This window comes from Nitrospirota bacterium, assembly GCA_040752355.1.
Lineage (GTDB): Bacteria > Nitrospirota > Thermodesulfovibrionia > Thermodesulfovibrionales > Dissulfurispiraceae > JBFMCP01.
In genome coordinates this window covers 1-56,415 of record JBFMHE010000001.1, presented here as the reverse complement: position 1 = coordinate 56,415, position 56,415 = coordinate 1, and the positions used below count along the sequence as shown (strand labels likewise).

Annotated in this window: 65 protein-coding genes (1 of these 65 only partly in view); 13 read left to right on the top strand and 52 right to left on the bottom strand. The window is 56.1% G+C overall.

All coding sequences use genetic code 11. The features are described from left to right. The 11 genes from AB1805_00325 to AB1805_00275 all read right to left on the bottom strand — a co-directional run. Positions 1–228, bottom strand: partial view of an Rrf2 family transcriptional regulator gene (locus AB1805_00325; protein ID MEW5743869.1) — the 5' portion only. The gene continues 192 nt to the left of window position 1, outside the view; the window shows 228 of its 420 coding nt (coding positions 1–228); it begins with the start codon at positions 226–228; its stop codon lies beyond the left edge, outside the window. 88 nt (positions 229–316) lie between these two features. Next, positions 317–610 carry a cytochrome d ubiquinol oxidase subunit II gene (locus AB1805_00320; protein ID MEW5743868.1) on the bottom strand — a complete coding sequence of 98 codons (294 nt, stop codon included), beginning with the start codon at positions 608–610 and terminating at the stop codon, positions 317–319. Between the two features lie 173 nt (positions 611–783). Beyond that, the gene (locus AB1805_00315) at positions 784–2,481 is read right to left on the bottom strand and encodes an AarF/UbiB family protein (protein ID MEW5743867.1); all 1,698 of its coding nucleotides are present in this window, start codon (positions 2,479–2,481) and stop codon (positions 784–786) included. A gap of 83 nt (positions 2,482–2,564) precedes the next feature. Further along, positions 2,565–2,891: a phasin family protein gene (locus AB1805_00310; GenBank protein ID MEW5743866.1), complete on the bottom strand. Its 327-nt coding sequence runs from the start codon at positions 2,889–2,891 to the stop codon at positions 2,565–2,567. Between the two features lie 79 nt (positions 2,892–2,970). Next, the gene (gene alaS / locus AB1805_00305) at positions 2,971–5,613 is read right to left on the bottom strand and encodes an alanine--tRNA ligase (GenBank protein ID MEW5743865.1); all 2,643 of its coding nucleotides are present in this window, start codon (positions 5,611–5,613) and stop codon (positions 2,971–2,973) included. 4 nt (positions 5,614–5,617) lie between these two features. Beyond that, on the bottom strand, positions 5,618–5,959 hold the full coding sequence (locus AB1805_00300) for a hypothetical protein (GenBank protein MEW5743864.1): 342 nt from the start codon (positions 5,957–5,959) through the stop codon (positions 5,618–5,620). Next, the gene (locus tag AB1805_00295; protein MEW5743863.1) at positions 5,956–6,456 is read right to left on the bottom strand and encodes a regulatory protein RecX; all 501 of its coding nucleotides are present in this window, start codon (positions 6,454–6,456) and stop codon (positions 5,956–5,958) included. The genes AB1805_00300 and AB1805_00295 overlap by 4 nt, the downstream gene beginning before the upstream one ends. A gap of 107 nt (positions 6,457–6,563) precedes the next feature. Continuing rightward, positions 6,564–7,601 carry a recombinase RecA gene (gene recA / locus AB1805_00290; protein MEW5743862.1) on the bottom strand — a complete coding sequence of 346 codons (1,038 nt, stop codon included), beginning with the start codon at positions 7,599–7,601 and terminating at the stop codon, positions 6,564–6,566. A 60-nt stretch (positions 7,602–7,661) separates the two neighbouring features. Continuing rightward, positions 7,662–8,249: an RNA 2',3'-cyclic phosphodiesterase gene (gene thpR, locus AB1805_00285; protein ID MEW5743861.1), complete on the bottom strand. Its 588-nt coding sequence runs from the start codon at positions 8,247–8,249 to the stop codon at positions 7,662–7,664. After that, positions 8,246–8,707, bottom strand: a complete 462-nt coding sequence (locus AB1805_00280) for a phosphatidylglycerophosphatase A (GenBank protein ID MEW5743860.1) — start codon at positions 8,705–8,707, stop codon at positions 8,246–8,248. Before AB1805_00280 ends, thpR begins: the two co-directional genes overlap by 4 nt. A gap of 108 nt (positions 8,708–8,815) precedes the next feature. Continuing rightward, positions 8,816–9,874, bottom strand: coding sequence for a PAS domain S-box protein (locus tag AB1805_00275; GenBank protein ID MEW5743859.1), 1,059 nt, complete (start codon positions 9,872–9,874; stop codon positions 8,816–8,818). A 187-nt stretch (positions 9,875–10,061) separates the two neighbouring features. On the opposite strand from AB1805_00275, the gene AB1805_00270 reads away from it, so the two are divergent. Further along, the gene (locus AB1805_00270) at positions 10,062–10,559 is read left to right on the top strand and encodes an NUDIX domain-containing protein (protein ID MEW5743858.1); all 498 of its coding nucleotides are present in this window, start codon (positions 10,062–10,064) and stop codon (positions 10,557–10,559) included. Positions 10,560–10,563: 4 nt separating this feature from the next. On the opposite strand, the gene AB1805_00265 is transcribed toward AB1805_00270, so the two are convergent. The 9 genes from AB1805_00265 to AB1805_00225 all read right to left on the bottom strand — a co-directional run bounded on the left by AB1805_00265 (position 10,564) and on the right by AB1805_00225 (position 17,699). Next, a complete protein-coding gene (locus AB1805_00265) occupies positions 10,564–11,199 on the bottom strand; it encodes a radical SAM protein (GenBank protein MEW5743857.1) in 636 nt (211 codons plus the stop codon). Positions 11,200–11,216: 17 nt separating this feature from the next. Continuing rightward, positions 11,217–12,116, bottom strand: coding sequence for a metal-dependent hydrolase (locus AB1805_00260; protein MEW5743856.1), 900 nt, complete (start codon positions 12,114–12,116; stop codon positions 11,217–11,219). Between the two features lie 66 nt (positions 12,117–12,182). Beyond that, positions 12,183–12,644, bottom strand: a complete 462-nt coding sequence (locus AB1805_00255; GenBank protein ID MEW5743855.1) for a Fe-S-containing protein — start codon at positions 12,642–12,644, stop codon at positions 12,183–12,185. 121 nt (positions 12,645–12,765) lie between these two features. Beyond that, a complete protein-coding gene (locus tag AB1805_00250) occupies positions 12,766–13,539 on the bottom strand; it encodes an energy transducer TonB (GenBank protein ID MEW5743854.1) in 774 nt (257 codons plus the stop codon). Next, positions 13,536–13,742, bottom strand: coding sequence for a hypothetical protein (locus AB1805_00245; GenBank protein MEW5743853.1), 207 nt, complete (start codon positions 13,740–13,742; stop codon positions 13,536–13,538). Before AB1805_00245 ends, AB1805_00250 begins: the two co-directional genes overlap by 4 nt. Beyond that, positions 13,729–14,559, bottom strand: coding sequence for a 4Fe-4S binding protein (locus tag AB1805_00240; GenBank protein ID MEW5743852.1), 831 nt, complete (start codon positions 14,557–14,559; stop codon positions 13,729–13,731). Before AB1805_00240 ends, AB1805_00245 begins: the two co-directional genes overlap by 14 nt. Continuing rightward, the gene (locus tag AB1805_00235) at positions 14,537–15,163 is read right to left on the bottom strand and encodes a YHS domain-containing protein (protein ID MEW5743851.1); all 627 of its coding nucleotides are present in this window, start codon (positions 15,161–15,163) and stop codon (positions 14,537–14,539) included. The genes AB1805_00240 and AB1805_00235 overlap by 23 nt, the downstream gene beginning before the upstream one ends. A 13-nt stretch (positions 15,164–15,176) precedes the next feature. Beyond that, on the bottom strand, positions 15,177–17,207 hold the full coding sequence (locus AB1805_00230; GenBank protein ID MEW5743850.1) for a TonB-dependent receptor: 2,031 nt from the start codon (positions 17,205–17,207) through the stop codon (positions 15,177–15,179). Positions 17,208–17,402: 195 nt separating this feature from the next. Then, on the bottom strand, positions 17,403–17,699 hold the full coding sequence (locus AB1805_00225) for a hypothetical protein (GenBank protein MEW5743849.1): 297 nt from the start codon (positions 17,697–17,699) through the stop codon (positions 17,403–17,405). Between the two features lie 114 nt (positions 17,700–17,813). Between AB1805_00225 and AB1805_00220 the strand changes: the two genes are divergently transcribed. From AB1805_00220 to AB1805_00170, 11 genes are all read left to right on the top strand, one after another. Beyond that, complete coding sequence (locus AB1805_00220) at positions 17,814–18,722, top strand: selenium metabolism-associated LysR family transcriptional regulator (GenBank protein ID MEW5743848.1); 909 nt, start codon at positions 17,814–17,816, stop codon at positions 18,720–18,722. A gap of 142 nt (positions 18,723–18,864) precedes the next feature. Next, entirely contained in the window at positions 18,865–20,160 is a 1,296-nt protein-coding gene (locus tag AB1805_00215) for a double-cubane-cluster-containing anaerobic reductase (protein ID MEW5743847.1), read from the top strand. A 1-nt stretch (position 20,161) separates the two neighbouring features. Next, positions 20,162–20,920, top strand: coding sequence for an acyl-CoA dehydratase activase (locus AB1805_00210; protein MEW5743846.1), 759 nt, complete (start codon positions 20,162–20,164; stop codon positions 20,918–20,920). Between the two features lie 27 nt (positions 20,921–20,947). Then, the gene (locus tag AB1805_00205) at positions 20,948–21,961 is read left to right on the top strand and encodes a transglutaminase domain-containing protein (protein MEW5743845.1); all 1,014 of its coding nucleotides are present in this window, start codon (positions 20,948–20,950) and stop codon (positions 21,959–21,961) included. A 10-nt stretch (positions 21,962–21,971) separates the two neighbouring features. After that, positions 21,972–22,733 (top strand): rhodanese-like domain-containing protein, encoded by a 762-nt coding sequence (locus tag AB1805_00200; protein MEW5743844.1) that lies wholly within the window; start codon positions 21,972–21,974, stop codon positions 22,731–22,733. A 247-nt stretch (positions 22,734–22,980) separates the two neighbouring features. Continuing rightward, positions 22,981–23,322, top strand: a complete 342-nt coding sequence (locus AB1805_00195) for a metalloregulator ArsR/SmtB family transcription factor (GenBank protein ID MEW5743843.1) — start codon at positions 22,981–22,983, stop codon at positions 23,320–23,322. A gap of 18 nt (positions 23,323–23,340) precedes the next feature. Further along, positions 23,341–24,387, top strand: coding sequence for a selenide, water dikinase SelD (gene selD, locus AB1805_00190; GenBank protein ID MEW5743842.1), 1,047 nt, complete (start codon positions 23,341–23,343; stop codon positions 24,385–24,387). Next, positions 24,388–25,170: a sulfite exporter TauE/SafE family protein gene (locus AB1805_00185; GenBank protein MEW5743841.1), complete on the top strand. Its 783-nt coding sequence runs from the start codon at positions 24,388–24,390 to the stop codon at positions 25,168–25,170. It abuts the gene before it with no gap. A gap of 154 nt (positions 25,171–25,324) precedes the next feature. After that, on the top strand, positions 25,325–25,948 hold the full coding sequence (yedF, locus tag AB1805_00180) for a sulfurtransferase-like selenium metabolism protein YedF (protein ID MEW5743840.1): 624 nt from the start codon (positions 25,325–25,327) through the stop codon (positions 25,946–25,948). 41 nt (positions 25,949–25,989) lie between these two features. After that, positions 25,990–26,709, top strand: a complete 720-nt coding sequence (locus AB1805_00175) for a YdjY domain-containing protein (protein MEW5743839.1) — start codon at positions 25,990–25,992, stop codon at positions 26,707–26,709. 12 nt (positions 26,710–26,721) lie between these two features. Continuing rightward, positions 26,722–28,566 (top strand): VTT domain-containing protein, encoded by a 1,845-nt coding sequence (locus AB1805_00170; GenBank protein MEW5743838.1) that lies wholly within the window; start codon positions 26,722–26,724, stop codon positions 28,564–28,566. A 67-nt stretch (positions 28,567–28,633) separates the two neighbouring features. On the opposite strand, the gene AB1805_00165 is transcribed toward AB1805_00170, so the two are convergent. The 8 genes from AB1805_00165 to AB1805_00130 form a co-directional block, all read right to left on the bottom strand. After that, positions 28,634–29,752 carry an EAL domain-containing protein gene (locus tag AB1805_00165; GenBank protein MEW5743837.1) on the bottom strand — a complete coding sequence of 373 codons (1,119 nt, stop codon included), beginning with the start codon at positions 29,750–29,752 and terminating at the stop codon, positions 28,634–28,636. An 84-nt stretch (positions 29,753–29,836) separates the two neighbouring features. Beyond that, positions 29,837–31,063, bottom strand: coding sequence for an HD domain-containing phosphohydrolase (locus AB1805_00160; protein MEW5743836.1), 1,227 nt, complete (start codon positions 31,061–31,063; stop codon positions 29,837–29,839). Next, positions 31,060–31,425, bottom strand: a complete 366-nt coding sequence (locus tag AB1805_00155) for an STAS domain-containing protein (GenBank protein ID MEW5743835.1) — start codon at positions 31,423–31,425, stop codon at positions 31,060–31,062. Before AB1805_00155 ends, AB1805_00160 begins: the two co-directional genes overlap by 4 nt. Continuing rightward, the gene (locus AB1805_00150) at positions 31,422–33,104 is read right to left on the bottom strand and encodes an ATP-binding protein (GenBank protein ID MEW5743834.1); all 1,683 of its coding nucleotides are present in this window, start codon (positions 33,102–33,104) and stop codon (positions 31,422–31,424) included. Before AB1805_00150 ends, AB1805_00155 begins: the two co-directional genes overlap by 4 nt. Positions 33,105–33,317: 213 nt before the next feature. Further along, entirely contained in the window at positions 33,318–34,424 is a 1,107-nt protein-coding gene (locus AB1805_00145; GenBank protein ID MEW5743833.1) for a dual specificity protein phosphatase family protein, read from the bottom strand. Positions 34,425–34,431: 7 nt separating this feature from the next. Then, complete coding sequence (locus AB1805_00140) at positions 34,432–34,788, bottom strand: response regulator (protein ID MEW5743832.1); 357 nt, start codon at positions 34,786–34,788, stop codon at positions 34,432–34,434. Continuing rightward, positions 34,763–36,862 (bottom strand): ATP-binding protein, encoded by a 2,100-nt coding sequence (locus AB1805_00135; protein ID MEW5743831.1) that lies wholly within the window; start codon positions 36,860–36,862, stop codon positions 34,763–34,765. Before AB1805_00135 ends, AB1805_00140 begins: the two co-directional genes overlap by 26 nt. Beyond that, positions 36,859–37,788: a phosphate/phosphite/phosphonate ABC transporter substrate-binding protein gene (locus AB1805_00130; GenBank protein MEW5743830.1), complete on the bottom strand. Its 930-nt coding sequence runs from the start codon at positions 37,786–37,788 to the stop codon at positions 36,859–36,861. Before AB1805_00130 ends, AB1805_00135 begins: the two co-directional genes overlap by 4 nt. 174 nt (positions 37,789–37,962) lie before the next feature. Between AB1805_00130 and AB1805_00125 the strand changes: the two genes are divergently transcribed. Further along, positions 37,963–41,160: a PEP/pyruvate-binding domain-containing protein gene (locus AB1805_00125; GenBank protein ID MEW5743829.1), complete on the top strand. Its 3,198-nt coding sequence runs from the start codon at positions 37,963–37,965 to the stop codon at positions 41,158–41,160. 150 nt (positions 41,161–41,310) lie between these two features. Here the strand turns inward: AB1805_00125 and ppdK are convergent, their stop codons facing one another. The 24 genes from ppdK to AB1805_00005 all read right to left on the bottom strand — a co-directional run bounded on the left by ppdK (position 41,311) and on the right by AB1805_00005 (position 56,344). Then, on the bottom strand, positions 41,311–44,160 hold the full coding sequence (gene ppdK / locus AB1805_00120) for a pyruvate, phosphate dikinase (protein MEW5743828.1): 2,850 nt from the start codon (positions 44,158–44,160) through the stop codon (positions 41,311–41,313). A 340-nt stretch (positions 44,161–44,500) separates the two neighbouring features. Next, positions 44,501–45,544 (bottom strand): biotin synthase BioB, encoded by a 1,044-nt coding sequence (gene bioB, locus AB1805_00115; GenBank protein ID MEW5743827.1) that lies wholly within the window; start codon positions 45,542–45,544, stop codon positions 44,501–44,503. An 82-nt stretch (positions 45,545–45,626) separates the two neighbouring features. Beyond that, positions 45,627–46,436, bottom strand: a complete 810-nt coding sequence (locus tag AB1805_00110) for a DUF3786 domain-containing protein (GenBank protein ID MEW5743826.1) — start codon at positions 46,434–46,436, stop codon at positions 45,627–45,629. A 299-nt stretch (positions 46,437–46,735) separates the two neighbouring features. Further along, positions 46,736–46,948 (bottom strand): DUF2283 domain-containing protein, encoded by a 213-nt coding sequence (locus tag AB1805_00105; protein MEW5743825.1) that lies wholly within the window; start codon positions 46,946–46,948, stop codon positions 46,736–46,738. A 1-nt stretch (position 46,949) separates the two neighbouring features. Beyond that, positions 46,950–47,213 carry a hypothetical protein gene (locus AB1805_00100; protein ID MEW5743824.1) on the bottom strand — a complete coding sequence of 88 codons (264 nt, stop codon included), beginning with the start codon at positions 47,211–47,213 and terminating at the stop codon, positions 46,950–46,952. Positions 47,214–47,267: 54 nt separating this feature from the next. Beyond that, positions 47,268–47,663, bottom strand: coding sequence for a hypothetical protein (locus tag AB1805_00095; protein ID MEW5743823.1), 396 nt, complete (start codon positions 47,661–47,663; stop codon positions 47,268–47,270). Positions 47,664–47,807: 144 nt separating this feature from the next. After that, entirely contained in the window at positions 47,808–48,035 is a 228-nt protein-coding gene (locus tag AB1805_00090) for an OsmC family protein (GenBank protein MEW5743822.1), read from the bottom strand. Continuing rightward, positions 47,968–48,666, bottom strand: a complete 699-nt coding sequence (locus AB1805_00085; protein ID MEW5743821.1) for a hypothetical protein — start codon at positions 48,664–48,666, stop codon at positions 47,968–47,970. The genes AB1805_00090 and AB1805_00085 overlap by 68 nt, the downstream gene beginning before the upstream one ends. Positions 48,667–48,741: 75 nt before the next feature. After that, positions 48,742–49,578, bottom strand: coding sequence for a class I SAM-dependent methyltransferase (locus AB1805_00080; GenBank protein ID MEW5743820.1), 837 nt, complete (start codon positions 49,576–49,578; stop codon positions 48,742–48,744). 83 nt (positions 49,579–49,661) lie between these two features. Next, a complete protein-coding gene (locus AB1805_00075) occupies positions 49,662–49,835 on the bottom strand; it encodes a type II toxin-antitoxin system HicA family toxin (protein ID MEW5743819.1) in 174 nt (57 codons plus the stop codon). Next, positions 49,832–50,029: a type II toxin-antitoxin system HicB family antitoxin gene (locus AB1805_00070; GenBank protein ID MEW5743818.1), complete on the bottom strand. Its 198-nt coding sequence runs from the start codon at positions 50,027–50,029 to the stop codon at positions 49,832–49,834. Before AB1805_00070 ends, AB1805_00075 begins: the two co-directional genes overlap by 4 nt. Before the next feature lie 119 nt (positions 50,030–50,148). Continuing rightward, a complete protein-coding gene (locus AB1805_00065) occupies positions 50,149–50,388 on the bottom strand; it encodes a CopG family transcriptional regulator (GenBank protein MEW5743817.1) in 240 nt (79 codons plus the stop codon). Then, the gene (locus AB1805_00060; protein MEW5743816.1) at positions 50,363–50,650 is read right to left on the bottom strand and encodes a BrnT family toxin; all 288 of its coding nucleotides are present in this window, start codon (positions 50,648–50,650) and stop codon (positions 50,363–50,365) included. The genes AB1805_00065 and AB1805_00060 overlap by 26 nt, the downstream gene beginning before the upstream one ends. Positions 50,651–50,796: 146 nt before the next feature. After that, complete coding sequence (locus AB1805_00055; protein MEW5743815.1) at positions 50,797–51,012, bottom strand: DUF6290 family protein; 216 nt, start codon at positions 51,010–51,012, stop codon at positions 50,797–50,799. Continuing rightward, positions 51,003–51,272, bottom strand: a complete 270-nt coding sequence (locus AB1805_00050; protein MEW5743814.1) for a hypothetical protein — start codon at positions 51,270–51,272, stop codon at positions 51,003–51,005. Before AB1805_00050 ends, AB1805_00055 begins: the two co-directional genes overlap by 10 nt. Positions 51,273–51,374: 102 nt before the next feature. Then, on the bottom strand, positions 51,375–51,698 hold the full coding sequence (locus tag AB1805_00045; GenBank protein ID MEW5743813.1) for a DUF2442 domain-containing protein: 324 nt from the start codon (positions 51,696–51,698) through the stop codon (positions 51,375–51,377). Beyond that, positions 51,661–51,849, bottom strand: a complete 189-nt coding sequence (locus AB1805_00040) for a DUF4160 domain-containing protein (protein MEW5743812.1) — start codon at positions 51,847–51,849, stop codon at positions 51,661–51,663. Before AB1805_00040 ends, AB1805_00045 begins: the two co-directional genes overlap by 38 nt. Positions 51,850–52,529: 680 nt before the next feature. Continuing rightward, the gene (locus AB1805_00035) at positions 52,530–52,808 is read right to left on the bottom strand and encodes an antitoxin (protein ID MEW5743811.1); all 279 of its coding nucleotides are present in this window, start codon (positions 52,806–52,808) and stop codon (positions 52,530–52,532) included. Continuing rightward, complete coding sequence (locus AB1805_00030) at positions 52,805–53,083, bottom strand: BrnT family toxin (protein MEW5743810.1); 279 nt, start codon at positions 53,081–53,083, stop codon at positions 52,805–52,807. Before AB1805_00030 ends, AB1805_00035 begins: the two co-directional genes overlap by 4 nt. A gap of 166 nt (positions 53,084–53,249) precedes the next feature. Then, on the bottom strand, positions 53,250–53,846 hold the full coding sequence (locus tag AB1805_00025) for a hypothetical protein (GenBank protein ID MEW5743809.1): 597 nt from the start codon (positions 53,844–53,846) through the stop codon (positions 53,250–53,252). A gap of 67 nt (positions 53,847–53,913) precedes the next feature. Beyond that, positions 53,914–54,792 carry a hypothetical protein gene (locus AB1805_00020; GenBank protein MEW5743808.1) on the bottom strand — a complete coding sequence of 293 codons (879 nt, stop codon included), beginning with the start codon at positions 54,790–54,792 and terminating at the stop codon, positions 53,914–53,916. 152 nt (positions 54,793–54,944) lie between these two features. After that, entirely contained in the window at positions 54,945–55,523 is a 579-nt protein-coding gene (locus AB1805_00015; protein MEW5743807.1) for a hypothetical protein, read from the bottom strand. Positions 55,524–55,619: 96 nt separating this feature from the next. Continuing rightward, positions 55,620–56,015 carry an SgcJ/EcaC family oxidoreductase gene (locus AB1805_00010; protein MEW5743806.1) on the bottom strand — a complete coding sequence of 132 codons (396 nt, stop codon included), beginning with the start codon at positions 56,013–56,015 and terminating at the stop codon, positions 55,620–55,622. A gap of 20 nt (positions 56,016–56,035) precedes the next feature. Then, positions 56,036–56,344 (bottom strand): AAA family ATPase, encoded by a 309-nt coding sequence (locus AB1805_00005; GenBank protein MEW5743805.1) that lies wholly within the window; start codon positions 56,342–56,344, stop codon positions 56,036–56,038. Positions 56,345–56,415: the final 71 nt, after the last annotated feature.

The following is a 56,415-nucleotide window of genomic DNA, read 5'->3' as shown; positions in this document are numbered from 1 at the left end:
GAGCAGGGTGACCTCCCGCGGGCTCCGGGCCAGTTGGAACCCTCCCTTGATGCCCCGGTACGACTTCACCAGCCCCGACTTGTTCAGCTTCTGGAGGATCTTCGCCAGGAAGCTCTTCGGGATCTCCATCTCCCGGGCAATCTCATCCACCATCACGATGTCGCCGGGCTTGCCGGAAAGATACAAGACACACCGTATGGCGTAGTCGGACTCACGGGTAATTTCCATATGCCTCGCTCCTTTCGTAAGGAACTCCTTATCCTTCTCTTTTAATGGTAAGGGTGCTCCGCTCCCTTAGAACAGTATACGATAATTTTTAATACGCCTCCTTGTCGGAGAGTATCTCGTCCGCACTCACCCTATGGCTGAATATCCGGTAAATCCAGACCTGGTACGCGATCACCACAGGCACGAGGACCAATGCAACGACCGTCATGATCTTGAGCGTGTAGACGCTCGATGACGAGTTGAAGATCGTCAGACTGTAGCTCGGGTCGATGCTCGAGATGAAATAGAACATGACGGTGACGGCGAACTGCAGCCTGCTGAGCATCAATGCATCCATAACCCTATCCTCCTTGCTGTATTTATAAGTGCGCTTAAAATTTATGAGTGCGCTTCAGCCGGGCTGGGCATGCGTCCCGGCATTAATTCTGGACCGATTCTATCCTGTTTAGGATCGTTTGTCAAGGCCTGGTGAAAAATGCTCTCCTGACAAAGAGAAGGGCGTTGTCTATCATCCCGGAGGGTTTGTCGCGATCAGGGGGAGCTGAGGCGGGACGCCTACAGCCTCCCCGACCTGATGATCGAGATGATCAGCCAGACGCCGAGGAAGAAGGCGAAGAAGAAGGCCGAGAGGCCGAGGAGGGAGACTCCGAAAATGGTCGGGCCCACGCCGGTTGCGTGCATGATGGCGGAGCTGAGGATCATGGCGCTGACGATCATGGCGAAGGCGATGCGGTTGCTCGAGCGGTCCATATCGCGGATGAACTCGGGCAGATTGACGTGGTACATGCGGACATTGATGTCGTCCTTGATGATCTTCTTGATGATCTGTTTCATCTGCTTCGGGAAGAGGGCTACGAAGTCGGTGAAGTCCATGATATTCGCCCGTGCCTTCTCGTAAAAGCGCGAAGGGCTCACCCGCTCCTTGATGAGCTGCGAGGCGTAGGGCTGTGCGGCAAGAACGAAATCGAACCCGGGATCGAGCTGCCGCCCGATATTCTCGAGAATGAGCAGTGCTTTGTTGACCAGGAGGAGGTCCGACGGCACCCTGAGGCTGTGCTTTATGGCGAGCTGGGTGATCGCCTGCAGGTATTCGGCGAAATTGATCTCCTGTAGCGTCAGGCCGTAGAGCGGTTCGAGCAGATCGACAAGGTCGGCCTTGAACTCCTTCCTGAAGGCGTCGATATCGACATGCTCGGGGATGATGCCGAGCTCGAGGTATTGATCGATGAGCCGGTCGAAGTCTTTTTGTATGAGGGCGAGAAAGGTATTGGCCATCGTCGTCTTCAGCTCCTCCGAGACCCTGCCGACGATGCCGAAATCGATAAAGGAGAGCTGGCCGTTCGGCATTACCATGATGTTGCCCGGATGGGGGTCGGCATGGAAGAAGCCGTCCTCGAGCACCTGCTTGAAGAAGGCGTCGACCCCGACCTTCGCGAGCTGCTTCCGGTCGAACCCCATCCTGGTGATCGCCCCCAAATCGTCGATCCGGACGCCGTCGATCCGCTCCATGACGAGCACCTTCTCGGTGACGAACTCGAGATAGATCCGGGGGATATAGATATCCTGGTTCTCCTCGAAGTTCTTCTTGAAGCGGTACCCGTTGCGGGCCTCCTCCTCGAAGTTGAGCTCTTTCCTGATCGTACGGGCAAACTCGTCAACGATCCCGACGGGATTGAAAAACCTGCTCTCGGGCACATGCTTCTCGAGGAGGCGGGCGATGACATAGAGGATATCGATATCGGATTCGATGTCCTCCCTGATGCCGGGGCGCTGGACCTTGACGATCACGTCCGCGCCGTCGAGCAGCGCTGCCCGGTGGACCTGGGCGATGGAGGCCGCTGCAATGGGATGGTCGTCGAAGGTCCTGAACATGTCGTAGAGGGGCAGGCTGGTCTCGCGCTCGACGATCTGCTTCGCTTCGACAGCGGGAAAGGGGGGCACCTTGTCCTGGAGCTTCCTGAGCTCGTTCGCGTACTGGACCGTGATGAGATCGGGACGGGACGAGAGCACCTGGGCGAGCTTTATGAACGAGGGCCCCAGCTCGGCGAAGGCCATCCTGAGCCGCTCGGGAACGGTCGGGCCCTTGAGGGCGGGCCAGGCGCCGAAGGACCTGATGCGTTTCTTGAAAGGGATGTACCTGCCGAGGTTTATCTGCTCGACGATCTGGCCGAAGCCGTACTTGAGAAAGACATTGATGATCTGCTGAAGCCGCCGCGCCGACTTGTAGGTACGGTTGAGTTTAAAGATATCCACAATAAACCGTTTATAGCGTTATAGCGTTTATAGCGTCATGAGCTGCAGGCGTCATCTTCATTATACGCACAACGCTCTAAACGCTACTCCTCTTTTCCCTCGTCTTCAACGGCCCCTTCGAGCTTCTTCACCCGTGCGGAGAGGTTCTGCACCTTCCTGCTCAGCTTTTCGAAGTCGTCTCTCGTAGGAATATTCATCTTCTCCATGGTCTTGCTCATCAGCTCGGAGATGTTCTTGTTCCACTCGGAGGTCCCTTTCTCCGCCTTTTCGCTCCACTCCTTCACCAGCTTGGCGCCCTGGGATTCGCTCAACTCCCCCTTCTTCACCAGCTCGTCGATGAAGTCCTTGACCTTCTCCTGCACACCGAAGCCCGCGAGAATCGCGTTCCGCACCAGATCAAACACGGTCATAGCCACCTCCGAATTCAGTCGTAATGCGTAACGCGTGATCCGTGACGGGAAAATACGTGAACTGATTACGCATCACTGATCACGCATTACGGTTTTGTTTCACTATATCATATACCGCCTCAAGGGCTTTGTCCAGCTTGCCCGGATCGTCGAGGTTGGCGACGCCGCCCTGGGCCATCTCGGGTTTTCCGCCGCCCCTGCCGCCGACGAGGGCGGCGATATTCTTGAGCAGGTCTCCGGCGCTGAACTTCCCGGTGAGGTCCTTGGTGACCATCGAGAGGAGCGACGCCTGTCCGTTCATCACCGAGGCGACGACGATAACCCCCGAACCCAGCCGGTCGCGTATGGTGTCAGCGAGGACCCTCAAGTCCTTCTGCTCGAGCCCGTCCACGCGGCCTGCGAGCACCTTGATCCCGTCGATCTCGCGCACCTGCTCCATGATAGACGACGAGCTCTCGGAGGCGGCCTTTGCCTTGAACGCCTCAATCTCCCGTTCGCGCTCCCGCAGGTCGCTGAGCAGCCGCTCGACCCGGTCGAGCGGTTTATCGGTCTTCAGCACCTCGGCGATGGCGCGGAGCTCGTTGCTCCGCTGCTTGAGGTACTCGAAAGCGGCCTTCCCGGTAAAGGCCTCGATCCTCCGGATGCCGGAGGCTACGCTGCCCTCGGCAACGATCGTGAAGAGCCCGATATCGCCGGTGGTCCGGCAGTGCGTTCCGCCGCAGAGCTCGGCGCTGACCCCCGGAACCCTGACGACCCTCACCTTCTCCCCGTACTTCTCGCCGAAGAGGGCGATGACGCCGGACTTCACCGCCTCCTTGATATCCGTAACCTCGGTGCTCACCCCGATGTTATCGAGGATGGCGTCGTTCACCATCGCCTCGATAGCGTCGAGCTCTCTCCGCTCGAGCGGATAGAAATGGGTATAATCGAACCGCATCCGCTCGGGAGAGACGAAAGAGCCCGCCTGTTTCACGTGTTCGCCGAGCACCGTCCGCAGCGCGCTGTGGAGGAGATGGGTCGCCGTATGGTTGCGCGCCGCGGCAGCTCTCTCGCCGCGGTCGACGGCCGCCCTGACCCTGTCCCATACCATGAGGACGCCCTTTCTCACTCTCACCACATGGGCGTGGAGATCGATCTCCTTCTTGGTGCCGATGACTTCCGCCTCGGCGGCATCGGAAACGAGCATCCCCTTGTCGCCGACCTGTCCTCCCGATTCGCCGTAAAAGGGCGTTGTATCGAGAAAGACTTCCACCTCGTCTCCTGCGGCGGCTTCGGTAATTACCTTGCCCTCTTTCAGCATCGCCTTGACCACTGCCGGGGCTTCGAGCGTATCGTAGCCTGCAAACGTTGTCTCGCCGATCTCGGATAAAAGCTCCTTATAGATGGAGGCAACGGCTTCCTCCTCGCCGACCCATGACGCCCGCGCCCGCTCCCGCTGCAGCTCCATCGCCCGATGGAAGCCGTCTTCGTCGATCAGCAGATAGTTATCGACGGCGATATCGCGCGCGAGGTCGAGAGGGAACCCGTAGGTATCGTAGAGCTTGAACAGCTCTTCGCCGGGGATCGTCTTCTCGCCGGACCTCTTCAGCCTGTCGATAACGTCGTCGAGAAGTCTCATGCCCTGTTCGAGGGTCTTGGTAAAGCGCTCCTCCTCGAACCGCAGGACCTTTGCGGTCCGCTCACGCTCCTCGGCCAGTTCGGGATAGACCGCCCCCATGGCGTCGATCACGGAATCCAGCAAGCTGTACAGGACCGCGCCTTCGAGGCCGAGCAGCTTCGCATGGCGCGAGGCCCTCCGGATGATGCGCCGGAGCACGTATCCCCTCCCCTCATTCGAAGGCATGAGGCCGTCGGAAACCAGGAAGGCGGCTGCTCTCATGTGGTCGGCGATAACGCGCATCGAGGTGTCGTCTTCGGTGATGCGTCCATAGGTCTTCCCGGACGCCTTTTCGACGGCAGCAATGATCGGCGCAAAAAGATCGGTATCGAAGTTATTGCGCCTGCCCTGCAGTACGGCACAGAGGCGTTCGAGCCCCATGCCGGTATCGATGCTCGGCTTCGGCAGCGGGGTGAGCGTGCCCGACTCGTCCCTGTTGAACTGCATGAAGACGAGATTCCATATCTCCAGATAGCGATCGCAGTCGCAGCCTACCTTGCAGTCGGGCTTTCCGCATCCTACCTCCTCGCCCTGGTCGATAATGATCTCGGAGCAGGGTCCGCAGGGCCCGGTGTCTCCCATCTGCCAGAAATTATCCTTGGCGCCGAGCCTGACGATCCTTTCCGCGGGAATTCCGGTGAGCTCTTTCCAGAGATTCTCGGCCTCGTCGTCATCCTGGTAGACCGTTGCCCAGAGCCTGTCCTTCGGCAGTTTGTAGACCCCGGTAAGGAGCTCCCAGGCAAAGAGAATGGCGTCTTTTTTAAAGTAATCGCCGAAGGAGAAGTTGCCGAGCATCTCGAAGAAGGTGTGGTGCCGGGCGGTATGTCCGACGTTTTCGAGGTCGTTGTGCTTGCCCCCTGCCCGCATGCACTTCTGGCAGGTTGTCGCCCTGGTATAGGGCCGTTTCTCCTCGCCGAGAAAAACGGACTTGAACTGGACCATGCCGGCGTTGGTGAAGAGGAGCGTCGGGTCGTTGCGCGGTATGAGCGACGAACTGGCGACCTTCTGGTGCCCTTTTGCCCTGAAGAACTCCAGGAAAAGCTCTCGTACCTCTGCGCTCTTCATGCTCCTATTTCATCCTCCCCGGCTCGGAGCTGACGATATAGGTCAGCTTTCCATCGATAAAGGTGAGCACGGTCCTGAGCAGGCCGATGCCGGAGGTGTAGATCCACTCCTCCTTCGGCTTTCCCGCCTCGGGTTGGAGCGTCCGCACCGAGTCCGGCGCACCCCAGGCATAGCGCACCTGCTGCGGCGTCATGCCGGGCGCGATCTGGCCCTTGATTATCTTCTCCTGGATCTCGATGGGATAGTGCTTTATCTCGTCATGGGTAAACCGTGCCGGAGACGCGCAACCGGCCAGGAACAAGGCAATGCCGAGTACTGCTATACAGGTGATGCGTCCACCTCTCATGATTCCTCCTCCATATTCAGGGATTTCATCGCTTTCCGTATGCTATCGATCGAAAATCCTCTCCGGGCGAGCATGCCCCAGAGCCGTCTCTTCACCGTCGCCTCATCATACTGTTTCAACCGGCGCAGCTGCTTCTCGATGAGACGGCGCGCTGCATCGATATAGTCCTCTTCGGCGCCGCCTGTGGAAAGGGCCTCGGCCCTCTCCCGAGGAATCCCCCGTTTGACCAGGTGGGTCCTGACGCCCTGCCTCCCGAGGCAGCGACGCTCCACCGCATCCCGCCGCAGCGCCTCGGCGAGCTTCTCGTCATTGATGAAGCCCTTCTCCTCGAGAAAGGCGACGGCCCGGTCAACGACAGCGCCCGAAAAGCCCTTCGTGAGCAGCTTCTCGCGCATCTCCTTTCCGCTCCTGTCGCGGTAGCTCAGGAGCTTGCAGGCATGCTTGACCGCGCTGTCGAAACTATCGTCGAACCCTTTTACCGCAGTCCTTCGGGTCACTGATCTTTCTCTCGGACAACTGCCGGGCGGGGCGGCCCGGACTTCATCGCCGGTAAAGCCCTTAAGCCCGGGCCGCCCCGCCCTTCGGCCGTCACTATGGTTATCTTCTATTTGCCGTTATTCTTACCCTGAGAGACAGGCTCGGCAGACTTCGATCCGAGGCCGTACGCCTCCATGATCTTCTGCTCGATCTCTGCAGCGACCTGGGGGTTCGCCTTCAGATACTCGCGGACGTTGTCCCTGCCCTGCCCTATCCTGGTGCCGTTGTAGCTGTACCATGCGCCCGCCTTCTCGATGATCCCCTTTTCGGTACCGAGGTCGATCACCTCACCCATCTTCGAGATCCCCTCGTTGAAGAGAATATCGAACTCGGCCTGTCTGAAGGGCGGAGCGACCTTGTTCTTCACGATCTTCACCCTGACCCTCCCGCCGACCACCTCGGTGCCGTCCTTGAGGTTGTCGATCTTCCTGATATCGAGCCTCATGGACGAGTAGAATTTGAGCGCATTGCCGCCGGTCGTGGTTTCGGGATTGCCGAACATGACGCCGATCTTCATCCTGATCTGGTTGATGAAGATGATCGTGGTCTGCGACTTCGCGATGGCTGCCGTCAGCTTTCTCATGGCCTGGCTCATAAGGCGGGCCTGAAGGCCGGGCAGCGCATCGCCCATGTCGCCCTCGATCTCCGCCTTCGGCACCAGGGCGGCGACGGAGTCGATGACGACGATATCGACCGCGCCGCTCCGGACGAGGGTTTCAGCGACCTCGAGCGCCTGCTCGCCGGTATCGGGCTGCGAGACCAGGAGGTCTTCCACGTTCACCCCGAGCCGGGACGCATAGACGACATCGAGCGCATGCTCTGCGTCGACGAAGGCGGCGACGCCGCCCGCCTTCTGGGCCTGTGCTATGGCGTTCAGGGCGAGGGTCGTCTTCCCCGACGATTCGGGGCCGTAGATCTCGACCACCCTTCCCCGCGGGAACCCGCCGATGCCGGTAGCGATATCGAGCGACAGCGATCCGGTCGGGATCGCCTGTACTCCGTCGGCCACCTCGGCAGTGCCGAGGCGCATGATCGCCCCTTTTCCGAAATTCTTCTCGATCTGGGAGATTGCCACTTCGAGGGCTTTAAGCCTATCCTTATTCATTGGTGCTCCTCCTTCTGGGTATCACGGGCTGAGTACGATGAGGACCCCGCCGGCGCCCCCCTACTCGCACGCTTTCAGTTGAAAACCGGCGACGACGGAATATTCCGCTCCCCCCGGTCGCAATTGGCTCTTCATAAGCAGAATTTCTTCCACTTGTATAGTACCAAAAACCTTGTCCTTAAATGTAGCCAGTTCCTTGACTATGCTGTCGAGACCTCTCCTTTCGGTTACCCTGCCGGGCCTGACTCTCCCGATAGTGAGATGGGGAGAAAACGTCCGCTCCTCCTTTTCGAACCCCAGCGATTCCATCGCCTGCTCGATATCCCGGGCGAGGTTCGCCAACGCTTCGGATCCGGCAACACCGACCCAGAGCGTGCGGGGGTTCTTAGTGCCGGGAAAGGCGCCCGTTCCTTCGATGGTGAGTCCGAACGGCGCGTGTCCTGTACAGACCTCCCGCAGCCGCTCGCCGATCCCGGCCACCCTGCCCTCGTCCACCTCACCGAGGAACTTCACCGTCAGGTGGATATTCTCCTCCGCCACCCACCGCACCCTCGCCGAAGAGGCCGGGATACCTTTCACCTGCACCATAAGCTCCCCGATAGCCGCTCGTACCGGCTCCGGCACTGCTATGGCGATGAAGCATCTCACGCGGCCACCGCCTTCCAGAGCTGGAGCAGAATGTTCGTCATCACCCCTGCCGCAATATCATCGAGCATCACTCCCAGGCCGCCGCTGATCGCCCGTTCGAGGTTCCTGATCGGGGGCGGCTTCATTATATCGAAGAGCCTGAACAGGAAGAAGGCGGCGATCATGTACCCGGCAGTGAGGGGAAGAGAGAAGATCGCGGTCACATATCCGACAAACTCATCGATGACGATACAGCCGCTGTCCTTTCTCCCGAAGAGGTTTTCCGCAGCCTGTGCAGCCATGGTTCCTATTACCAGCCCGGCGCCGATCACGATGGCCTGCACCGCCGGACCGGGGTGAACGAGCCATATGAAAAGCGCCCCGGCGAGGCTGCCGAACGTCCCGGGAGCAAAGGGAAGATACCCTATGAAAAAGACCGTCGCAATGGTCTTGGCGAACGTTGCGGAGACGTGATTCACAGTCCTTTATTTTACCATAAAACTCTCGGTTTTTTCAGGACTTTTAGCCTTCTCGGCAGGGCTGAAAAGACAGCTCTTTCAGAAGCCTGCCGCGGTCCGCTGCGGGGCTCACTCCCTGAAGTAATCGGGATAGAGGCGTTTCGAACATTCGGGGCAGATGCCGTGGCTGAACTCTGCCTCGGAGTGTTCATGCACATAGGCTTCGATCTGGTTCCAGTAGCCGCGGTCATCACGGATCTTCTTGCAGGAAGAGCAGATCGGCAGGAGTCCCCGGAGGGTCCTGATCCTGCCGAGGGCTTCCCGGAGGTCTGCGATGAGCTTTTCCCGCTCCTCCTCCAGCTTTTTGCGCCTGGTGATATCCCTCACCGAGCCGAGGACTCCCAGTATCGCTCCCGATGCATCGATTACCGGCACTTTTATAGCCTGGACCCACCGCTTCCCCTCGATGCCGCTCACCACCTCATCCTGGACCAGCGGGCCCCCTGACCGCATCACTTCGAGGTCTCCGCTTCTGAACCGCTCCGCCTCTTCAACGGAAAAGAGGTCGTAATCGGACTTCCCGACGATCCCGTCCTCCGGTATGTTGAGGAGCCTGCAAAAAGCGGGATTCACCATCCGGTAAATCGACTCCCTGTCTTTTAAAAAGACGATATCGGGAATGACCGAGAGCATGATCTGCATGAGATTCTCCTGCTCCTGCAGTCTTTCCGATGTCCTTTTCCACTCCGATATATCGGACATCAGGCCGTCGGCATACCGGACTCCTTCCCGCTCATACGTCGTAATCGCCCTGTCGCGGAGCCAGATCCAAGCGCCGTCCTTCCTTCTGCCCCTGAACTCTATGTCGAACCGCTCCCCTTTTTCGAAGAGGGCCTTCCAGCTCCTCACGACGGTCTCGCGGTCCTCGGGATGAATCCTCCCGAGGAAGAAGTCGCGCCCGCCGGAGCACACTTCATCCGGCGTATACCCGGCGATCCGCTCCACGTTCCGGCTTACGAACGTAATCGTAAATTGCTCATCCGCTGTCCAGACGATATCGGGAATATTCTCCATCAGCGAGCGGTACTTCCCCTCGCGGGTCTCGCAACTGAGGCAGAGGTGGTCGTGGACAGCCGACTGTTCGAGCTGCTTGATGCGTCTGTTCCTGTTGACGGCAGAGTCCTTCATATGAGCCTCCCAGGGATGTGTCCCCCTGTTTTCAGGTGGAAATCACTTCCTGCCGCTTCGGTACCTGAGGCATTATACCAATAATGTACCCTGTGCCGCTATCGAAAACAACCCTCCGGAGGGCTGAAAATCGATCTTCATTTACAGCCCTTTCCGGTTTCTGGTATCGTTGAGTATGCAGGAAGAGATGCTCGAGATAGTAGACGAAGAGGGCAGGACGCTCGGCACAGTCCCCCGCACCGAGGTCCACGGGAACCCCGCGCTGCTCCATAAAGTAGTGCATGTGCTCGTATTCAACGATAACGGCGAGCTGCTCCTCCAGAAGCGCTCGATGAAGAAAGAGGTGGCTGCGGGCAAATGGGACACCTCGGTGGGAGGCCATGTGGCCCCGCTGGAAGACCTCCTGCTCGCAGCGCAGCGGGAGATGGAAGAGGAGCTCGGGGTCCTTTCAGAGGATATACGGTTCCTCTATTCCTATATTCACGCGAACCCCTACGAGAGCGAGCTGGTATTCACCCATACCTGCACGCATAACGGCCCCTTTTCCTTCAACCGGGACGAGATCGACGAGGTGCGGTTCTGGAGCATCGGAGAGATCGAGCGCTCGCTCGGAAACGGGATGCTCAGCGACAACTTCGAATCGGAGCTGAGGAGATATCTCGAACACCGGAAAAGCAATTCCTGATATCTTATACCCCCTGCTCTTCGGGGCCGAAAACGTACTTGTGGAGCTGCAGGTTGAGCCGCACCGGCAGGCGGTCGGCGACGATCCACTGGGCCAGGTCCCTCGGCGCAAGCGTGCCGAAGCCCGGCGAGAGAAGAAGGGTGCAGACTCCGGCCAGACGACGGTTTCGGATAAACTCCCTGGTCCACTCGTAATCCTCCCTGTCGGCGACGACAAACTTCAGCTCATCGGACGGCTTGAGAAGCGCGAGGTTGTCGAGCTCCATCTTGTCGAACATGCCGCTCTTCGGCGTCTTGATATCCATGATCACCACCGCCCTCCGGTCGACCTCCCGAATGCTCACGCTCCCGTTCGTCTCGATCAGGACCGTGAATCCCTCATCGATCAGCCGCCGTACGAGCGGCAGGGTCTCCTCCTGCAGCAGGGGCTCGCCCCCGGTAATCTCGACCAGCGGGATTCCATAGGCCCTTACCGCCGCCACGATCTCATCGGCAGACAGCTCCCGGCCTCCCTCATACGCATAGGCAGTATCGCAGTAGATGCAGCGCAGGTTGCAGCCGGTCAGCCTGATGAAAACGCAAGGCCTCCCTCCATACGATGACTCTCCCTGGATGCTCGCAAAGATTTCGGTTATGGTCACTGCCGTGTCCCTCGGACCTAAAAATGGAAGCTCGAACCTATGATCCTGCCCTGCTTATCCATGACCACCCTTGCGATGAACCGTTCTCCGGGAAGGAACGAATACGACAGCTCCCTCCACAAGACGACCGTCCTGCCCTGCTCATTCTTTACTTCTGCGTAAGGATAGCGGCTGAAGGTGAGGAAGCTCCGGACCATCCCGCTCTGCTTCGAGGCGACGATCTCGGGAGCGCCGTTGTCCATCCGGTACTTCTCCTGGAGGTAGACACGCCGGGTAAAGAGGTCGACAAAGCCTGTCGAGACGTCGTCGCCTGAGCTCGTTACGAACCACCACCTGAGAAAGTCGTTGGGAAGAGGACAGAGCCGGTACGTATGCGCATCGACCCTGGTCTTCAGAAACTGCTTCGCCTCTTCCTGCAGATAGGCCTTGCCCGCGATGTACCCCGACAGGAGCAGCACGGCAGCGAAGGCGATGAGGCCCGCGCGCTTCCTGCTGACACTGCTCCCTACTACAGCGAGCAGCAGCCCGAGCGAGACATAGGGGTCGATGATGAAGGTGAGGTCGAGGGCGTACTTATCCCAATCCAGCGGAGAGAGGATACGCGTACCGTACTGGTTCGTAAGATCGAGCAGCAGGTGAGAGCCGTAGCCCAGAAACGAGAGGGCATAGAAATAAAAGAACCCCTTTCTCTTGAGCCCGAAGAGGAGCGCCATGATCAGGGGGAAAACAGCAAGCGCCAGGATGCCGTGCGTAATTCCCCGGTGGTAGCGCAGAAATACGTCGGCCCCCCAGAGCCTCGTCACATAATCGAGATCGGGCGCGATCGCCGAAAAGACGAGGACGAAGAGCGCCGTCTTCCTCGCAAACCCGAGCCTGTGAATGACCACACCCGAAAGGGCGTGCGTTACCGGATCCATATCGCCTACTCTATCACGTTTTCATGAAGAGGGTCAAAAAGAGGACGGCTCATTCTGTCAGACACTCTAAAAGTATTTTGCCGCCTTTTCGAGTACCGCTCTCGGTATGTAGTACTTGCCGTCCCTGAGCGTCCCCGGGACCCTGATAGGAAAGCATCCGCCGAACCCCTTCTCGATCTCGGGAGTGGAATACTTCATGTTGCAGTCGCGGCAGGTAAAGGTCCCCTCTGAAAAATGATAGCCCAGCCTCGACCGGTAGCAGGTGACGCAGGCATCGAGGAAGGAGAGCACCTTGCCGTCATGATGAATCACGAAAAAATTGATCTCTTTCGAGCGGTGACGATAGGTAAAAAACCGGGGGACGCCCGGTTGCAGCGAATGCGCATCGACCACCGCATCGAGACCCGCTGATGCGGGACTCGGGTAATCCCCTTTTCTCGAACAGGAGACGAGGAGCACGAGGGACAGCGCACAGAGAGAAAGCACCCATCCCACGGCCACCGCCCTGCTGCTCCGCCTGTTTGTCACAGCTCTCTCCTTACCCGTTTCCTACAAATGTAGAACCGGACACGCTCTTTTGTCAAATCAGCCTCTTCCATTTTACTTGCTCCTCGCCGCTGCCGGCCCGGTACTTCGTGCTCCATGAATGCTACTTCAAGTGAAACACCACGGGAAGGACCACCTCCGCCTCTACCGGGGGGCGCGGGAAAGGCATCGACTTCCTTACCGCTTCGACGGCGCAGTCGTCCAGCAGCTCTTTCCCGGAGCTCCGCAGTATCGTTATGGCGCTCACCGACCCGTCGTACATGACACAGAACGAGAGCAGAACCCTGCCCTCCCATCCCCGCTTTCTCGCGAGCGGAGGATAGGCGATATTGCGCACGACTCTTTCACGGATGAATGCAAAATGCTCCTTGAGATAGCGCTTTCTCAGGCCCTCCGGGGAGCTCTCGGTATTCGATTCCGCAGCCGCCGGGGCTGTCGTTGTCCCCTCTCCCGGGGAGCGGTGGATTCCCCTTATTCCAGCGCTCTCCTGTTCCGGAGCAGCGAGGGGAGATGCCGCAGCGCGCAGCGCCGCCGGCGAAGACAGAGGAGCGGCAGCGCGGTCCTCTGCCGGTCCTCTGTCCGGCTGCGGCGGAGTGGTGGCTGCAGGCAGCATTTCCTCGGTGTCGTGCCGGCCTTCCGCCTCAGTTTCCCGGCGCTGCAGCGCGGAACGGGAAGGAGGAGGGGCATCATGCTGCAAGGATGCTGACGCCGAACTTCCCTTTTCTTCAATGCTGAAATCGACCACAAGAAATGGACGCCTCTGCGGACCGGCGAAGGCGCCGAGCACCGCAGCCATGACGACAACCAGGGTGTGGAGCGCAGCCGACCACCCGACCGCCCCGGCAGCCCTGAACCGGCTCGGCGAGCTGCGGCTCATCTCCCCTCCTCCCTCCGGAGGCCGGTCCCGGTGAGTCCTCTCAGTCTCTTGGCCGCCGCAAGGAGCAGAAGAACGACGCCCGCCGCCGCACAACCGAAGCAGGAGGTGCAGCCGCCTCCCGGGCAGGAGGAGAGAGCGAATCCCACGATCCCGCTCGATGCGCCGATTGCCGAATAGAGCTTCATCTCCTTACGGTTTTCCATAGCGGATCGCCTCCTTTGCACATACGTTCTCGCACTGCCTGCAGGGCATGCAGGAGAGATAATCGATCGCTGCCTTTCCCTTGACCGTGATCGCCCAGGTGGGGCATACGGTCGCACAGGCGCCGCAGCCGTTGCACTTGAGCCCGTCTACGCGCACCCGCTTCCCGCAGCCTGCGCCGAGCCGGTTCACGAGAGAATCGAGCGCCCCGACCGGGCAGAGGAGATTGCAGTACGCCCGTCCCCCTTTTGCCATGAGGCCGAGCAGGATGAAGAGGCCGAGATTGACCAGGCCCGCGGCCCTCAGGAAGTACGCCATATCCGCCGATGAAAACGCGGCGCCGAAGAATCGCGGGACCGTCGCGAAATTGCAATAGTTGCAGCAGAGGCTCCCCAGGCCTGCGGCGGGCGCCAGCAGATAAACGGCAAGATATCCGTACCGGAAGGCGGGCGCGGCTATCCCCGCATAGTTGAGCCTCAAAGCACCCGGCACGAGCCTGCTCCCCAGCTCCATGCTCCCGCCGACAGGACAGAGATGGCTGCACCAGTACCTGCCCAGAAAAAGGGTGCTCGCCAGCACGCCGGCAACGAGTACGACCCCCATGTAGCTTCGCAAAAACCCCATCAGGAACTCGCTCCCCTGCATCCCCTTTCTCCATGAGAAGAACATCCGGGGACACCAGGCCCCGCAGAAGCTGCTGTCCTGGGTAACCTGAAAGAGGAGGGACAAGGGCGGAAGGAAAATGAGAAGGCTCAGGACGAGTATGCCGTAACGGTGTTTCACCAGAACGCCCTGCTTAGTGGTGGTGTGTTCCTGCATGGTCTGCATCCCCCTTTCCTTTAAAAACAATAGGCAGGCGCAGGACAGCGCTGCCGGTCTCCGTATCATAGAGGGCGAGGGTATACTTCCCTCTGCCTCGATCCCTCTCGCGGTAGCGGTCGGGATGAGCGGCAAAGGCGGCGAGGCATCCCTCCCCGCAGAAGTAGTACGCCCGCCCTTTGTAACTGCGCTGAACGAATCTCTCCTCCCGGACCATGCCGCAGACGGGATCGACACAGGGCGGATACAGCACCACCCAGAGCGCAATCCTGTCTTTCGGCCTGAGATTGTGGAGAATGCTGCCCTTCAGCTCGGGCGCACTGCGGGAACGGAGATCGACGGCAGGAGCGGAGAGATGCGCCTCGTACGGTATCGGCGGAGTCCCTTCGAGCGCTATCCTCGCATCGCCGCGGTACGGCGGCAGCACCGTTGCTGTTGCGATCACGGTATAGCGCTCGCTGCCGCTTTCGAGAAAGGACGGATGCTTTGCCTGGCCTCCCTGCGCCCTGATAAGGCCGACAGAGTGGGCCGAATCTCCCCACCGGTAGGTTGCGGCGGTGAGGGAGACTGCAACTGCCAGCGTAAAAAAGAAGATGGTCTTCATCGTGGCCTCCCCGCTAGAACCGGTATCCGACCCGGGCCATCCAGGTGAGGGGCGCACCGGGACGGTACCGGGTCGTTGTCGAGTCTTTGGTAACCTCCATCGCATAGCGCTTGTCGAAAAGATTATAGATGTCGAAGGAGACGTCGAAATGTTCCCCTTCGTATCCGACGAGCAGGTTGGTGAGAAAGTCATACCCGCCGTACGTCTCCGAATTTGCGTTGTCCACATAATAGTCTCCCCAGGTGTACGTGTCGATGCGGGCCTTGAACCCCGAAGGGTGCTTGTACGAGGCGAACAGGCTGTACTGGTGGCGGGGGATGTAGGGGAAACGGTTGCCGTCCCTGGTGAAGCTCTTCCCGTTGATGACCTCGCTGAACTCCACGAACGTGAAATCGCTGTAGGTATAGGCGCCGCCGAGGAGCAGCCCCTCCGCCACCCGGACCTTTCCCGAAAGCTCGATCCCCCGCTTTCTCGATTCACCTGCATTGCTGTAAGAGATATCGTTGCCGGACAGTATCGTCTGCACGATATCGTTCTCGACGGTTATATAAAAGAGAGCGAGGTCCACGCTGTGGCCGCCGTCGAAGCGGGCCTTCATTCCCAGCTCGTAGTTGCAGGTCTCGGAGGGGTCGAGGTCGGGGTTCTCGGCGAGCTCGGAAGACTGCGGGGTCTGGAACCCCGTCGCTATGGTACCGTAGAGATTGAGGCCCTTGCCGAGCTTGTAGACGACACCGACCCGCGGGCTCACCTGATCGAAAGTCGTCTCCCTGCCGACAACGGGATCGGACGGGACGACATACCTCCCGCTGCTGAAGCTGTACTCGAGGAACCTCGTTGCCTCGATATCGAAACGCACCCGGTCGTACCGTATCCCGGCATCGACGATCCACCGGTCCGACGGCCGGAGGCTCTCCTGGAGGAAGGCGCCCCACTTGACGACCGTATCCCTGCTGACCTCGGCCAGCACGCCTTTTTCATCGGACCGGGTGAAGAGTATCCTCCCCATGAAGCCGGTCGCCACATCGCGGTAGGTGTATTTATCGCCGTCCGCATCGTCCACCTGCGCGGTAACGCCTCCCGTCAGCGTACCCTCCATCCCTGCCAGGGTATGCTTCAGGTCTGCCTGGATATCCGTTCCGTAAACGTTCGCGCCACCGTCGTTGATGAGGCCCGTCACCGGATGGTAGTGATACCACTTCTGGAAGTAGACGAGAGGCTTCAGCGTAAGACGACCCCACTCCTTTTCACCCTTCAGGCTGGTGTACAGGATTTCGCTGTACCTCCCCATGTGCCTCCAGGGTTCGGAGGTGAGCTGCGACAGGTCGCCGTCGAACTGCGCCCTGGTGAGCGTGCCCGGGAGCTGGAGGTCGGCTTCGGTATAGGAGATCGCGGCTTCGATCGAGGCAGTATCGTCGAAGCTATGCCCGATCTTGATGCTCCCTTGATTGGTGCTGAACTCGTTCCACTCTCTCCAGGAGTCGGTCGAGCGCCTGCTTCCGTTCACCATGACCGAGGTCTTGCCGAGGCTTGTACCGAACACGGCATTGTACAGTTGCGTATTGTCGCTCCCGTAACCCGCCTTGACCGCCTTGATCTCTTCATGGGGGCTCCTGGTGATTATGTTGACAACGCCGCCGGCGGCGTTGGCTCCGTAGAGCGTCGAGTTCGGTCCTTTTACGACATCGATGCGCTCCACGAGCTGGGTATCGACGAAATCGAGCCTCGTCATGCCGTCGGGATCGGTGATCGGCACGCCGTCGAGCAGTATCATTATCTCCCTCACGCCGTAGCGCGCCTTGAGCCCGGCGCCCCGTATGATCAGCCGCGCGTCATACCCGCCGTTTTTCGATTCGGACTGAACGCCGGATATCCCGGTAAGGGCCTCCTTGATGCCGAACATCCGGGTATCGCCGATATGCTCCTCGGTCACGGTGCTGACGCCTGCCGGTATCTCGTCAGCAGGTCGCTCGGTCCTTGTGGCGGTCACGACGACCTCTTCGAGCTCCGGCGGCGCAGTTTCGTACGCAAAGCCTGTCGAAGTCATCAACAGGAATGCGCTCATTAGTAAGAGAATGCGCATACGTCCCCCTTATCTTTTTTTCAGGTTGCTACGTAAACGGAACGGCTGTGCGGGCGCAGCTCTCGCAGCATCACCCCTGCAACGGATGCGCCCAGCAGCACAGGACACGCCCGATGCATCGATTGCTGTTTACAAAAGGAGTGATGCCGGAGCTGACAGTTACGCTTGCGGGGGACGCTCTTTCGAGCTGGGTATGAGAAACGGTTTTAATAAGGACGGCACAGCAAAGGCAGAAACAAAGACGTTCAGATGAACAGCCGTACAAGCAAACCCATTGCTGATACAGGGCATGTCAGAAGCGGGCACTATACCGGTACCGTTGGCGTGACAGACATCGAGCATCGCGATGGATGCGGCATGCTCGCCGTCGGCAAAGGGGTAGGGGCGCACACAGGTGAACGGGACGAACGATGTGGCGCACAGGACAACGAGCATAGTCAGGGCTGCCGGTTTCATTGTGAAACCCTACCAAATTTGCGTTGAAGAGTCAATCGCTCCTGCTTCCGCAGGAGGACGTGCATGATCGGGTATCAAGGGGGCTTTGGCCGGAGAGCCCGCGGAGGAGCCTTGATGAAATATGCTACAATGACCGCTATGGATGTGCACCAGCTCAGGGTATTCGTATCGGTCTACAAGAACAGGAGCTTTTCCAAGGCCTCGGAACAGCTTTACCTCACCCAGCCGACGATCAGCGATCATATAAAGACCCTGGAAGAAGAGCTCGAGTGCAGGCTCTTCGACCGCCTGGGCCGTACGATCATACCGACCAAAGAGGCCGATGTCCTCTACAACCACGCCCTCACTATTCTCGAGAGGGTAAGCGCGCTCAAAGAGACCTTCAGCCGGCTGAAGAAAGAGATCTCGGGCGAGCTGGTGGTCGGCGCGAGCACCATCCCCGGCACCTACCTGATGCCCCGTCTCATCGCCGGCTTCAAGGAAAAGCATCCCTCGGTCTCCTTCACGGTCGTCATCACCGACTCGAAAGATATCATCGACAAGGTGATGAAGCACGAGCTGCTCGTCGGTGTCGTCGGTGCGAAGCAGAACGACGGACACCTGGCGTTCCATCCCCTGCTGGACGATGACCTGGTCGTTATCGCCGCGCCCTCCCTCATCAAAGGGAACACGCTTCGGCTCGAGGAGCTCGTCACCTTCCCGATGCTCTTCAGGGAGGAGGGATCGGGGACCCGCAAAGAAGTGGAACGCATACTCGAGCAGAAAGGAATCGATAGAGAACAGCTCAGGATCGCCGGCATCTTCGGCTCGACCGATGCGGTGAAACAGGCGGTCAAGGAGGGGCTGGGCATTACGATCATATCGCGATTCGCGGTCACCGACGAGCTCAAACACCGCACGCTCAAAGAGATCAAGGTGCCCGATATACAAATGAATCGTAAATTCTATATCGTCTCGCACAAAAAGCGAACGCTTCCCCTCCCCTACGCGCTCTTCCTGGAGCACATCAAAGCGCATCTGTAATTCCCGAACTAGCATCTTCAATAGGCAATACCTATAAATCACGCGCGCGCCATCGGAACTAACAATTGGAAATGTCCGTTTTTCGGGAGCTATCGTTATAAGACTGCGGCATCATGCTGCATCGTAATGACGAGGAGGGTGTATGGAGACTGCGGCATTTGAGATCAAGCAGTACAAGGATATGTGGCATGAGCTCGGCATGGATGTGGAGCGCTTCGAGAAGATGCGCTGCGTGCTGGGAGACGTGTATCAGAAGGCCTTTCTCTTCCAGAACAACCGGCCGAAAGGCATGGGCTACTTCGACTGGATCGTCTCCGAGATCCACGGCGGGAGGGTGAGGGAGATCCTCGATGCGAAAAAGCAGGGGAGCCCGGTGGTCGGCACCTTCTGCGTCTATGTACCCGAAGAGCTCGTGATCGCCGCCGGCGGCATCTGCCTCGGTCTCTGCGGCGGCTCGCCCGGGCCCATTCCGGATGCGGAAAAGGTGCTGCCGAGAAACATCTGCCCTATGGTCAAATCCGCCTACGGCTTCAAGGTGGCGAAAGTATGTCCTTACTTCCAGTCGGTGGATTTCGTTTATGGCGAAACGACCTGCGACGCGAAGAAGAAGACGTGGGAGCTCCTCGACCGCGAAGTGCCGACGTATGTGATGGAGATACCGCAGATGAAACGGAAAAGGGATAAAACGCTGTGGGTAGAAGAAGTGAAAGACTTCAAGGCACAGATGGAAAAAGTCACCGGCAAGTCGATTACCGCAGAGGCTGTTTCAGAAGCAGTCAAAATAATGAATAACAAGCGCAGAGCATTGCAGCGGCTGAACAAGCTCCAGCACCATAACCCCTCGCCTATCAGCGGCAAGGATGTGCTCCTCATCGAGCAGATCGCTTTCTACGACAATCCGGTACGGTTCGCTGAAAAGGTGAATGCCCTCTGTGACGAGCTCGACGAGCGGGTCAAAAAAGGGATATCGGTCGCTCCGGCCAAGACTCCCCGCGTGCTGGTCTCAGGAACACCTATGGCAATGCCCAACTGGAAAATCCACAACATCGTTGAGAACGCCGGCGGCATTGTTGTCAATGACGAGAGCTGCATCGGCACGCGGTATTACAAAGATCTTATGGACGAAAATGCAAACGACCTCGATACACAGATCGAAGCCCTGACCGAACGTTACATGAAAATAGATTGCTCCTGCTTCACCCCGAACAATGACAGGGTCGATCAGGTGCTGAAGGAGCACAAGGAATCAGGGGCACAAGGCATTGTCCACTACTGTCTCCAGTTCTGTCATACCTATAACATCGAGGCAATCAAGTTGAAGGAGATGTGCGAGAGGGAGGGAATTCCATTCCTCGCCATTGAATCCGACTACTCACCGGAAGATGTCGGTCAACTCCAGACCAGGATCGAGGCATTCCTGGAGCAGATAAAAGGATAGTATGATCGTCGGCATTGATTTAGGCTCACGTACCATAAAGGCAGCCGCCCTTGACGAAGGGCGGCTGCAGGACTGCCAGATTGCCGAGAGCGGATTCGATCCCCATCACCAATCACTCGAGATGATCAAAAAGTACCATCCGAAAAAGATCGTAGCTACCGGCTACGGGCGACACCTCGCTCAAAAGCATTTCGCACAGGAGGTGATTACTGAGATCAAGGCACATGCACTTGGTGCCCGTTATTTCTTCCCCGAATGCCGTACTGTCCTTGATGTAGGCGGACAGGATTCGAAAGTAATCTCTCTCGATAGTAACGGCAAATTGCTCAATTTCCAGATGAATGACAAGTGCGCTGCCGGAACCGGTAGGTTTCTCGAGATCATGGCCTCAGGCCTAGGATTCTCACTTGCAGAATTCGGCCCTGAAGCGCTCAAGGCAAAGGGAGAGTTCAAGATCAACAGCATGTGTACTGTATTTGCGGAGTCCGAGGTCATATCGCTCAAGAATCACGGTACTGACGTACGGGACATTGCAAAAGCAGTGCATCTCTCAGTAGTTGATCGTCTTATCGGTATGCTGCATCGTGTCGGTTATGACGACACTATCGTTTTTTCGGGAGGAGTGGCAAAGAATCCCTGCATTGCCGCGTTGCTGCAGGAAAGGCTCGGCATTCGCGTATTTGTGCCGCCGCAACCAGATGTAGTAGGAGCTATCGGCGCGGCCCTGTATGGCTCGTCACTGATGGAAGATATTGTATAAAACTGAGGAGGAGTAACAATGCGCAGTATGAGAGTTTTGTATTGGGCAGTATTAGTAGCACTCGTGGTATCCCTTCCCGGTCTATGCATAGCAAAAGAGCGGACCGGCGAGGTAACCATTCAGTTCAACCTGAACGCGCCGGCTGATGCAAAAGAGGTACGGCTCTGGGTGCCCTACCCCGTTTCGGATGAGAATCAGACCGTCGAAGATATCAAAGTCACCGGCAACTTTGCCCACAGCGGCGTTTACAGAGAGGGTGAATATGGCAACATGGCCTTGTATGCCGAATGGAACACCCCTTCAAAAGAGCGGACACTGACATACACTATCAAAGTAAAGCGGAAAGAAGCGCTCAAAAAAGATTTCCCTAAAAAAGAGCTGCTGTTCTCCAAAGAAGAGTTTGCCCAGTACCTCAAGCCGACAAGCCTTGGCCCTACGAGCGGAAAGGTCAAAGAGCTGGCGGAAAAAATAACAAAAGGGAAAAAGACGAATCTTGCAAAGTCGAGAGCCATTTATGACTGGATCGTCAACAACATGCACCGCGATCCCAATATTAAAGGCTGCGGCTACGGCGAAGTCGAGAAGCTCCTTGTATCGCTGGGCGGCAAATGCGGCGACATCCATTCCGTCTATGTTGCTCTTGCACGGAGCGTTAGCGTACCGTCGCGCGAGATTTCCGGCATTCGCATGCCGAAAGGAAGAGAGGGTGATATGACCAGGAATCAGCATTGCTGGGCCGAGTTCTATATGCCGGGCTACGGCTGGGTCCCGGTCGATCCTTCCGATGTGAGAAAGGCGATGCTTGAAAGAAAAATAACCGACGTAAAAGAAGGAAAAGATCTCGTCGAGTACTATTTCGGCGGCCTCGACGAAAGCAGGATAGGCTATCAGACTGGTAGAGACCTCATCCTCAATCCGGCTCAAAAGGGCGACAAACTCAACTATTTCATGTATCCCTATGCAGAGGCCGATGGAAAACCGCTGAACGAGGACCTGTTCGGCTTCAATCTAGGCTATACGATTACGTTCAGGGAACTCTAAAGGAGGGCATATGCTCGAAGCGAAAATGACGTTCCGTACAAAAGTTCTCATCATCTCTCTTGTGCTCCTCTGCACGATACCGGCGGGATTGTCTCTCGCTGCCGATAGCACTTATCAAACCATTACCTCGGAACAGCTGAAGGCGTTGATCGATGAGAAAAAGGCATTCACCCTTATCGATGCGCGGACCGAAGAGGAATATCAGGAAGCGCATATCATCACTGCGATCAATATCCCCGAAAAGAGCTTCGAAAGTCTGACTTCGCTCCTCCCCGCTGACAAAAATGCTCAGCTGGTCTTTTATTGCAACGGGGTGAAGTGCGGCAAGAGCAAAAGGACGGCTAAAAAAGCTGAAGCACTCGGCTACACGAATATAGTCATTTACAATGAGGGCTTCCCGGTCTGGGAAGAAAAGAACCTCCCCATCGTCGCCGGGGCGGAATACGGCAGGAAGATCGAAACGACAAAGCTGAAGCCGGCGGACATGAAGGCATTGATCGATGAGAACAAGAATGATTACGTTCTTGTCGATGTCAGAGATGCTTCGGAGTACAAGGAGGGCCGTATCCCCGGCGCGATCAACATTCCTGCGGAGCGTTTTGCGTCGGCACAGGACATACTTCCCAAAGAGAAAAAGATCATCGTCTACTGCAATACCGGCAGCCGGAGTTATATGGCGTACAGAAAGCTCATAAAGATGGATTACAAACAGATCTATCAGACGCTCTTTGCCGAATGGAAAGAGGCTGGATTTGAAGAGCTTAAGAAATGACGGTCTTGCGGAAAGGTATTGGAAAGACCGCAATCGAGGCCGTGCAGATCACAAGAGAATGGTATCGCTCTTATTGAATAATGCATTTTCCCTTTTACGGTCCAATTGTTAATAGCTATTAATGGTTTCTAAAGCATAGCTGGTAGCTATAGCACCGTGATTCGCCTCATTTGAAGCTTGTATTTACCCTTGACATTTTATATGCAAATATTATTATATATGCATACTTTCTCACGGAGGGAAATGAATGCGGTCCATCGGGAAAAAGATCGAGCTCCTGAAAATCATCGCTCACCCTGCCCGCATACATATACTCGAAGAGCTGACGAAGGGCGTAAAGTGCGTCAGCGATTTCGAGGAGTTTCTCGAGATCAGCCAGCCCAACATCTCCCAGCACCTCTCGCTCCTGCGGAGATACGGGACTATCGACTACTACGTCGATGGAAGGCTCAGATGTTACTTTCTGAGGGACCCCATCATTCCCGATATCATCGAGGTGCTTAAAAAAGATTATCTCGAGGAACTGCCAGCTCCGGCGTGCTGCCCGGTAACGAAGAAGGGGAAATACCCGGGCGAAAGGAAACGATAACAACAGAGGAGGATAACGATGGACATCAAACTGACCGAGCTTTCGAGCTGCGCCGGCTGAGCAGCGAAATTCAGTCCTTCGGACCTGTCCCAGGTGCTGGGGCAGCTGCCTGCAATCACGGATAGGAATGTGCTGGTCGGTTCGGCGAATGCGGATGACGCCGGAGTGTACCGGATCACCGACGAAATTGCAGTGGTCCTCACCACCGACTTTTTCACCCCTATTGTCGATGACCCTTATTGGTACGGCGCGATCTCCGCAGCGAATTCGCTTTCGGATGTCTGGGCCATGGGAGGACGGGCCGTCGTTGCGCTGAATGTCGCGATGCTGCCGAGCCAGCCCGAATTCTTCCCCTCCCTGAGGAAGATCATGCAGGGCGGCATCGACAAGATGGCCGAGGCCGGGGTATCCATCATCGGAGGCCACACCATCAGAGACAAGGAGCCGAAGTTCGGCTACACGGTGATGGGGCTCATCCATCCCGACAGGATCCTCGACAATACCAAGGCCCGCCCCGGAGATGCCCTCATCCTCACCAAGAAGATCGGCACCGGCGTTATCTCTACGGGAGTGAAAGCCGGCAGGTGCAGCGCTGCGACCGTCGAAGAGTTCACCGCATCGATGGCAGCGCTCAACAAGAAGGCGAGCGAGATCATGCTCGAAGTGGGAGTGAGCACTGCAACGGATATCACCGGCTTCGGCCTGATAGGTCACCTGAACGAAGTGCTCACGGCAAGCAAATGCAAAGCAAAGCTCCATGCAAGCCGGATACCCTTTTTCAGCGACGCATTGAGGCTGGCCGAGCAGGACATCATCCCGGGGGGCACACGCGGCAATATGAAGACATATGCGCCGTCCGTCCAGTGGGCGTCGGGGATTCCGGGTTTTGTACAGGCCCTCATGAACGATGCGCAGACCTCGGGAGGCCTTCTCATCTTTGTCCCCCGGGAGAGGAGAGAGGCGCTGGTCGACGGTTTGCAACGAGAGGGCATCCTGGCGGCGCATATCGGGGATATCCTCGATGCCGGGATCGAAAGCGACAGGCGCATCATCGTAGAGGAATAGATGCCGGCTGCCTTGTACCTGTTCCTCGTGCTTGCCGGCGCGCTCGTCGGCTTCTTTTCAGGACTGCTCGGGATAGGCGGGGGCATTCTCATGTTCCCGCTGCTCCTCTACGTGCCTCCCCTCCTCGGATTCGACCCGATAGGCGTAAAGAGCATCACCGGCCTCACGATGATACAGGGCTTCTTCGCGGCCCTCGCCGCCATGCTCTACTATCATAAACACCGTCTGGTGCACAAGCCGCTCGTCGTCACCCTCGGGCTCTCTCTCTTTCTTTCGTCGCTCGCCGGCTCTCTCGTTTCCGCAGCAGTGCCGGATACGCTCTTGCTGTCCATCTTCGGCATCCTCGCCCTCGCCGCCTCGATAGTGATGCTCATACCGCGCAGCTATGCGCGGGACGACCTTACCGAAGAGGCTGTCCGCTTCCATAAACCGACGGCGGTCGTTATGGGCGTTGGCATCGGGTTTCTGACCGGCCTGGTGGGCCAGGGGGGCGCGTTCATCATAATCCCCCTCCTCCTCTACGTACTGAAGGTTCCTCTCAGGGTAGCCTTCGGGAGCACGCTCGCGATCGGGCTCTTTTCATCCTCGGCAGGCCTGGCAGGGAAGATCGCCACCGGCCAGGTTCCCTTTCATATGGCCCTTGCCCTCCTGCTGGGAGCTGTTCCGGCTGCGCGCTTCGGCGGCGCTATCGGCAGGAAAACAGATACCCGCTTTCTGAACCGGCTGCTCGCCGTCATCATCATCGGCACCGCCGTGAAGATCGGGATGGACATTTTCGGATAGCGCTCTCGTACCCGGCCGCTCGCTCTCGCATAGGGATAACCTATCATTGGACTGTCGCGCATCGGAACAAACTATTGGAAACCACCTCTTCCGAAAAGTTATTTTGTGATATCTGCTTCCCTTGCAACCGCACTAATCCAATGAGGAGGACACTATGGTCGTCGACGCACGAGGCCTCGGCTGCCCGAAGCCGGTCATCATGGCGGAGGAAGCTTTGGCAACAATAGACGAAGGCGTTGTCGATGTCCTCACCGATAACGAGGCATCGGTCAAGAATCTCACCAGGTTTGCCGCGAAGGGCGGCTTTTACGCGGAGTCGATACAGGAAGACGGTTATTGGAAGGTGAAGATCGTGAAAGGATACCCCTGCGAAGTAGCGGCGGGCGGTGCAGGGCCGGCGACACAGGCTGCGCCCGCTCCCGGAGAATACGTCGAGCCGGAAAAGGACGTTCTCCTCATCATCGGGTCTGATGTGATGGGCAAAGACGAGGACCTCGGAAAGGTCCTCATGAAAGGGTTCTTCGATACCATGCGGGTGACGAAAGAGGTCCCTCACACCATATTTTTCCTCAATGCCGCGGTGAGGCTCACCACGACCGACGAGGAGATCGTTCCCCTTCTGAAAGAGATCGAGAAGACGGGGGTCGAGATATTCACCTGCGGCACCTGCCTCAAGCACTACGGCCTCGAAAGAGAATTGAAGGTCGGCTATCGGGGCACAACGAATCATATCGTCGAAGGCATCAAGGACTTCAGAAGAACGGTCTGGATCGGATAGAGACGTTGTCTCGCTCACTATAAACCGGGGGAGTTATGAGTATGGAAAGAGATTTCTTAAAGCACATCGGCACTGGTATTCTCGTAACAATAGTTATGGCACTGCTCACCGCAAGCGTCTTCGCTGATTCGCACGAGAAAAAAGGACATCAGCTGATCGCAAAAGTAGGCAGCACAGGTATACAGAATTTCCCGACAAGGGAAAACCCTGTCATTGTCGATGAAAAAGGCAAGCGGGTATTGATCTACACGGAAGTGCATGAAATGAACGTCCATCAGCCGAACGTCCACTGGGGCGTGGTATTCAAAGAGGGCAAATACCAGGACCGGGCGATTCTCAAGGCCTACGCTCATAATCTCGATTTCTACGATGGTCTGATAAAGATCGGCGCAAAGCCCGGCAATACCTTGACAAAAGAGACGGTCGGCAAGCATGTGGAAGGTGATACTTTGAACATAACCGCCACCTGGCCCGGACTGGGAAAAGAGCTTTCATTAAACGAAATCTTCTGGGATGAACAGGGCAAGGATTTCCATATCAAATTCGGCGGCAACCGCAAAGCCTCAGAGGAGCAGAAGACCGGATGCATCACCTGCCTCGAAAGCTGCTGGATTGCGGTATCGAGCAATGCATCCTACCCGCAGACCGGCACATTGAAAAGGTTCATCAACCCGAATTCTAGGTATAAGGGACGCGCAGAAGTGCTCCCGACCGACGGCAAACCCGTGATTCTCATCTACAGGGTAGCACATTCAAAGTAAAAATCCTTTCTGATGCTTATCGATCAACAGAAAAAAACAGAAAAACGAGATATTCCGATGCGCGGAGCGCTTCCGGAGGCGCTCCGCTCTGTCTCCGAAACGTGCACCGAGTGCAAAACGTGTGTAAAGGAATGTGCATTCCTTTCGAAGTACGGCACCCCCAAGGAAATTGCCGATTCCTGCAACCCTGAAGGAATGAGGCGTCAGGCCCTGCCCTTTGAGTGCAGTCTCTGCGGATTGTGCTCGGCGGTCTGTCCGGTAAAGATCGATCCTGCCGGCATGTTTCTCGAAATGAGGCGAGCTGCGGTCATGCGCGGTGCAGGAGACTTCCCTGAGCACGCGGGAATTCTGGGTTATGAGAAAAGGGGGACCTCCCCGAAGTACACCTATTACGGTCTTCCCGATGGATGCTCCACTGTCTTTTTTCCCGGATGCACCCTGCCCGGAACGCGCCCCGAAAGGACAAAAGAGGTCTTTCTGCTTTTGAAAAAGGCCATCCCCACTCTCGGCATTGTTCTCGACTGCTGCGCAAAGCCCTCCCATGATCTCGGGAGAACCGGGTGCTTTACCGCCGTCTTCGGCGAAATGAGGCGGTTCCTCCTTGATCACGGAGTGGAAAAAGTCATCGTAGCCTGCCCGAACTGCCACAAGGTATTCAGCAGGTACGGCGGTGAGATTGAGGTGGAAACCGTTTATGAGCTCATGGCCAGAAATCGCTTATCGGCCGGTAACGGCACCGTCGGCAAGGTCACGATCCATGATCCTTGCGCTCTCAGGGAGCATGAGACGACCCACAGGGCCGTCCGTGATCTGGTGAAGGGACAAGGCCTGCAGACAGAAGAAATGGCCCATTCAGGGAAGCTGACTCTCTGCTGCGGCGAAGGAGGCTCGGTCGGCTTTCTTTCGCCGGAGCTTTCAAAGAAATGGGGCATGCTTCGGAAAGACGAAGCAGCCGGCAGAAGAATAATTACCTATTGCGCGGGATGCGCCACTTATCTGGGAGCATTGACCCCTACAAGCCATGTACTTGACCTTCTCTTCGAACCGCAGGCCACCATGGAGGGGACGGTGAAAGCGGCAAAGGCTCCGTTTACCTACCGCAACAGGATACGGTTAAAAAAAGAATTCAAAAAGCTCGTCGATGCACGGGGCCACAGAGAGCGGCCGCTTCCGGAAAAGAGCGGGAAAGGGAACCTCATTAAACGGCTCTTCCTTGCAGCGATGTTCATCGGGGCGATTCTGGCAGTGCATCTGTCCGGTGCTGTCGCATACCTGGAAAAAGATGCCTTGCAGCGTCTCATCGAGAGCTACGGCGCCCTCGCCCCGCTCATCTTTGTACTTATCTATACGATCGCCCCGGTGCTCTTTCTGCCGGGCCTTCCGCTCACCATCACCGCCGGGGTCCTCTTCGGCCCCTTCTGGGGGGTGGTCTACAGCATCACCGGCGCCACCCTCGGCGCCTGCCTCGCCTTCCTCGTCTCACGGTATGGTGCACGGGGCTGGGTAGAACGAAGGCTGCAGGGGCCGCGCTGGCAGCAGCTCGATAAGGACGTGGCGCAGCAGGGCTGGAAGATCGTTGCCATTATGCGGCTCATCCCCCTCTTGCCTTTCAATCTCCTCAATTACGCCTTCGGCCTCACGAAGATCAGGTTCCTGCATTTTGCCCTGGCGTCGCTCATCTTCATGCTTCCCGGCGCAATAGCCTACGTCGTCTTCTCGAGCTCCCTGCTCGACGTAATCGAGGGCACGCTGCCGCCGGCCTTCTTCATAGGTCTGGGACTGATTGTCCTGGGATCCCTCCTCCCTCTCCTGTATCGCCGATATAAAGCACGGAACGAACAGAAAGACCCGGGGTAGAACAGCAGGATGGAAAGGAACAGGGGATCAGAAAAGGAGCCGGGCACCCGGCACGTCTGACGGCGGGCTACTTGTAGATAACCTTGAATGCTGCGAACTCATCCGGCGGAAGCGGCCTGCTGAAATAGAATCCCTGGACCTCGTCGCAGCCGTTCTTCTGGAGGAGCATCAGCTGGTCGATCGTCTCGACCCCTTCGGCGACCGCCTTCAGGCCGAGGCCGGACCCCATGGCGACGACCGCTCTTACGACCGCGAGGTCATCGGGATTCTCCGTGATGCCTCTCGTCACCGTCCTGTCGATCTTTATCCGCTGCACAGGGAGCTTCCTCAGATAGTTCAACGACGAATAGCCGGTCCCGAAGTCGTCGAGCGAGAGCGTAACCCCCAGCTCCTGCAGCTGCTGCAGGGTGGCGACGGCCAGCTCGATATCCTGCAGGGCGATCGCCTCGGTAATCTCGATTTCGAGCCGCTCGGGACCGAGCCCTGTCTCGTTCAGCGCCCGGGAGACCGTCTCGATGAGCTGCGGCTGCCGGAACTGCCGGGCAGACAGATTGACCGTCACCCGGAGCGGCGGGCGCCCCTGGCTCTGCCACGCCGAAACCTGTTCACAGGCGGTGCGCAGCACCCACTCATCGAGGGCTACGATAAGGCCGCTCTCTTCGGCCAGGGGAAGGAACTCCTCCGGTACGAGCAGTCCCCTTTCAGGATGGTTCCAGCGCACCAGCGCCTCGGCGCCGGTGACCCTGTTGAGCGAGCTGTCGATCTGGGGCTGGTAATGCACCACCAGCTCGCCGCGCCCTATGGCTTGTACCAGGCTGTTTTCGAGGCTTTCAACCCTTTCCGGGGTCAGCTCCCCGTTCAATGCAGCCGTACCGGCTGCGCCGGCCCGCTCAGGCAGCTCCCCATAGGTCCTCTGTCTTTCCTCGGCGCTTCCGCTGCTGAAGACGCTGAAATCGAGGGGAGGTGCGCCGCTCTCTTCGGACGACGCCTCCGGGGCCCTGGCCTCGCCGTTTTCCGTATTGAGCGCCTTTCTGATCTCCTCGTCGGAAAATATCGAGAAATCGAACCGCGCATGGCATTGGGAGTAGTTGCATTCATAAACATTCTTGGCGATCGTATTGGTAAACCCCAGCCCGCAGGACGGGCAGGTGCGGGTCACGATGACTTTGTATGCTTTGTGTATCATGACTGTATTTTACCTGAAAAAGGAGCGAAGGAGCACTAAAGATATTCTCGCTTCTGCACCATGCTTTTTTCCTGCGGATAACGGCTACTCGGAGAGCTCTTCGATCAGCGCCTGGAGGATCTCCGAAATGATGGAGGGATCGAATCCCTCGTCGAGGTGGGGCAGTATATGCGGTTCGGGAAGCTCACCCTTTATCTCCTTGTCGAGCACCCTGCAGAAGGCAGCGACGATGCGCGGCTCGAACTGGGTCCCCAGGCACTTCTTCAGCTCCTCCAGGGCCTCCCTCAGCTCCAGCCGCGGCTTGTAGGGCCGGTCCGTGGTCATCGCGTCGAATGAGTCGGCGAGGATGAGGATCTTGGCGCCCTCGCTCAGGTCGGCGCCGGTCAGCGAATCGGGATAGCCGTTGCCGTCGAGCCGCTCGTGGTGGTGCTTGATCATCTTCACCACGTCTTTCCAGGGGAACTTTATCTTCGAGCTGATCTTGTACGAGACCGAGGAGTGGCTCCGCAGCTCATGCCACTCCTGGTTCGTCAGCGGCTCCTTCTTGTTGAGCACTTCGTTGTTGACCACCAGCTTCCCCACATCGTGCAGGAATCCCGCGATATAGATGCCCTCGATATCGGACTCGCTCCAGCCGAGCTCCCGGGCGATCGCCACGGAATAGCGCGCCACGCGCTGGGAGTGGTTCTTGGTATAGGCGTCCTTCGCGTCGATGGCGGCGGCGAAGGCCTGGATGGTGTCGTGGTAGATGCGCCGCATCTCTTCGTAGAGCTTCCGGTTCCTGTCGAGCTGCTCCGAGAGGTTGATGAAGAGGGCGTGGTTGCTCAGGGTGATGCCGATCTGGTGGGCGATGACCCTGAGGAGCTCGAGGTCGTCGGGGGTATAGGGCTCCTCGGTGAATTTGCTGCTCAGCGCGATAGCGCCGATGAACTCGTCCCTCACCCAGAGGGGGATGAATATCTCGAAGCCCGACTGGAGCAGCTCTTCCTTCAGCCCGTAGAAGAGCGCGGAGCTGTTTCCGTTGCCGCCGAGCCGGCAGGGCTCGTTCTTCCTGAGCGGCAGCATGTGCTCGATGCTGAAGGTCAGCATCGGGATTTCGGTCTTCTGAAAGCCCTTCTTCGCCAGGGGGATGAGCGCTCCCGTATCCTTCTCATACACGAATATGGCTCCCCGGTTCGCGAGAAAGGTCCCCATGATGGAATAGAGGACCGACTGTATCTTGACGTAGAAGTTTTTCGACGAGGTCACCTCCTGGCCGAGGTCGACGAGGGATGAAATATGGTACAGCGCTTTTTTCAGCTCGAGGCTCATTGCAGGGGGCTGCCGCCGAAATGCCGCAGCGCATCCTCTTCCCTGTCGAAGACCGCAACGTACTTCGTCAGGCCGAGCACCTGGAACGTCTCGGCGTACATCTTGCTCATATTGGTAAAGCAGAGGCTTCCGCCCGACTCCCTGAGCCGCTCGATGATCGTCAGGAGCAGGGAGATGCCGATGCTGTTGATGAACTCGGTCTCGCTGAAATTCAGCACGATGTTCTTTACGCCTTTGCCGAGGCAGGCGGAAGAGGCGTCGACAAGGTCCTCGCCCGTGATGTTGTTCAGGTATCCCCGGGGATAGATGACGGCGACACGGTCGTTGAGCTTCGTCGTGACGTTGAAATTTGCTGCTTTCACCGCAACACCTCGTCAGGCTTTATTTTTTTCACGAGCAGCACCCTGGTCTTTTCCCCTATCCGCTCCACCTTCACTTCGTCCATGACGGTGCGCATCAGCTTGAGACCCCACCCGCGCTTGTGCTCCGTATTGAGCTTGTCTTCGGCAGTGACGCCCTCGCCGAACTCGGGCTCGAAGAGCTTCCCCGGCGTCTCGATGGCGATCTCGATCCTCTCGGGGCTGACCGTAAATTTGAGGAAGACCTTCTTCTCGTAGCTGCCGCTGTGCTCCATGGCATTGATACATGCCTCGATGAGGGCGAGCTGGATATGGTTGGTGACATCGGGGTTCAGGTGTATGTTCTTCCCGATCTGCTCGACGGCCCGCGCTGCAACGAGCTCGGCATCGGAGCTCATCGGGATGACCATCTCGAAGCAGGCGGCCTCGCTGCCCTCGGTATAATACTTCGTCTCGATGAGCTCCCGGACCCGCTCCGTGCTCCTCCCTTCGACCTCCCGCAGGTAGAGGCTCTGGATGAAGTCCTGCAGCACATTGTCCTTCAGGTGCCTGAGACTGCCGCCCGCCTGCACGATGCCCGACATCTGGAGCGCATCGAGGGCCTGCCGTATGGACCGCTCCGGGATGCCGAGCACGCGCGAGAGTCTCCCGATGTCGTGGAACTCGGTGTTCGACTTGATCGAATGCATGAGCAGCTCTATGGCTACCCTCCTCTGGTCGACGTCGCGGATGAACTCGCCGAGAATCGAGGACCAGTAAAAAGCGGTCTCCCCTTCGGAGACTTCGTAGCTGTAGCACTCCCAGAGGTCCCGCTCCGACAGCTCTTTCTTCTGCATTTTCCAGAGCGACCGGGCGGCGTTTCTGATATACAGGGGGTTTCCCCCCAGGAATTTCATGAACTTGAGCGACGACTCGACCTGCTCCCTGATGCCGAGCGCAGTGCAGTAGTATCTGAAGAGCCCCAGCGCCGCGCGCTCGTCGAGGGCGCGGACGAAGAGCCGCTCCGCCTGCCCCCTGAAGGCATTATCGGTGAAGATCGACTCGAGGGCTCCCTCCGGCGAGCCGGTCAATATATGGGGGCAGACGGGAGACCGCAGGGAGCTCTCGAAGAGACTGACCAGGCCCGGCACATCCCCGGGCTGATGCTCGTAGAGCTGCGGGGCGAGATGGAAATCGTCGAGCATCACGAGCAGCGTCCGCCCGCTCTTTTCCGCAGCGGTCACCGGCGCCGAGATCGCCCCGAGGAGCTGGCCGTGCAGGTCACCTTCGCGCACCTGCTCGTTGAAGTCCTCGATCAGGTCGATCATCCATTCGGCCCGCAACGAGGCGATGAGCGGCATCAGGCGGGTAAGGGGGGTGCTCATAGCGTTGACCAGCGAGGGGTCCTGCTTCACCGAGGCGAGATACTGCCGGACGAAGCGCATAAAGTAGTCACGGGCGAAATGGGTGCCCTTGAGCGCGGCTCGCTGAAAGGAATAGTAGAAGGGGACAACGGTATCGCTGCCCTGGTAAACGGTGCGGTAGAGCTGCTTCAGGAGCTCGGTCTTGCCTATGCCCCGTGCTCCCTCGAGGAGGACGTTGCGGGCAGTGGCAGCGTCGCGGGCAGCGATCAGCTGCTTCAGGTGGCTGAGCTCGGTATCCCTGCTGATGAAGCCTTCTCTGGGAAGTGTGTTAAAGGGCACTACCGGACACCTCGCTCGTATTCCGCGTGCCGGATACGGCGCGCTCGCTGCCGTGCCTGTCTGCCGGTAATCTTTTCCATCATCGATACCATGACGCCTCGAATAACAATCCCGACCATTATACCAAATCCTGAGCTCCTTGGGGGAGGAAAAAATGGATATGCCCCTGCTGCAAGGAAAGGACCGGCAGGAGAGATTTACCTTTGAAATGATTCAGATTTTCGAGAGAAAGCTGAAATAGTCCTGCACGAATTTGCCCGAAACCACCCGGGTCAGGGGAAAGAGGAGGCTCCGGTCCTCGAGAAAAGAAGAGTTCAGGGCGAAAAAGAGGCGCTTCGAGATGTCGTGGAGCTCTTTATTGATCGCTTCGGGGCTGAGCGAATCCCCGCTATCCAGGGCATCACTGCAGGAATCGCCATCGCAGGCGTCAGCGGCGATGGGATGGAGGCGGCAGGTGAGGGGACGGTACTCATAGGCGATGCACCTGCCCTCTCTATTCAACGGACAGGTGTAGCCGGCGGCAGCCGGACATTCCGGATCGGCAGGGATTACTGAACTGGTTGAATCGCCTGAATGGGGGGTGTCCCCTTCGTCCGAAAACACCCGGTGCATGGCGATCGCCCTGGCCGCGGCATCGACCCGGTCGTTCCTGCTCAGCCGTTTGTTGAGCGAGAGGTGCAGGTAGGCTGCCTCGATGAGCTGCAGATGGAGGAAGCGGTGGCAGCATGCATCGGTGTCCCTCCCGCACCGCCGGATACCGGCGCTGCCCGCTTCTATCGCCGCCTCGACCCCGTCTACGAGGCGCTCGTAATCGGTGAAATACAGGCCGAGGTCGACGAGGTTCTTCGTCTCTATCGACGGCTCCCGCAGGGTGAGCTTCCCCGATTGTTTATCGTACTTCCGGAGCAGCCGCCACTGGTGAAAACTCGTGGGATTGGGCCGGAGCCGCTTCAGCCGCTCGCGCGCCAGCTTGAGGCCGAACCCCCGCCGGAGCAGGTAGGCGGTGATGAAGGTCCCGGTCCGGCCGAGCCCGAGGCGGCAGTGCACCAGCACCTTTTTGCCGAGGTAGATCGCCTCATCGAGCCAGTCGAGGGCCTCTTCCATCTCCTTGATGTTCGGGGCGGAGTCGTCGACGACCGGAAAATAGTAGACATCGAAGCCGTAGTCGCGCTGGATGTCGTGCAGGTCGCAATATTCGGCACAGAGATTGACGATGGCATCGATGCCCTGGCCCCGTATGGTGCCGAGGTCGTCATAGGACATCGGCGCAGCGCCGGTCGCCAGGCTATCGGTAACCCATAACACTTCGTAGCCCGCCATAATCCTTTTACTTTAAGACATCGGCCACCTTTTCTTCCAGTTCTTCCTTTTCGAAGGGTTTTACGCAATACTCGCTCGCTCCCAGCCGCACCGCGTCCTTCGCCGTCTCGAGGGTCGGATACCCGGTCAGCATGATCACCTTGACCGCGGGATTCACCTTCCTGATTTCGGCCAGCACCTCGATGCCGCTCATCTTCTTCAGCTTGATATCGAGAATGGCGAGATCCACCGCATGCGCCTGCGCATAGGCGATCGCCTCCTCCTCCTCGGTGAACCCCACGACCTCGTGCCCCTTGCGTTCGAGGATTTTGCGTATCAGGGTGACCGCCTCGGCTATGTCATCGAGAACCACTATCTTCGCCATGGGCAACTGCTCTCCCTTCCTTGTTTTCAGAATCACGATACACCGGCAGCCGTATGATAAAGACCGTCCCCCTGCCCTCGCCGCCGTTCGCGCCGCCGGGCCATTCCCTCAGGGGCGCGCCCGGGGGGCTCTCGACATCGATCTTTCCTCCGTGGTCCCTTATGATGCCGAAGGTCACCGAGAGACCGAGCCCCGTCCCCTTGCCGACCCCCTTGGTGCTGAAAAAGGGATCGAATATCCTGTCCTTTATCCGCCGCGGGATCCCCGGACCGCTGTCCGCGATCGAGACGACCACTTCCTGCTGCTCCGCGTCGTACTCTGTGGCGACCTCGATCCTGCCGTCCGACCCTACGGCGTCGAAGGCGTTCTTGAGCACATTGATGAAGACCTGCTCGAGCTTCTCCTGGTCTCCGAAGACGAGGGGAAGCTCCGCCGCCGGGTACCGCCCGATCGAGACCCGTTCGAGGCCGAAGGTGTGCTCCACGATATCGACCACCTGCGTCAGGGTGCTGTTGATGTCGAGCGGCCTCTTGACGCTCTGGGCATGGCGCGAAAAGTGGAGCAGGTCCGCGACGATCTTCTTCGAGATCCGGGCGTACTTCTCGATCGTCTGCAGGGTCTCGTGCGCCTCGGTGCCGGCTGCGGTATCCTCGAGCAGCAGCTGGGTATTCCCCAGGATGATCCCGAGCGGCGTGTTGATCTCGTGCGCAACGCCCGCAGCGAGCTGTCCCAGGGACTCCATCTTCTGGGACCGGATGATCTGCTCGTGGAGCCGCTTGAGCTCGGTAATGTCGGTGCTGTTGCAGAGGATGCCGGCGACACTGCCGTCCGCATCGAAGACCGGCGTCTTGACGAGATGGAACCAGCGGATGCCCCCCGCCTTTCTCGTCTTCCGCTCGGCCGAGAGGGATTCCCCGGTCTCGACGATCCGGAGGTTCTCCTGCCGGTTGACCTCGGCGAGCTCGGGGTTGAAGAGGTCGGCGTCCGTCTTCCCGATGATCTCGTCCTCGCCCCTGCCCGCCATTCTGCAGAATGACTGGTTGACCGCCTGGAACCGGAACGACCGGTCCTGCAGCGAGACGCTGTCGGGCGTCACATCGAGGATGGTGCGGAAGAGCTGCTGCTGCTGCTTGAGGCTCGCCTCGGTCTTGAGCAGGGCCTGCAGGCGGTCCCGCAGGATCAGCGCCATGATGTTGAAGAATTCCGAGAGGTCCTGGATCTCGTCCCCGGTATTGCCTCGGTATACCTTGCAGTCGAAGCAGTTCCTGATCTTGTCCTCGTAGTTCTTCTCGACGCAGGACTGGCAGAGGGTGCCGACGAGATACCAGCAGCGCTGTCGGGTGTTGCCGTAGGCAGGGCATTCACGCTTGGCGCACTTCATCGTCTCCCAGCACTGCTGCTTCACTTCCGGCAGCATGGAGATGTCCAGGTTGCCTTTGATGAGCTCTTCGGCCGAGTCGTGGAGGAGCCGTATCCTCTTCGTCACGGTCCGGGCGAGCGCGGTGCTGACAAAGCCCGCTATCAGGATGCCGAGCACGGTAGACAGCACCGTCGCCCCCACGAGCTTGCTCACCACCTGCTGGGCATGGGCGCGGGACATGCCGACCCGTGCGGTGCCGAGGCGGTCGCTGCCGGCCATGACCGGCACCGCGACATCGTAGATCACCTCGGCGCCGGTCGTGATAAGGCGAACGTGATGCCCTGTCCCGTCGGCCACGGTATTCACGGCCTTCAGGTCAACGGGAAACCCGCCTGTAAAGGTATGCACCAGCGGCTCGCCGTAGCGGTCTTGGATGAATACGTAGGAGAGGTCCTTGTTCCCGCGCACCACCTCGTCGACGGCCTTCTTCATCTCGAGGAAATCCATGGTCAGCAGCGGCTCTGCCGCCCGGGAGCCGAGAGAGACGGCGCCCGATATCCCCCTCATCTTGTTCTCCTCGAGGAGCGCCTCCGACGCGATTCTGCTGATGACCAGGGAGAGGCCGCTCCCCAGGGCGAGCAGTATGAGGATGATGCTCAGCGATATCTTGGTGCGAAGCCGGAGCCGTCTGTTTATGCGGTAAACGAACCTCACGGCTCCTCACTCAGGTCAAGGCCGGCTTTGACCGCTAACGCGCGCACGGGATCGAATTCGCTTTCGCTCGAAGCGACAACGCCGCTGATGGCGGCTGCATCGAGAATTTTCTTGTGCCCGGGGTCCTTTCCGTCGAGTTTCAGGAGCGCCTGCCGTATCGTATCCGCGACAGCGCTGTCCAGGTCCCGGCGGACCGCGTAGACCCAGCCGGGATAGGAGCGGGTATACGCGAGCACCCTCAATTCGCCCACATCGATCCTGTCCGCCACCACCGCCAGGGTCCCCTCCCGGACGGAACCGATATCGTACTTTCCGGCATGCACGGCGAGGACCACCTTTTCCTGTTTTCCTCCGGGACCGGGTGCGAAGTCTATCCGGGCAAAATCGCTCTTCCCGATACCGTGGTCGATAAAGTGCCCGAGCGCAAAGAGGTATCCTCCGGCAGAGGAAGGGTCGGTCGCTATCCACCGCTTCCCCCGGCAGTCGTCGATGGTCTGAACATCGGGATTGTCCTTGCGGCAGATGATCATCCCGCGAAAATCCTTTTTCCCGTCGAGCTCGACGACCCGCGCCAGTGCCCGGGCGCCGTAAAGACGGGAGAGCTTTATGTAGACGAAGGGGTTCGAGAAGGAGATATCGATCTTCCCCTGGCCGAACATCTTCACCTGCTCGTCGAAGGTATCGGGATAGACCTGCTTGACGTTCAGGCCCGTCTCGTTCTTCAGGTATTCGACGAGCAGGTTCTGCCGCTTATAGGAGACGAGGTGGGAGTATTGGGGCAGATAGGCGAAGGTAATGCTGTTCGGCTCCCGCTTTACCGCGACCTCGGCGCGCTTCGTCATATCGACCGCGACCGGCGGCTCCTCCCGGCTGCAGGCTGCGGCAAGGATCAGTATCGGCAAGAGAGGCAGTAGCGTTTTCATCATCGGACGTGGCAACATAGATCGCTGTTCTCTAAGGTTTACACATTTGCGGAATGATAGTCAAGAAAGCGCGGGCAGGGAAACCCGGCGGAGCTTTTTGAAAGCCCGCTCTCGTTGGCTATATAATAGAAGAAGCAGCGTTTCGGACAGACGTACGGGACAGGCGGGAGGCGGCAGATGAGAAACATTCTGAACAGGTTGCGCATGAAGCGCGGGTGCACGCCCTTGGACGAGCACCGCGGAGCCTCTTCAGCGAAGTACCGCCGCTTCAAGAGCCTCCTCCGCCACAACCATGCGGCGCTCTCCCTTATAGCCGACCTCGAGCAGATGTATCACAGCGGAAGACCGTTCAGCCTGGTCACTGCGCGCATACGGTATGAAGAGCTGCTCGAGTCGGTCCTCGGCATCGTCCACGCGATCAATGCCATGGCGGATGACCGCTATGCGGCGTTGTACGGCGCGGCCGAGGCGCTCGACAGGAAGCTCTTCGACTCCTTCAATCCCCGCTGCACCGTCGCCACCAAGGAAGTCGTCCTCCCTTTTGAAGAGATAACGAGGGAGATGGAGATCGTGGCAGGGGCAAAGGCGGCGAATCTCGCGGCCATAAAGAACAACCTCGGCATCCCGGTACCCCACGGATTCGCCGTCACCTCCTATGCCTTCGAGCGCTTTATCGAGGAGAACCGGCTCGTCAAGGCTATCGACGAGGAGCTCTCGACCCTCGCCCCGGAAAAGCCGGAAGAGATCGACCGCGCAGGCGCGCGCATCAGGAAGCTGATCCAGGGGGCCGCGGTTCCCGCAGACATCATCGCCGCCATCGGTGAGGCCTATGCAGCGCTCGAGCAGAAGACCGTGCCGGGCGTGCGCATCGCCATGAGGAGCAGCGCCATCGGCGAGGACACGGAGGCGAGCTTCGCCGGGCAGTATGCGACGGTCCTGAACGTGACCCGCGATTCGCTCATCGACGCGTACAAGACGGTCATCGCGAGCAAGTATTCGGGCCGGGCGCTCGCTTACAGGCTGCACCACGGCCTCGACGACCGGAGCACCCCCATGTGCGTCGCCGGCGTCGTCATGGTCGATGCAGCGGCGAGCGGCGTGATGTATACGGTGGAACCCTCCCTCGGCGACGCCTGCCCCCTGCAGATCAACGCCCTCTGGGGTCTCGGCGAATATCTCGTGAGCGGCACGAGCTCTCCCGATACCTTTGTCGTCGATCGCAGGGACCAGAGGATCACCGAGCGGCATATCAGCAGGAAGGAGCAGCGGCTCGTCGCGCTCCCTTCGGGCGGCACCCGGCTCGAAGCGGTCCCCGATCATGAACAGAAGCTCCCCGCCCTCACCGACGATGCCGTGATGGCCCTGGCCAGGTATGGTCTCCTGCTCGAAGAGTTCTATGAGTCGCCGCAGGACATCGAGTGGGCGGTCGACGGCAGAGGAACGATCGTCATCCTCCAGTCACGGCCGCTCGGCCTCCCCGAGATGCGGCAGCAGAAGGAGACGGCGGTCCTCGACCTCCCCGCTCATCCCGTGCTCCTCTCGGGAGGCAGGCCCGCGTCATTCGGCGCCGCAGCGGGAAGGGTCGTGAAGGCGACACGCCCCGATGGTACAGAGGATGCGCTCTCGTCGCTCCCGGCCGACGCGATACTCGTCACGAGAACGGCTTCGCCCAATTATGCGAAGGTGATGGGCAGGATACGGGGCATTGTCACCGATATAGGAAGCCCTGCGAGCCACCTCGCGTCGGTGGCGCGCGAATTCGGCGTCCCCGCGCTGTTCGATACGAAGCAGGCGATGCAGGCGCTTGCCGAAGGAGACCTCATCACCCTTTCTGCCGACGCATCGACCATATACAAAGGCATCGTCGAGTCGCTGCTCGCCGAAATGAGACCCGCGAAGAGGACGATCCTCGACAGTCCCGTTCACCGCCGGCTGAGGGGCATTCTCGATTACATTTCTCCCCTCACCCTCACCGATCCCGAAAGCCCGTCGTTCGCTCCCGACGGCTGCAGGACGTTCCACGACATCATACGATTCACGCACGAATACGCCATGAAGGAGATGTTCGGCATTACCGAGGAGCTCAAGGACAAGACCCCGTCGGTGAGGCTCGTCTCGACCATCCCCCTCCAGCTCCGTCTCGTCGACCTGGGCGGCGGTCTCAGGGAGGGGCTCACGACCTGCGACGCTGTCACGCCCGACCTGATCGAGTCCGTACCGATGAAAGCGCTCTGGAAAGGCTTCGTCCACCCCGGCATAAGCTGGCAGGGCACGATGAGCGTCGACACCGGCAACTTCACCGGCCGCCTCGCTGCGCAGGCTGCGGCGGAGTTCGGCGAAACGCCGGGAGGGGACAGCTACGCACTCCTCTCGCATGACTACATGAACCTGAGCGCCCGTTTCGCCTACCACTTCGCCACCGTGGACGCCCTCTGCGGCGAGGACAGCAACCAGAACTACGCCACGCTCCAGTTCACCGGCGGCGCCGGCGCGTACTACGGGCGGTCGCTGCGGATACAATTGCTCGGCGCTGTCCTCGAACGGCTGGGGTTCACGGTCCAGATCAAGGGAGACCTCATCGACGCCTCCCTCTGCCGGTATGACCGCCCTTCGCTCGAAGAGCGGCTCGACCAGCTGGGGAGATTGCTCGCCTCGAGCCGCCTGCTCGATATGACGATCACCGGCCAGGACGATGTCGAGCAGTATATCAGGGCGTTCTTCGAGGGCGAGTATGATTATCTCCAGAAGCCGAGGCCCGATCAGCTCCAGGGATTCTACACCAGCGGCGGCCATTGGCAGCGCATTGCCGGGGATGGACACCACTACTGCGGCCAGGACGGCTCGCGGTGGGGGCGCGGCATCGCCTCGGGTATCGCGGGACTTGTGGGAAAGGTGATGGGCCAGTCCTACCAGGAGTTCCTCGATACCATCGAGGCGTACTACTACTTCCCGCTCGCGGTCCTGAGGCGCTATGAGTTCTCCGGGGGCATGGTGGCAGTGAAGATAAGGCCGGTTGCAGGAAACATCGACCGGGCGGGCGGCATCGCTTTCGGCATAAAGGATATCGAGAACTATTTCGTACTGAGGCTCAACGCCCTGGAAGGGAATGTGATCCTCTTCGAGTTCATCAACGGCAAGAGGGTCCAGCGCGCTTCGGCGCGCAAGAGAATCGAGTCAGGGGCCTGGCACCTCCTTGCGGTCGAGGTCAACGGCCCGCAGATACGCGGCGCCTGTGATGGCGAGGCGCTCATCGAGTATACCGCCGGCGCACCGCCGGCAGGCTTCATAGGGCTCTGGACAAAGGCGGACTCGGTCACCCATTTCGACGAGCTCACCATTACCGCCGGGAGCGGGGAAGAGCGCATCGAGTTCTAGGGCTCTCTTAACGATAGATTGGCACGGCTCGTTGCGAACGGCAGGGGGAACTCGCACTAACAGGGCAGATCAATTTATCCATCATGGTTGCCATAAATAAAAAAGGCCAAGGTCTTCCGACCCTGGCCTTCATTTTCCCTGCCGGGCAGTCTACTTTTTCTTCTTCGGGTTCTTCAGCGCAGCCTGTGCTGCGGAGAATCTCGCTATCGGCACCCTGAAGGGCGAGCAGCTCACGTAGTCGAGCCCGATGCTGTAGCAGAACTCGACCGACTTCGGTTCGCCGCCATGTTCGCCGCAGATTCCGAGCTTCATATCCCTCTTGACAGCGCGGCCCTTCTCGACCGCCATCTTCATCAGGGCGCCTACGCCGCTCTGGTCGATGGTGATGAAGGGATCGTCTTTCAGAACGCCTGCTTCTATATAGAACGGCAGGAATCTCCCCGCGTCATCGCGGGAGAGTCCGTAGACCGTCTGGGTAAGATCGTTCGTTCCGAAGGAATAGAAGTCGGCCTGAGTGGCGATTTCGTCGGAGGTGACGCAGGCGCGCGGCAGCTCGATCATGGTCCCTACGGTGTAGGAGACCCTGACACCGTACTCTTTCTGGACCCTGCCGGCGGTCCGGATCGTCATGGTCCTGAGGCGCTCGAGCTCGTTAACATGACCGACGAGGGGAATCATGATCTCGGGAATTACCCTCACCTTCTGCTTGGCGAGCTCGCACGCCGCTTCCATGATGGCCTGCACCTGCATCTCGTAGATCTCGGGATAGGTGACGCCGAGACGGCAGCCGCGGTGACCGAGCATGGGGTTGAACTCATGGAGCGATTTGTTCTTTGCGTTCAGCTTGTCGAAGGAAACGCCCATGTCCCGGGCCAGGTCCTCCAGTTCCTTATCGGTATGGGGGAGGAACTCGTGGAGCGGCGGATCGAGGAGACGGATCGTAACCGGGAGCCCTGCCATGGCCTTGAATATCCCGACAAAGTCCCCCTTCTGGAAAGGAAGCAGCTTTGCGAGCGCTTTTTTCCTTCCCTCGGTATCATCGGAGAGGATCATCTCCCGCACCGCCTTTATCCGGTCAGGGCCGAAGAACATATGCTCGGTCCTGCAGAGGCCGATTCCCTCGGCGCCGAAGTTGCGCGCTACGGCCGCGTCGTTGGGCGTATCCGCATTGGTCCGCACCTTCATGGTCCTGAGCTGATCCGCCCACTTCATCAGCTCTTTGTACCACGGATTATGCTCGGGGTCGGCGGGCAGGAGCGTAAGCTGCCCTTCGTAAACGCGCCCCTTGGTGCCGTTCAGGGTGATCCATTCGCCCTCCCTGAGCACCCTTCCGTTGACATGAATCTCCTTACGGGCGCTTTCGATATGGAGCGCGGAAGCGCCGACGATGCAGCACTTGCCCCACCCTCGGGCAACGAGCGCAGCGTGGCTCGTCATGCCGCCCTTGGCCGTGAGAATAGCCTGCGCGGCATGCATGCCGTGGACATCTTCGGGAGAGGTCTCGTTGCGTACCAGGATGACCCTTTCCCCTCTCTTGGCCCACGCCTCCGCGTCATCGGCGGTAAAGACGATCTTTCCGACAGCGCCGCCCGGGCCTGCGGGAAGCCCCTTCGCCACTTCTACGGCTCTCTTCTCGGCGAGCGGATCGACGCTCGGGTGGAGGAGCTCGTCGAGCTGCTCGGGCTTGACGCGCAGAACAGCGGTTTCCTTCGTGATGAGCTTCTCCTTCGCCATCTCGACCGCCATGCGGATAGCCGCCGGACCGTTCCTCTTTCCGACCCTCGTCTGGAGCATCCAGAGCCGGCCGTCCTCGATGGTGAATTCGATATCCTGCATATCCGTATAATGCTTTTCGAGCTTCTTCTCGATGCCGAGGAGCTCCTTGTAGACTTTCGGCATCGCGGTCTCGAGGGAGGAAAGCTTGCTCGTATCCTCCGTCTTTCCGGCCTCATTCACCGGGTTGGGCGTCCTGATGCCCGCGACGACATCCTCTCCCTGTGCGTTCGGGAGCCACTCGCCGAAGAACATGTTTTCGCCGGTGGCCGGGTTGCGCGTGAACGCGACGCCCGTTGCGGAGTTGTCGCCGGTGTTGCCGAAGACCATCGACTGGACATTGACCGCTGTGCCCCAGTCATCGGGGATCTTCTCGATTCTCCTGTAGGAGACGGCGCGCTTGCCCATCCAGGACTGGAAGACCGCGCCGATGCCGCCCCAGAGCTGTTCCATGGGGTTGTCGGGGAACGGCTTGCCCAGGGTATCCTTGATAATGGACTTGAACTCTTCGCAGAGCAGCATGAGGTCGCCGCTCGTGAGGTCGGTATCGCTTACATAACCCTTCTCTTTCTTGAGCCTGTCCATCCTGTGCTCGAGCTTGTGCCTGATGGCCTGTCCCTCCGAGGGCTCGACCCCCGCAGCCTTTTCCATCACCACGTCCGAGTACATCATCATGAGGCGGCGATACGCATCATAGACGAACCGCTCGTTGCTGGTCTTCTTTATAAGGCCGGGGATCGTCTTCGTCGTAAGCCCGATGTTCAGCACCGTCTCCATCATGCCCGGCATGGAGCTGCGCGCGCCGGAGCGGACGGACAGGAGAAGGGGATCGTTGGGGTCGCCGAAGCTCTTTCCCATGATCTTTTCGACCTTTGACAGGGCGGCCTCGACCTGGGACTTGAGCTCGGCAGGATACGTGCGGCTGTTCTTGTAATAGTACGTGCAGACTTCCGTCGTGATCGTAAAGCCCGGGGGGACGGGTATGCCGAGGTTCACCATCTCCGCCAGGTTGGCTCCCTTGCCTCCCAGCAGATTCTTCATTGCCGCCTTGCCGTCGGCTTTCCCCGCACCGAAGAAATAGACATATTTAGCAGCCCGTGCGCCCTGCGCTGCTCTCCCGTTCGTCCGGCCTTTCGCGGTCTTCGCAGCCTTAGGCGCCTTCACCGTCTTCTTCGCCGGCTTCGCCGGTTTTGCAGTCTTTCTGCTCTTTGTCGCTACCTTACCCATGAATGCCCTCCCGCGAGTTATAGATTAAGAAGTATTGGTGTCGTCATTGCAACATGCGTACGTTTAAGGCTTTTGAGGCGATAAGACACAGAGTACATTAACTATACCAGTCCCATCAAAATTTTTTCAAGAAAACAGCACCCTACCGGAAGCCTCTGGCAGCCCCCGGCGGTTCGGCCCCGCTGCGTGCCCCGGCGGGCGCACAAGGGTAATTTTCCCAATTTATTAAAGAATAGACGATAAATTCCCTGTCGTCAATCCGAATAAACAGGGCCGAATAAACAGGGCCGAATAAACAGGAGCGTCGGAGAGGAGAAAGGGAGCGGGGGCGGGTACGCGATCAGGCAACCCGCAGGCCGTGCAGCCTGATGAGCCGGAGGTCGTCCTCGTAAGTCCGGCCCGTGGTGGTGAGATAGTTGCCGGTGAGGAGCGAATCCGCGCCTGCCATGAAGACCATCGAATGGAAATCGCCGAGCACCTGGATCCTTCCGCCGCAGATGCGGATCTGCTTCTGCGGAAGGATGAAACGGTAGAGGCTCACGATCCTGAGTGCCTCGAGGGGATGGAGGAACTCCCGTGCGCCGAGAGACGTTCCCCTGATGGGGATAAGGAAATTGATCGGCACCGAATCGACGGCGAGCTCCCTGAGGGCAAAGGCCATATCGATCCGGTCGTCCCACGTTTCACCGAGGCCGAAGATCCCGCCGGAGCATACCGAGAGACCGGCGGCATGCGCTGCCTCGATGGTCTTCAGCTTATCGTGGTAGGTGTGGGTTCTGCATATCTCGGGGAAGAAGCGCTCCGATGTCTCGAGGTTATGGTGGTAGCGTTCGAGGCCGCTGTCCTTGAGGACCCGGAGCTCCTCACGATCGAGCAGTCCCAGCGTCGCGCAGGGCAAGAGGCCGAGGCTCCGCAGCTCGCGCACCATCTCCCCTATCTCTCCGAGCTCCCGTCTCCCGATCTTCCTTCCGCTGGTGACGATGCAGAACCTCCTGACCCCCGCCTCCTTCGCCTCGGCAGCCTTCTCGATCACGAGCTCCTTTTTCACCAGCGGATAGATCGTCGCTGCTGCGGCGCTCTTCGACGACTGTGCACAGTAGGAGCAGTCTTCGGGACAGGCGCCGGATTTGGCATTCACGATGGCGCAGAGGTCGACGGCGCTCTGCCCCGCGGCGGCACGGATGCTGCCGGCCGTGGCGAAGAGCTCGAACAGATCCGGCCCCGACACCTCGGTGAGCGAGCGCGCCTCGTCTCGCGAGAGAGAGCCGCCGGAAACGACCTTTTCCTGGAGCGCCTTCAGCATCCTGTATTTTCGAGTGAACGCAGGAGAAATGTCAAACAAAAGAAAGAACCATGCCCCGATGCCGGGATCGTCCTTAACCACGCGATCACCTTCGAACCTTTTTAAGACGATACCACGGGTGCGAGAGCAAGAAAAGGGAGGGTAAGGAAATGCCTACCCCGAATTATGTATTGTTATGTTTGAGGACGACCTTATCGAACATCGCAGCCAAGCCCACACCGAGCGCATAGGTCGATTCAATGCTTAAATGGCTCTCAACTGTGGAGTCGAAGAATAGGTGCAGGGACGACTCCATATCGCCTTCCGGTTCCCAGTAGCAGATAAGGAGAGGTACTTTAGGAAAAGGATATAAAATGAGAGACACATCGGACGAAAACATATTCGTCGACCGGTCTCCGCTGAAAATATAGATGAGGTCCTTGAAGAGATCCGTATAGGTATCGGCAAGCCTCTTTAAAGGCTTTTCGCACGTCTGCCCGAAGAGGGCGCTCATCGCCCCTCCTCTCTTCAGCTCTCCGAACGGAACCCATTGCCCCGCTACAGCGGCGCCGTTGCTGTGGAGAATATGGTCGAGCAATATGTACGCCATACCGGCGTGGGTATGACATTCGGAGGTAACATTGCCCAGAGCGTCTACAAAAAAGCTCCTGCCGAGACATTTGACGGCCAGCTTTTCATTAACGATAGCCGCTCCTACCTTTTGCGCGGCCGACGCGAGATCTATCGGCGTCGTTATCGTACTCCTTAACTGCTCAAGCGCCTCTTCTCTCCGGTGCTCCATGGTCTTGTGCGTAGTGATCGACTCAGCAAGCGGCGCGGTGAGGCTGTCCGGGATATGAGGGCAATCGGCGAGGTGTTTCTCACCTTTGATTACCGCTGCGGAAAAGGCAAGACATGTCGGAGCCGAGCACTGCCTGCAATTGGTTTTCGGAAGCACCTTGTAGAGTTCCAACGGATTCTTGATTCTCGTCATTCTGCACCTTCACTTAAGATTACTACTATTATAAAAAATATCGTTTACAGCCGTCTCTTATGAAGCGGAGAGATATGACGCAGCACTATAAGCTTTTCTGGAAACAAACGAGGTAAAAGTGCGCCGAAGGGTGCGCGTTCACCGACACGTCGAGAGTTCTTTCTCCTTGCAAGCACTGAGGATTAACGGAAGCAACTGGCAGAGAGAACGCTAGAACTCACGGGGAGGCGGGGCCGTTTCCCGCCGATCCCATGAAGTAAAATGTCAGGGCTTTAATATTGGTGTGTCTGTTCTGAATCTCAGGATGCTTTTGTGATGTCATATTTAACAGGCAAAAGCTTATCAAGAGCCACATGCTTTGAGGCATCAAGTATTTCTATTCCTATAATTTTGTCGTTTTCTCCAATATCAAGGACAATATCTTCCGATACCCTCTTGTTGACGACATCCTGTTTTCTGTCGTCAAGTCTGATGTAAAGCAAATCTGTTTTGTCATTATAAACTATGTTCATGCTACACCTCCCATTTCCCATAAAAGACATAAACTGTTACGGTAATAATCTTGTCCCCCTCAATCAGATAGAACACTTCAACTCTTTTGTGTTCATAATATTTATTATGCCTGCTTTGCTTGAAATCGTAGACCTTGGCTTTTCCGATGCGCTCGTACTTTGCAGGAATTGCCGCGCCTGAATGGATCACGTCTTTAATTTCAGCTTCATTAGTGCCGCGTTCTTCGGCGCGCTCCAGAGTATGAGGGTCTATCTGAATTTCCATGACTTTATATTATCATTATCGAGACAGTATTGAGAACTAGGTCTATGTCCTTGTCTATTTTCGTAGTGTTTTTATCATTTTCCAAGAACTGCTCCCAGGTACCCGACACTCCCAGAAGTGCCAGCCGTTGACGGGGTTATTTGTAATGGCAACAGCTGCAGCCGAAGGCGAGCCGTATTTTTTGTTTTGAACAACAAGCTCGCCGTCCTCGACTTTGCCGTAATATGCCTGCCCTTTATACGTGGCACGGAATTCTGTACCGCTGGGAAACCGCACGCCCTTTGTAACCCAATCTCTGCGGCTGTCTACTGTTTCAGTTAATGCCGTTGCAGTTTTCTTTGGTCCCAATCCCAGCAGATCACGCAACACATCATTATAAGTGACTTCTTCTGAAGAGCGACGCATAAACAGAGCCTTTTCTACATCAAAATCAATCTCAATACTTTTCATAACTCCTCCCTTGCTAATAGTATTATAGCGCTATAGTACTATTCTAAGGGTTGGTTGTCAAGTTATTTTTTATATTTTGCCCTGAACTCGCGCGTGAGGAGCGTGTTTTTCGGGACTCACTCGACGCGCTTGTTGGCTGTCTGCTCAGGCATTAATCTTATACTCAGTTGTAACGGAAACATTATTCTTTACCATTTGCCATACCGGACAGACAGACTCCTCAGCAAGATGACTTGCTTTTTGAATATCGGTGTCCTTTGTATCTTTGGAATTCAAAATGAATTCAAGAAATATCTTTTCAAATTTAATCGGTGGCTGGTCTCGTCTCAAACCCTTTGCATTTACTTTCAGTCCAGAAATATTCTTTCCCATTTTTCTCAGTAAATATACAATCGTCGTCCCGCTGCAGCCGGCGATCAATGGCCGTCAACGCGGCGGTGTTGTCGCGCTGATCTTTTTCGCTCTCCAATTCCCCCACGTGGATGGCCAATCCCAACGGGCTGTCCAGGATGATTTCAATGCACGCGGCCAGGTCGTTTCCCCGCAAGGTACGAGTTCCCGGGGGATTAACGCCGGAAATATCGATGCCGACAATACAATCGGGATACTCCAGCGCAAGTGCGATAATGTCCCGCGCGGTAGTAAGATCGTGTTTATAGCGATCAATGCTGAGTATTCCCCTGGCCTTGTCAGGGTATCGACGCAAGGCCGATACAAAAGCTTCTACATAGGGACGAAACGACGCCTCCGAAGAAAATGCTCTGGGAGTGCTCCGGAGCTCCAGATAATCAGTGGTACTGGTGGTGATCACATTTTCTGTCGCGATTTCAACCCGCTCCGGCGACTGCACAAGACGATGAACGACCTGAAACAAGGTCAGCACATCGGCCTCGGCCAGCGCTTCGAGCGCGTGCTCGTCGTGATCTGATTGGGCAAACCGCCTCACCAGCTCCGGAGAAACGCTTCCTCCCAGATGGAGATGCAAATCACAGTATGTGCTCATGTTTCACCAGAATCGATGACAATGCATTTTTTGCCATTACTGAAGCCTATCCTCTGTGGCTGCGAACGCCAAAGCTCAGCGGCGCGGCTTGTCCGCGTCAGCTGGAACGCATTGTTCGAGCGCTTCGTTCGTCTCCGGGCCGCGACTGTGAAAGGGACGGCGTGCCACGAAGAACTCATAAGCATAGAAGTCGGAATAGCGGCGGTGCATCTCGGGCTCCTCGGCGAGTTGGTCGAGTATGGCCGAGGCTTCAATATCGTTGGCATATTTGCCGCGCAACTCAGCAATACGAGTCTCCATGGGGGCGTAGAAATCGTCCCACCATGCTTCATCAGGAAGCGTGAAGTGCCCGACGAGCTCGAATCCGCAGTTTTGTATCGCTGCCACATCGTCGTCCAGCCACCCCATGGTCGGATAGTCCATGTCGAAACTGGCCTTGACTATGCGAGGCGGGTTCTCCTTGCGCCAGACCGCGTCGGTGAACGCAAGGTAGCCGCCCGGGCGGACCAATCCATGGCAGACGTGAAGGGCGTTCCGCAGACCGATGCTGTAGAGCGCACCCTCCGACCAAATGAGATCGAAACTTTCAAGCGGTTGCTCGGGACGGGCCATGTCTCCGACGATCGCGCTGACGCGCTGCGAAAGCCCGCGCTCCGAGATGGCCGCCCGCAGCCGTTCGATGCTCGGCGCATGGCTATCGATTGCCACGATAGAACCGGACGTCAGTTCGGCGAGCTGGAGCGTCTGTCCGCCGACACCGCACCCCAAGTCGAGGATTGCGGGGAATTCCCGCAGTTCGCTGCAAAGGCCAAGGGCTCTGGCGGCGCAAGTGCGGTTGCCTGGACCTTGACGGGGCAGATCCTCGTAAACCTCGAAGAAGATCTCCCAGAAGCGGGGGTTGGTCTCGTTCATGAGGCTCCAGTTTCTCCTTAGCTCGAACGCGTGAGCTCAGGGGGAGGCGGGGCAGTTTCCCGCCGATCCCATGAAGTGAAGTGTTATGTTAATTCTTTTAAGATATGTTTTGCGAGAGTTTCATCTATTTCATTATGGCGTGGAACCGGCTGTTTTTTGCCTGTGGTGGGATTTTTATATAAGTCGTGGTTACTGCCGTGTCTTTCAAGAATACAACCGAGGGCGGTTAATTTCTTGATTAACGTTTTGCGTTTCATACAGCCAGTTCGAGTTTCTTGATCTTGTGCTTTGCAGGAACATCTTCCATTGTCATAAGCATGTATGCCTCTTTCATATTTTCTTCAAGTTCAGCAAGGGTCTCGCCCTGAGTCATTATGTCGGGACGCTCAAGCAATTTGCCTACCCAGTATTTCTTGCCCTTCCAATAAATCATATTCAATTTAGTTTTCATATTAAACCTCTCTCATCTTTTCTCATATCATAGCATTTTAATTGGCCTTTTATTAATACATAACGCCTGAACTCATGGGGAGGCGGGGCAGTTTCCCGCCGATCCCATGGAGTGAATTGTTAGGCACCTTTTTGATACTGCGAGGCGTACCAATCTATTAGGCGCCGAATCATTTTTTGATATGATGTGTGCTGCTCTTTGGCCTTTTTCTTGAAAAAATCAATGCTCGATTTGTTCAGAGAAATTGTAATTTTGACGTTTTCCTCCTTCAAGGCCAACTGCTCCGGTTTAGGAAGAAAGTCTTTAACAACTTTCAACTCGCCCATAGGTTGATCAGTATATTTTATTTTGCTCTTCATATATCTTCCTCCCTTTTCTCCAATATCCCGCACCGTAGATGCGGATAACATTACCACGATACGTAAACCTTACGGTCACTATGCCATCGCCGACACGGCCTATGCAGTAAAATCGTTCTTCCTCCGAGCTATGACTGATATCCTCAACTATTACACGGCTGGGATCAAAAAATGCATGCTGAGCCAGTGAAAACGAGATATTGTGCTTAGCGATATTCTCCGCATCCTTCTTTTCATCCCATTCAAAACGGACTTTACTCATAAGGGTAGTATATCAATATATGGCTGAATGAGCAATATATCGGTATGGCTGTTGATGTGGGTAGTTCGTTTTAGCCTAACGCCAGAACTCATGGGGAGGCGGGGCAGTTTCCCGCCGATCCCATGAAGTGAATTGTTATAACGGCCTTATGATTTCAGAATATCTTCTGCCGTATAAAAAGTTGTTTTGCCTTTGCGTTCTTTAGTCTCAAATTTCTTTATTTCGTCCAAATCAAGAATATTTTCATACAGCTCATGCAACGATTTTTTGACCAAAGCCGACTTGTCCTCATGAAAATGTTCGGACAATTTTTTTAAAATCCGCTCCTCTTCTTTATTCAACCTGATGGATATCACTCCCATTTATCGTATACCTCCTCTCTTTTGGCAATTGAGATAACAAAACAGCTGCTGTCCTCAATATAGAATATGGCCCTGTATTTTCCTTTTCTGACGCGGTAGTATGTCCTTTTATCAGATGTCTTTAATTTCTTAATGTCAAAAAGGCTTAAATCGTGAGTTGTATCAAGCGCGATAAAAACGTTGTTAAATCTTTTAAAGACATCTCTGGGTAAAGAACCCTTGGTAATCGCTTTTTTGATATTTTCTTCGTAAACAATCATGCTATATGTTTACAATGTATGACACGGTTTGTCAAGATGGCGAGCGGTCAGGTTATTTATGTCTTGTTATAACACAGAAGCTCAGGGGGAGCGGCGCGGGTTTCACCGCGTCCGCTGGAGCGATTTGTTGGCCGTCCTTTTATCAGGTTTTGATTTCATCGCACGTTTGACGGGGTGGGGAGCGGGAATACCATACAGCATACCTTCGGCGCTAATGTCTTCATCTATATCCGGCCAGTGTACTCCATGGCCATTGCCTATTATTCTGTAGTTAGATCGCTGTTTTGGGGTCGCCTCAGATAACCGCCATGACCATGCAAGCGGGACACTGATTATGCGCCCGTCAACGAGTTGGGCAGTTATTGTATCCTCTGTAACTTTTATATCTTTAATTCTTACTTCCTGTAATTTCACCGCAGTGTTCATGCCACGCCTCCAATATTTTTTGTCTATTGTTTATAATGGATTTCCGTATAATATTGAGCTCTTTCGATGAAAAACCGTGGTTCTGGCTCAATGCAACCGGTTCCAGCCAAAATTTGCAAATCATCTTGTCCCTTTGAACATGTACATGCATTTGCTCATTACAATCAAAGCTATAAAAAAAATAACGATAAGGCCCAGGAATTTTCTTGACCGTTGGCATATTGAATTATATATGGTTTATCAAAAAGTTGTCTATTGTTTGCTTTTGAACAGTGGCCAGAATAAAGCCTGAGACAATGAAAAAGGCAATTTTCTATTTCCGGATGCCTGAATCGACGTTGGTCGTTTTTAATTTAATGCATTCTGGGATGTCACCACTATGATCGATGTTTTGAATTGTCATTCGTGCATTATTCTCCAAATTCATCTCTGAGGGGAACTGAGCGATTAATGATAATTCGATGTCTTCAAGGCTGTAATTTTTTCTCTCTGTCGGTTGTCCAATGTATAACTTTCCTCCGTGTTGAAGGCAACCCTCAATCCAGTGGCGATAGGATGGTCCGTATCGGGGATTACGTCGTCTGTCTTTTATTGCCCGGGGATTTCCGCCGAAAACCGAATTATTGCAGATGCCCCAATAAAATGGTTTATCATTCCATTGTTGCAGATATATGATGTCGCAAAAATCTTTAGCATCATCATAGCTCTTGCACTGAATCCAAGTTATCTTCACCGTCTTTATCCGTCGTTATTTATTTTCTGGCCAACGCCTGAACTCATGGGGAGGCGGGGTCGTTACCCGCCGATCCCGTGGAGTGATTTGTTAGCAGATCAATTTTTTGCTTCTATCAGTTTGCCGTTAATAAATTTATGGATTATGCTTGAAACATATGTCTGATAGGGTAAGCCCTCGCTTGCTGCCTTTTTTTGCAGTTCATTCAAGTCTCTTTCGGAAATTCTTATATTTAGTCTTTTATCCTTCTTTAAGGTATTCCTTGCGTACCTTCTGAGCTCTGCTTTCCTTGCTGCAAGATTTTTGACCGGCATCCATTCGCCTCTTTCATAGCTATCTAATATCTCTTGTTCTTCTTTTGTCAGTTTAGTTTTCATTTTTCTCCTCCTAAATATTTACTCGTTGCCTTTCTGCAAGGGATGATTGTTTTCAGAAATAATTCTTCTTCATCCTCAACATAGGGCACAAGGTATGCGTAATTGTCTATGCCAATTACCATTATTCGCTGAGCTGGATATCTCTTTTGATTTGGATGCAGATAGTCATCCAAAATATCGCCTTTCTCAATATAATAAACCACATCCTCAAAGCTGATTCCTCTTAACTCTTTAAGTTTTAGGCTCTTTTCAGTATTCCAATTTATATATTTCATTTATTGGTAGATTAGCACATTGTGTGCATTTTGGCAACAGAGGGGTGTGGTCTTCATCTTACTTTTCCTGCTAACGCCAAAGCTCAAGGGGAGCGCGGTAGTTCCGCGCGATCCCTTGAAGTGAACTGTTATACAATATTTCATCTCGTCATGTAGTACCTTCTTTTTATAAACAGCCTGCACGTTTCTGCTGAACAGATAAATATTCTTTGTAGCTTGAGAACCCAGGCGGAAGAATAACGTCTGCATTTGGGTTAGCTTCAATATTTTTTAAATGGTACTCGAGGCTCTTAGCATATGGCTCGCATTCAGCTTTATGATCACCCAAGAAATAATAGGCAAAGCCAAGATTCAAATATGCGCTCGTGAGTGCATCATATTCATTTGTTTGTAAAAAGCTTGCTATAGCCTTCTCAAAATATTCCTTTGATTTTATCAGTCGATTTTCATAAGTGGCCGTTTTATCAATGAAGCCACTTTCCTTATATGTTTTTTCCCATTTTCTTATCGATGGAGATCGAAAAAAGAAACCATAGTTTAGGTAAGCTCTGCCGAGGCATGATTGATTATTGTTGTTCTTACATATTTCGATTGCCTCATTGATCAGCCTCTCAGCCGGTAAGGGCCTCTCTTGACGGTCAAATAATTCACCTGCCCACTTAAGCTTCTCAATTGGATCATTTGTCTCAGGCACTAACATTGCTGCACACCCTGGCATAATGAAAAGTGCGAACAAGCTGATCACGATATTCTTTGTCTTCATATTATCTCCTTTTGTGTAACGCTTGAATTCACGGGGAGCGTTTTACGCGATCCCGTGAAATGAATTGTTACACATTCTTCGATTTCCAATATCCCGTCGTCTCCTCTAGAAACAGAGCAGCCAATGTTTCAGCTATTTCGATGCCTTTCCCGGTCACTTGGTCTTCATTGGTTATTTTAGCCACTGCCCAGAGTGCAGCCAGGGCAAATACCAAGTGACCGCGTTCTTCTCTATCTGGTTCTTGTTCAAGCCGTTCCGACGCGAATCTGTGTAGGTTCACGTATTCGTTTAGTGCGTCTGGATGCCATTTCTCCAGTTCGTCTTGAACTAACCGCTCTATCGCAGTACGTCGCTCCTCTGATACATCAAAATGCAGTCTGACACAAGCAGTCCAAACGAAAGCTATAGTGCCGAAAAAAGTAACCTTTGTGTCGTCAGATAAGGTAAGCAGTTCGGGGTACTTACGGTACAAGGTCGGCTGCAATATGCCGAGCAAGGTACGACATGAAGCAAGCAAATCTTCCGCCTTCTCTTCTAAAATCTCTGTCTCAGCATCCGATAATTCCTTTGATGGTTGTTTTTCGTAAATCTTGGCGATGTCTGCCAAGAAGTCAGCATCTTTTAAAGCTCTCACTGCGCGTTTTGAATCCATTTGCAGTACAATTCTACTGATTATTGCCTTTGGGTCTGACAATGGCGCGAGAATAGATGTAATTGAATCAATATCATCACTTGTCAGTTGAGAAAAACGAGGGCATATCTTGAACTGCATCAATCCGGTCGATAACGCCAGATTTTTTGATTTGGTATCCGCGAAGGTTTTGTCATATAACCTTTCAAACATATCCAGATGGACGGCAATTCTGTGACCGCGACGTGCGTTGATACCGAGGTAGATAATAAAAGCGACCATTAATGCGCCAAGAATTGCAAGTATAATTGTCATTTTATTCTTGTTGTCGTTATTTTGTCGTTATTATTTTTATGTGTAACACACAAGCTCACTGGGAGCGGGGCAGTATCCCGCGATCCAGTGAAGCGCGTCGTTATGCGTTTTAATCGATGTATTTATGTTCTCCTTTGAATTTGGCATTTAAATCATTCAGTGGTAATTTTTTCTAATCTGCCTGGATGAAATGGTTTATAGGGGACTTTCCGAAACTCTAAGTATAACCTTGATCCATCGGGGTATCTCCACCAGAGATGGTCGCTTCCGGAAATCTGATACCACCGACTGTCGTCGTGGCGACCTAAAATGCTTTCAACCTCATCTATGCTCATACCGGTACTAACAAGTTTCGCTTTTTCGTTTGCCGTTGACATATATTTAGAAGCAACCTTGTAAGCTGATATGACAAGAGAGATAATTACTGCCAAAATTATTATCTTTTTGTTGGACATAAAAGACTTAGGGTCTGCGACTGAGGCCGTAGTAGTAGGATTGGTTGCTATTTGCTCTGTTTTCCGATTCGATTTTAACTGATTCATGACTTTCTCTTTTTCAGTGTAATACAAATATATGGTAAGGCCCGTTAATACTAATCCAGTAAATCCAGCAACGGTTTCATTCTTGAACGTTCCTATAAATGCCATACCGAGAAACCACAAGGTAGCCATAACACAGCGAATTTGCTTCAAATGCTTTATTGCTCGTTCTTCGCTGTCGAAATTTAACATTGTCTTAATTCTTCCGTATTCTTGTAAGCATAACGCTCCGCATAACCGGCTGGCAATGAAGCGCAGCGGAATTGTCAGTCCGAGTTGATGCGGTTGTTATGCATTTTCGCCAGTTCTAATAATTTCATGGCCATATGAATTGTCGATCGCACACAACCAATCGCCGTTTGCGCTTTTAGTAAAAACGTATGTTGCTTTGCGAGTGGTAGTTGGCAAATTGGGTGCCGAAATAACCGTATTTGCCAATACCAAAGCCGTATCACCAGACTCCAGAACCTTCAAGCCTTCTTGCCTTACCTGTAGACCATTTTTGAAATAAACAGCTATAGCCTCAAACGCTTTTCTAATAGCATTTTTACCGATGGCATTTCTTCCTGGCTCGACAACCAATATCGCTTCATCAGTATAAATATCGAGAAGAGTGTCAAAATCTTCTGCGACTATTGCTTTATCTGCTTTTTCAATTTGTGTGATTACTGGATGTTGCAACAATTCATCCCTCCGTTTAAATGTTATAAGTTCGATTGATTCACGACTTCAACATTAAACCCTTCACCATCTGTAGGGGCTTGAAAATAACTGTTTACCTGATGAAAAACCTCTTCCGTATCAAATCGAGCGCGTTCCGGTGAACTCTTCCTTCGTTGTTTAAGTCGCTTTAAGCATAGTTGATCATCTGCTTTCAGATAAATCAATTTGTGGGGGATATGGCCCTCATAAAATATTTCTTTAAACCATGCTCTCTGTTTCTTTGTATTCCCAGGAAAGAGCTGGTCTGGAAAAAATAGACAGGGACATAAGTGATAAAGCTGCTCTAAAATAGGGGAACAGAAAGGAGCAGCGGCAATGGGGAAAAGACCGAGAAGGAATCACGGGGCAGCATTCAAGGCAA

Coding starts and splice junctions, on each gene's coding strand:
- AB1805_00310 (MEW5743866.1), bottom strand. CDS start 2,891: ATGACCGTGTTTGATCTGGTGCGGAACGCGATTCTCGCGGGCTTCGGT.
- alaS (MEW5743865.1), bottom strand. CDS start 5,613: ATGAAGAGCGCAGAGGTACGAGAGCTTTTCCTGGAGTTCTTCAGGGCA.
- AB1805_00300 (MEW5743864.1), bottom strand. CDS start 5,959: ATGAGAGGTGGACGCATCACCTGTATAGCAGTACTCGGCATTGCCTTG.
- recA (MEW5743862.1), bottom strand. CDS start 7,601: ATGAATAAGGATAGGCTTAAAGCCCTCGAAGTGGCAATCTCCCAGATC.
- AB1805_00275 (MEW5743859.1), bottom strand. CDS start 9,874: ATGAAGGACTCTGCCGTCAACAGGAACAGACGCATCAAGCAGCTCGAA.
- AB1805_00270 (MEW5743858.1), top strand. CDS start 10,062: ATGCTCGAGATAGTAGACGAAGAGGGCAGGACGCTCGGCACAGTCCCC.
- AB1805_00260 (MEW5743856.1), bottom strand. CDS start 12,116: ATGGATCCGGTAACGCACGCCCTTTCGGGTGTGGTCATTCACAGGCTC.
- AB1805_00250 (MEW5743854.1), bottom strand. CDS start 13,539: ATGAGCCGCAGCTCGCCGAGCCGGTTCAGGGCTGCCGGGGCGGTCGGG.
- AB1805_00245 (MEW5743853.1), bottom strand. CDS start 13,742: ATGGAAAACCGTAAGGAGATGAAGCTCTATTCGGCAATCGGCGCATCG.
- AB1805_00240 (MEW5743852.1), bottom strand. CDS start 14,559: ATGCAGGAACACACCACCACTAAGCAGGGCGTTCTGGTGAAACACCGT.
- AB1805_00235 (MEW5743851.1), bottom strand. CDS start 15,163: ATGAAGACCATCTTCTTTTTTACGCTGGCAGTTGCAGTCTCCCTCACC.
- AB1805_00230 (MEW5743850.1), bottom strand. CDS start 17,207: ATGACTTCGACAGGCTTTGCGTACGAAACTGCGCCGCCGGAGCTCGAA.
- AB1805_00225 (MEW5743849.1), bottom strand. CDS start 17,699: ATGAAACCGGCAGCCCTGACTATGCTCGTTGTCCTGTGCGCCACATCG.
- AB1805_00220 (MEW5743848.1), top strand. CDS start 17,814: ATGAAATATGCTACAATGACCGCTATGGATGTGCACCAGCTCAGGGTA.
- AB1805_00215 (MEW5743847.1), top strand. CDS start 18,865: ATGGAGACTGCGGCATTTGAGATCAAGCAGTACAAGGATATGTGGCAT.
- AB1805_00210 (MEW5743846.1), top strand. CDS start 20,162: ATGATCGTCGGCATTGATTTAGGCTCACGTACCATAAAGGCAGCCGCC.
- AB1805_00205 (MEW5743845.1), top strand. CDS start 20,948: ATGAGAGTTTTGTATTGGGCAGTATTAGTAGCACTCGTGGTATCCCTT.
- AB1805_00200 (MEW5743844.1), top strand. CDS start 21,972: ATGCTCGAAGCGAAAATGACGTTCCGTACAAAAGTTCTCATCATCTCT.
- AB1805_00195 (MEW5743843.1), top strand. CDS start 22,981: ATGCGGTCCATCGGGAAAAAGATCGAGCTCCTGAAAATCATCGCTCAC.
- AB1805_00185 (MEW5743841.1), top strand. CDS start 24,388: ATGCCGGCTGCCTTGTACCTGTTCCTCGTGCTTGCCGGCGCGCTCGTC.
- yedF (MEW5743840.1), top strand. CDS start 25,325: ATGGTCGTCGACGCACGAGGCCTCGGCTGCCCGAAGCCGGTCATCATG.
- AB1805_00175 (MEW5743839.1), top strand. CDS start 25,990: ATGGAAAGAGATTTCTTAAAGCACATCGGCACTGGTATTCTCGTAACA.
- AB1805_00170 (MEW5743838.1), top strand. CDS start 26,722: ATGCTTATCGATCAACAGAAAAAAACAGAAAAACGAGATATTCCGATG.
- AB1805_00165 (MEW5743837.1), bottom strand. CDS start 29,752: ATGATACACAAAGCATACAAAGTCATCGTGACCCGCACCTGCCCGTCC.
- AB1805_00160 (MEW5743836.1), bottom strand. CDS start 31,063: ATGAGCCTCGAGCTGAAAAAAGCGCTGTACCATATTTCATCCCTCGTC.
- AB1805_00145 (MEW5743833.1), bottom strand. CDS start 34,424: ATGGCGGGCTACGAAGTGTTATGGGTTACCGATAGCCTGGCGACCGGC.
- AB1805_00140 (MEW5743832.1), bottom strand. CDS start 34,788: ATGGCGAAGATAGTGGTTCTCGATGACATAGCCGAGGCGGTCACCCTG.
- AB1805_00130 (MEW5743830.1), bottom strand. CDS start 37,788: ATGATGAAAACGCTACTGCCTCTCTTGCCGATACTGATCCTTGCCGCA.
- AB1805_00125 (MEW5743829.1), top strand. CDS start 37,963: ATGAGAAACATTCTGAACAGGTTGCGCATGAAGCGCGGGTGCACGCCC.
- ppdK (MEW5743828.1), bottom strand. CDS start 44,160: ATGGGTAAGGTAGCGACAAAGAGCAGAAAGACTGCAAAACCGGCGAAG.
- AB1805_00110 (MEW5743826.1), bottom strand. CDS start 46,436: ATGACGAGAATCAAGAATCCGTTGGAACTCTACAAGGTGCTTCCGAAA.
- AB1805_00105 (MEW5743825.1), bottom strand. CDS start 46,948: ATGAACATAGTTTATAATGACAAAACAGATTTGCTTTACATCAGACTT.
- AB1805_00100 (MEW5743824.1), bottom strand. CDS start 47,213: ATGGAAATTCAGATAGACCCTCATACTCTGGAGCGCGCCGAAGAACGC.
- AB1805_00095 (MEW5743823.1), bottom strand. CDS start 47,663: ATGAAAAGTATTGAGATTGATTTTGATGTAGAAAAGGCTCTGTTTATG.
- AB1805_00090 (MEW5743822.1), bottom strand. CDS start 48,035: ATGGGAAAGAATATTTCTGGACTGAAAGTAAATGCAAAGGGTTTGAGA.
- AB1805_00085 (MEW5743821.1), bottom strand. CDS start 48,666: ATGAGCACATACTGTGATTTGCATCTCCATCTGGGAGGAAGCGTTTCT.
- AB1805_00080 (MEW5743820.1), bottom strand. CDS start 49,578: ATGAACGAGACCAACCCCCGCTTCTGGGAGATCTTCTTCGAGGTTTAC.
- AB1805_00075 (MEW5743819.1), bottom strand. CDS start 49,835: ATGAAACGCAAAACGTTAATCAAGAAATTAACCGCCCTCGGTTGTATT.
- AB1805_00070 (MEW5743818.1), bottom strand. CDS start 50,029: ATGAAAACTAAATTGAATATGATTTATTGGAAGGGCAAGAAATACTGG.
- AB1805_00065 (MEW5743817.1), bottom strand. CDS start 50,388: ATGAAGAGCAAAATAAAATATACTGATCAACCTATGGGCGAGTTGAAA.
- AB1805_00060 (MEW5743816.1), bottom strand. CDS start 50,650: ATGAGTAAAGTCCGTTTTGAATGGGATGAAAAGAAGGATGCGGAGAAT.
- AB1805_00055 (MEW5743815.1), bottom strand. CDS start 51,012: ATGGGAGTGATATCCATCAGGTTGAATAAAGAAGAGGAGCGGATTTTA.
- AB1805_00050 (MEW5743814.1), bottom strand. CDS start 51,272: ATGATTGTTTACGAAGAAAATATCAAAAAAGCGATTACCAAGGGTTCT.
- AB1805_00045 (MEW5743813.1), bottom strand. CDS start 51,698: ATGAACACTGCGGTGAAATTACAGGAAGTAAGAATTAAAGATATAAAA.
- AB1805_00040 (MEW5743812.1), bottom strand. CDS start 51,849: ATGCATGTACATGTTCAAAGGGACAAGATGATTTGCAAATTTTGGCTG.
- AB1805_00035 (MEW5743811.1), bottom strand. CDS start 52,808: ATGAAAACTAAACTGACAAAAGAAGAACAAGAGATATTAGATAGCTAT.
- AB1805_00030 (MEW5743810.1), bottom strand. CDS start 53,083: ATGAAATATATAAATTGGAATACTGAAAAGAGCCTAAAACTTAAAGAG.
- AB1805_00025 (MEW5743809.1), bottom strand. CDS start 53,846: ATGAAGACAAAGAATATCGTGATCAGCTTGTTCGCACTTTTCATTATG.
- AB1805_00020 (MEW5743808.1), bottom strand. CDS start 54,792: ATGACAATTATACTTGCAATTCTTGGCGCATTAATGGTCGCTTTTATT.
- AB1805_00015 (MEW5743807.1), bottom strand. CDS start 55,523: ATGTTAAATTTCGACAGCGAAGAACGAGCAATAAAGCATTTGAAGCAA.